Origin of the sequence: Kitasatospora sp. NPDC002965 (genome assembly GCF_040611255.1) — a bacterium.
GTDB lineage: Bacteria > Actinomycetota > Actinomycetes > Streptomycetales > Streptomycetaceae > Kitasatospora.
Genome location: NZ_JBEXNT010000063.1, coordinates 1 through 52,310, shown reverse-complemented (window position 1 = coordinate 52,310; position 52,310 = coordinate 1). Strand labels below are relative to the sequence as shown.

The following is a 52,310-nucleotide window of genomic DNA, read 5'->3' as shown; positions in this document are numbered from 1 at the left end:
CATGGTCGACGGTGGGTGACGGTGTCTCTGCCGGGGGTGGTGGAAAGGGTGGCGGGTCACCCGCCTCCGGGTGGCCCGCACCACAGCCCTCACCCGCCGTGCCCCGTGCAGGCACCGGGAGTGCTCGGCATAGCCTCGGGCCATGAGCAACGAGAGCGATGAGCGGCGGGACGCGGAGGCCTTCGACGAGGTGGGGCAGGGGGCCGGGGAGCCGGGGGCGGCGGTCGCGCCCACCGGGTTCGAGCTGGGGACGGACGGCCCCAAGATGATCCTGGCCGGGCTGGACGGATCGGACTCCGCCTGGCGGGCCACCGCCTACGCGGCCGGTCTGGCCCGGCGGCAGCACGCCACCCTGGCGGTCGCGTACATCCAGCCGGTGCTCGGTGCGGCCACCGCGCTCGCGGGCGCGGCGGTGGAGGAGACCACCCGGGAGATCGCCGACGAGCTGCTCGACGCCCTGCGCGAGGCCGAGCACCGGCACCGCGACGTCTGGAGGCTGGACTGGCGCTTCCTGACCGTCCGGGGCGACCCGTTCACGGGTCTGGCGCGGTTGGCGGACGAGCTGCGGGCGGACGCGGTGGTGGTCGGGGCCTCCGAGCAGGCCGGTCACCGGGTGATCGGCTCGGTCGCGGTGCGGCTGGTGAAGGCGGGGCGCTGGCCGGTCACGGTGGTGCCGTAGGGGAAGGGCGCGCGGGCGGGCGGACGAGGGGGCGACGAGGGCCGCGGTCCCGGGCGGATGCCGGGGCCGCGGCCCTGTGCGGTGTGAGGGGGGTCAGAGCACGGAGACGCTGTTGCCGCAGATGTTGATCGGGATGCTGATCGGGATCTGGATCTGGTTTCCGGAGAGCACGCCGGGGGAGCCCGCCACGACGCCGCTGGCGTAGGCGCCGCCGGTGTTGATACAGGTGGTTCCCCCGCCCCCGCCGCCCCCGCCGAGGAAGGCCGAGGAGAGCGGCGCGGCTTGGGCGGGGGCGCTGTGCGCGGAGTCGTCGCAGCCGCCGGCGAGGGCGGGGCCGGCGGAGATGACGGCCAGCGCGGCGCTCAGGCCCGCGGCGAACAGGTACTTCCTGGTGTTGGTCATGGGGAAGGAATAGCCAGTCGACACGCCGATGACCACATGATCCGACCGTGCGGTCACCCGAGCGCAGTCGGAACCCCACCCCGATGCAGCAGCCACCGAGCCCGGCCGGCCCACCTGCCTTGCCCGCTCTCGCACCACCTGCCCGCTCTCGCGCCACCTGTCCGTCCGACACCGCGGTCCTGCTCCGGTCCCGGGCACCGGGACGGGGCACGACCGGGACACCCGCCCCGTGTTTCCGGGACATCGGCCGCCCGATGCTCGACGGACGGGCCGCGGCAGCGGCCCGCGGCCACCCGGCCACGGCACGAACGGGAGACCCGCATGTACGCGCACTGGGGCACCTTCACCAAGAACGACAACCTCGGCAGCTGTCTCGGTCTGGCCCAGACCGCCCTCGAACGCCAGGGCTTCCAGGTCTGGGACCTCGCCGGGGACGGCGACTACCAGGTGATCGGCGGCAACGGCAACGTGATCGCCACCGTCGTCTGCGTCCCGCAGGGCCGGAACGTCTGGCTGACCGTCAGCGCCTACTCCACCGACTCGACGCTCGCCGAGCGCACCCGCAACGACGTGCGCTCGTACATCGTCAACTCCGTCCGCATCGACTAGGCGTCGGCGGGGTCGTACGGACCTCCCGGGCGCGGCCGTCCCGCGCCCGGGAGGTCCGCCGTGCCCGGGAGGCCGGCGGGGAGGAGCCCGCTGCCGCCCCTCACGGCCCGTCCCGTCCCGTTCCCTCCGCCAGCGCGTCCCGCAGCGCCGCTCGGGAGGTGATGCCGAGCTTGGGGAACAGCCGGTACAGGTGGGAACCGACGGTGCGCGGGGACAGCCGGACCACGGCGCCGATCTCCTTGTTCGTCAGTCCGCCCGCCGCCAGCTCCCCGATCCGGCGCTCCTGCCAGGTCAGCGTGGCCAGGCGCGCGGCGGCCGGGCCCGGGCCGGGTTCGGGCGCGGGCACGCCCGAGGCGCGGAGTTCGGCCCGGGCCCGTTCGGCCCAGCCGGCGGCGCCGAGCCGCTCGAAGGACTCGGCGGCGAGCGTCAGCGGGTGCCGCGCCGCCCGGGGGCCACCGGTGCGGCGCAGCCGGACACCGTGGGCGAGGCGGATGCGCGCGAGTTCGAACGGGAAGTGCGCGCCGGCCGGGTGGGCGTCGGCGAGGGCGAACTCCCGCTCGGCCTCGGCGTCGTCGGGGGCCGTCATCGACAGCACCCCGTGGGTGACGAGGGCCAGCCGGGGGGAGACCGCCGGCAGCCCGGTGTCCCGCGCGGCGAGCGCGTGCCGCCGGGCCTGCTCGGCGCGGCCGGTGTGCAGTGCGGCCTCGACCAGGTCCAGCAGGGTGCGCGAGGCCTGGTGGGCGCAGGGAGCGAAGGTGCCGGGAGCGGTGATGCCGGCGGCGTACCGGTAGGCGCTCTCGTAGTCCCCGTCGCTCAGCGCCGCCGCCGCTCCCACCGCGTCGGCGATCTGGAGGAGGAAGCCCACGCCCCGGGGCCGGGCCCAGTGCCCGACGGCCGCCTGCAGTTCCGCGGCCCGTCGGGACTGTCCGCGCAGGGCCGCCAGGAGCGCGAGGTAGGCCCGGCCGTGGTGGGCGAACAGCGCGAATCCGTGGGCCGTGGTCAGCTCCAGTACGCGGTGCCCGGTCCGCTCGGCCTCGTCCCACGCCCCGGCGGCCAGCTGGTCCAGCATGACGAGGTGCAGCATGGTCATGCCGTTGGCGACGGCGCCGGTCTCCACCTCCCGGTCCACGGTGCGGCGCAGCAGCGGGCCGTAGTGGTGCAGCGTGTCGACGTGGTACGCGGCGACGGCCAGCCGCGTGACGTCCCACGGTTCCAGCCGGGGGAGGTCGGCGAAGGCGCGCTCGACCCGCTCGTGCACACCGGCCCCGTGGCGGACCACGTCGCTCCAGGCGTCCCGGTAGATCAGCGAGACGGGTGCCACCAGTGGGCCCATGGAGGCCAGGAGCCGGTGCGCGGCCTCCCAGGCCGCGGGATCGGCGGCGTACTGGTTGACGGCGAGCAGGAGGTTCACCAGCCGGGTGAGCACCTCGGCCGGCTGCCCCGGCTCCGGAGGGTGCCCGGCCGGCCGCCCGCCCGGGGTCTCCGTGGCGGACGCGGGTTCCGCCCACCCCCGGCCGGCCGCCCGGATCCGCCCGATCGCCGCGACGACCTGCAGTCGCGCCGAGCGCACGTCCCCGTCCTCGTAGAGGGCCGTGTACGCGGACGTCACCGTGGCCGCGGCCGAAGCCGCTCCGCCGGACGAGGCCGCCCCGTCGGTGAGCCTGCGCGCCTGGTCGAGGAGCGCGGAGTGCCCGGCGACGAACGCCGCGTCGCCCAGGCGTCGCGCCCGCCCGTCCCGGTCCTCGCTGAACTCGGCGGCGCGGGTCAGCCAGGCGACCGCCGCGAGCGCGCCCCCGCGCCGGGTGGCCGACTCGGCGGCCGTCTCCAGCGCGGCGGCCACCTGCTCGTCGGGCCCCTGGGCCGCCGCCGCCAGGTGGGTGGCCCGCCGCTCGACGTCGTCGCCGTGGACCCGGGCCAGCTCCCTGTGGGCCGCGCGCCGCCGGCCGGGCGTGGCCAGCTGGACCACGGTCGAGCGCACCAGGGGATGCCGGAACACGAAGTCGCCACTGACCGGATCGACGTCGAGCAGTCCGCAGGCCGCCGCCTCGTCGACGTCCCGCATCCGGTACCGCGCGGCGCGGCCGCCGCTCCTCGTCCCCGCGCCGTCGAGCGCCGCGCGCAGGAGTTCCTCCCGCACCGCGTCGTCCAGCCGTTCGATCCGGGTGCCGAACACGTGCTGGAGGCGGCGCGGAAGTCCGGCCGGGTGCGGGCCGGTCGCCGGTCCGCCGGCGGCGGCACCCCCGCCGCCCGGACCGCCCCCGCTCCGGTGGGCCGCTCCCGCGTACGGCGGGAGTTCCAGCAGCGCGAGCGGATTGCCGCAGGCCTGGTCGAGGACCAGCCGCCGCACCCCCGGGTCGAGACCCGGGTGGCGCCGGTCGAGGAGCCGTTCCGCGTCGCCGTCCGGCAGCGCGGCCACCGGGAGCTCCGCCAGCGCCGCCGCGTCGAACCCGGAGGCGACCTCGGACCGCACGCCGACCAGCAGGCGTACCGGACCTGCGGTGAGCCGGCGCGCCACGAAGCCGAGCACGTCGGTGCTGGCGGCGTCGACCCACTGGCCGTCGTCCAGGACCAGCAGTACCGGCCGCTCGGAACCGGTCAGGGACAGCAGGTCGAGGACGGCGATCCCCAGCGACATCACCGACGGCGGCGCCCCGTCGCCGCGCCCGAGGACGACGTCGAACACCGCCCGGTGGGCGGCGTCCAGGCCGGCGGCCCGTGGAAGCAGGGGGTGCAGGAACTGGTGCAGTCCCGCGAAGGGCAGCGCGCTCTCCGCCTCGGCCCCGGCGGCCCGGAGCACCAGGTGCCCGGCGTCCGCCGCGTGCGCGGCGGCGTGGTCGAGCAGCGCGCTCTTCCCCACTCCCGTCTCGCCCCGCAGGAGCAGGGCCCCGGGCCCCGACTCCGTCACGAACGCGGCCAGCAGCGCTTGTTCGCGGCCCCGCCCGACCATCGTCCCCACGGTCGACCCGACCGCTCCCACCCCAGTGCCCACGACCGTCCCCGCCCCTTTCCTCGCAGGTGGCCACACCTGCGGCCCCGGCTATCCTCCCCTTTCCCGCCGGGTGCCCCGTGAACTCCGGGCCCTGCCCCGGCAACCCCGCCGCGCTCCGGGGGCGGCGGCGGGGCGCTGGGCCCGGCCCCGGGGGCGGGCCCGGTCCGGCGATAGGCTGCCTGACCATGACGGACATCTCGGTCGAGCCGCCCCGGACACCCCGCCGCCGTCCTGCCGGACGCACGCCCCGGGAGACCGCCGACCGACCGGACGAGGGGGCCGCCGGCGCGGCCCGCGCCGGCGACGGTCCGTCCGGTACCGACCTGCATCTCGACCTCCCCGTCACCGGCAGCCGCCGCGCCGCCCTGATGGGCGCCCTGCGTGAGGCGATCCGCAGCGGCCGGCTCGCCCCCGGCACCCGCCTGCCGCCCTACCGCGCCCTCGCCGCGGACCTCGGCATAGCCCGCAACACCGCCGCCGACGCCTACGCCGAGCTCGTCGCCGAGGGCTGGCTCACCGCCCGGCAGGGTTCGGGCACCGCCGTCGCCGACCGGGCCGAGCCCGTCCCCCCGACCCGCGCCCGCCGGCCGTCCCGGCCGCCGCAGCCCGCCCACGACCTGCGGCAGGGCCGGCCCGACACCGCCTCCTTCCCCCGCACCGCGTGGCTCGCCGCCGGGCGGCGCGCGCTCACCGCCGCGCCCAACGAGGCGTTCGGACCGGGCGATCCGCAGGGCCGCCGCGAGCTGCGCGACGCCCTCGCCGACTACCTGGCCCGGGTGCGCGGCGTACGGACCGATCCGGAGCGGATCGTGGTCTGCTCCGGCTTCGCCCACGGGCTGCGACTGCTCTTCGACGGTCCGCGGGCCGTGCTGCCCGCCCGGACCACCGGACCGCTCGCGGTCGAGGCGTACGGGCTGGCCTTCCACCGAGGGCTGCTCGCCACCGCCGGGGCGACCACGGTGCCCCTCTCGCTGGACGAACGCGGCGCCCGTGTCGGCGAGTTGGCGCGCCACCCGGACGTCCGGACGGTCCTGCTCACCCCGGCCCACCAGTTCCCGACCGGCGGTCCGCTGCACGCCGGGCGGCGTTCGGCCGTGGTGGACTGGGCGCGCGGACGCGGCGGACTGATCCTGGAGGACGACTACGACGGCGAGTTCCGCTACGACCGCCAGCCGGTCGGTGCGGTGCAGGGCCTCGATCCCGAGCGGGTGGTCTACCTCGGCACCGTCAGCAAGAGCCTCAGCCCCGCGCTGCGCATCGGCTGGATGGTGCTGCCCGACCACCTGGTCGACCGGGTGCTCGCGGCCAAGGGGGAGCGTGAGGGCTGGGCGAGTGCGCTGGAACAGCTCACGCTCGCGGAGTTCATCGGCTCGGGCGGCTACGACCGGCACGTCCGGCGGATGCGCCGGCGCTACTGCGGCCGCCGGGACGCGCTGGTCGCCGCGCTGGCCTCGCGTGCCCCGCACATCGAGGTCTCCGGCATCGCGGCCGGCCTGCACGCGGTGCTCCGGCTCGCACCCGGAACGGAGCGGTCGGTCCTCAAGGCGGCCGCCTACCGGGGGCTGGCCCTGGACGGCCTCGCGGACTACCGGCACCCGCTGGTCACGCCCGAGGCGATGCCGGCCTCCGACGGACTGGTCGTCGGCTACTCCACACCGCCCGACCACGCCTACCCGGCCGCACTCGACGCGCTCTGCGACATCCTGCCGGAGCCGCTCTGAGTGGCCGTCCGGCGCGGGGCCGGGAGCAAAGGGTAGGGTGTCCGGCCTTCCGGCGGGGCCGGAACCGGAAGGTAGTGGTTCCGGGCGTCCGCTCCGCTGTCATATGCCGGTACGGACCGGTGCGGAGGAGAACACCGGGGCGGGGCAGCCCGCCTACGCTCCATGGTCATGCGCACATCATTCCTGAGCCGCCTCGGCCTGCCCGCGATCCTCGCCCTCCTGATCGGCCTGATCCTCTCGGCCGCCCCCGCCCATGCCGACACCCCCCTGCTCTCCGTGTCCTCCGACAGGACGACGGCGACCCCGGGCTCCTCGGTCACCCTGACCCTGACCCTGACCAACCCGCACGACACCCCCGTGCAGTTCCTCTACGAGTCCATCCAGCCGACCTACGGCACGACCCAGGCCACCGGCCTGAAGTACGCCTTCGCGTCCTGCGGCGGCAACGTGAGCAGCTGTGACACCGGCGCCACCAGCGGTCTGGTCCACCACTCCGTGCCGGTCGCGGCGGGTGCCACCACCACCGTCACGCTGACCTACGACATCGCCGCCGACTCGGCCTGCGGCAACGGTGCGCGCATCGACTTCTACACGTACCTCTACTACGAGTACGCCTCGGGCACCGCCTCCGACTCCGGCATCTTCAACGTCCCCGGCAACGAGGTCACCTGCTCCTGATCCCGACCCCGCCCCGCCCCCGCTCCGGGCCGCAGCGCCCGGCCGGGGCCGCCCGGAACCCCCGTCAGGTGCCGATCGCCCCCGTACCGGCACCTGACGGGACTCCGGCGTTTCCCCCGGGGCGCCGGTGGGCCACCGGGTCGGCGGTCCGCCGCGTGTGCGGCCCGTGCGCCCCGCGGATTGTCGGACCCGGATGGCAGGCTCGGCGCATGGCCGAACCGGTGACCACTGACATGTCGACGACCGCCCCGGGCGCGGGCGCGCCGCCGATCCCCGAGGCCGTCGCGGCGGCGATCCGCGCACGGGCCGGTGACCGGCTCGCACCGCTGGTGCACCGGCTGTTCCGTTCCTCGCTGGTCCTCGGGCCGGTCACCGGCGATGGCGGGACGGGTGGTGGTGAGAGGGACGAGGGCCGGCTCGGAGGGCTGCCCGCGCTGCCGGCCGGGACGGCCTGGCCCGCGTTCTCCGGCCGTCCGATGCGCTTCCTGGCCCAGCTGGACTGCGCCCGACTGGCTGCGGCGTTCCGGGCGACCGGGCCCGGCGACCGCTGGCCGCTTCCCACCGAGGGTCTGCTGCTCTTCTTCCACGACGAGTGGCTCGCGGACTTCAGCGGCCGCGGCTGCCGGGTCCTGCACGTGCCCGCCGGGGCGCCGCCCCGACCGGCACCGCCGAGCGAGCACGGCACACCCGCCGTCCCGGCCGTCCCGGTCCGGGCGTCGTGGGCGCTCTCCGCGCCGTCCTACCAGGACCGCGAGCTGGAGAACCTGTTCCCCGACGACTTCCTGGTCGCGCTCGACCTCGCCCTCGACCTCGCGGACCAGCTGCCCCGGCCCGCCGTGCGGGTGCTCGGCTGGTGCGACACCGACACCGGACGCCCCGAGGGCCACCGGCCGCTGCTCCAGATCGGGAGCGGCGCGCTGGACACGGCACGGGGCGCGTGCGCCGACGTCTCGTTCTGGATCACCGACGAGGACCTCGCGGCGGGCCGCTTCGACCTGGTCCGGCACGGGTTCGAGACCGTCTGACGGGGTCGGGCGCGGAGCCCCCGACCTGGTCGGTACCGGCCCCGCACCGGCCTCCCGCCCGGGACGGCCGGGCGACCGCCGGACGACCGCCGGGCGGACGAACGGCGGGAACCGGCGGACTCGTCTTAGGCTGGGGTGAGGCCCGGAACGAGGGACCGGGCGCCCTGCCGGGGGTCGGTCGGGCGGTACGGCGGGGCGGTGAGACGAACGTGGTCCCAGAGCGAGAGCGGACCCCGGAGGGCGCGGAGCCGGGAGCGGAGTCCGCGCCGCACCGCGCGGCCGCTCCTGCCGACAGCACCGATGCCGAGAACACCGATGCCGACAGCACCGACGTCGTCGGCACCGCGCGCAGCGCCGAGGTCGCGGCCGGCGCCGACACCGCCGCCCCCGCCGTCGAGCTGCTGCGCGCGGTGCGCGCGCACCCGGGCCGTCTGCCGGAGCTGCTCGCGGTCTTCGCCGTCCGTCACCGCGGCCCCCGGGCCGCCCGGCGGACCGCCGCGCTCCGCGCGTCCCGCCCCGACGAGACCACGGGCGAGCTGGCCGTCCGGGCCGTCACGCACGCCCGGCGGGTCAGCCAGTCCGAGGGAGCGTTCGTCGGCGGGCCGTTCCTCTGGCTGGTGCCGTTCGCCTTCTGCAGCGCGCTGCTGGCCCAGGGGCAACTCCTCCTGGAGCTCGCCGCCCTCGCCGGGAAGGACCCGGTGGCACCGGCCCGGGCCGCCGAGATCCTCGTCCTCCAGGGGGCGTACCCCGACCTCGCCGCCGCCGAGCGCGCGCTGGCGTCCGGCCCCGATCCGGCGCCCGGCGGTCCGCCCGCCGGTCGGGACCGCCGGACCCGGCGCATCCGCGGATTCGCCTCCCTGATCCGGCGGATGGCCCGCCTGCTCGGGCTGACGAGCGAGGGCGAGGACCCGCCGCCGTCCCGTTGGCGTTCCGCCGGCGGGTGGGCGCTGCTGGCCGTGGTCTTCCTCCTCGGTACGGTCGCCCCGCTGGTCTGGCTGCCGTACATGGGGGCCTCCTACAACCGGGCCACCGACCGGATCGCCACGCGTGCGGTGGGTTTCCACTTCGGCGGCGCTCCGGCGGGCTGGTCCGGGCCCCGCCGGACCCGCACCGACCCCGGGATGGTGGTGGCGGCCGCCCGGGCCGTGGCCTCGCTGGTCGTCCCGCTGGGAGCGGTCGTCGTGCTGCTGCTCGCCGACGTCCGGCTGTTCGAGAGCCGGTGGCCCGCGCTCGCCTTCGTGGTGATCGGGCTCTCCGCCCTGGTGGGCACCTTCTGGTACGTGGCACGACGGCGCGAGCGGGACCACCGGGACCGCGGCGAGTCGTAGCGGGGCGTGGCGGGCCGTCGAGGGCCGGGTGCCCCGCCGGCTGCCCTGACCGGGTGTCCGCCCGCCCCGTGGACCGGTGAAGCGCCCGGCCGCCGCCCGCCCCGGACCCGTACGGCCGCTGCTCCCAGGCCCTCTGACGGATGGTCACCGCACGAAGGTTAGGCTGCCCACAGGGCCGCGTGGAGCGGCCGGGAGAAGGGTGACACGGGTGCGAACCGTACGAGACCAGCGTGTGAACGGCGGGCCTGCCGATGCCGCCGGCACCACCACCGGCGCCGACATCACCATCACCGACGCCGGCGACGGCGCGCGCACCACCGCAGGTGCCGGCAGCACGGGGACGGCGGCCGGGGCCGGCCGGCGCCCCAAACTGCGCGCGGTACCCGGCCACCGGCTCGCCGGGCTGCCGCAGCTCGCCGGGGTGGACGAGCGGTTGCGGCACGAGATCGCGGTGGTCGCGGCGGTGCTGCCGTTCAAGGTGAACAACCACGTCCTGGAGGAGCTGATCGACTGGCGGCGCGTCCCCGACGACCCGATGTACCGCCTGACCTTCCCGCACCGGGACATGCTCCCGGCGGAGCTCTTCGACCGGATCTCCGCGCTGATCTCCGCCGGCGCCCCGCGCGAGCGGCTCGCCGAGGCGGTGGCGGCCGCCCGGCGCGCGCTCAACCCGCACCCGGGCGGGCAGTTGGAGGAGAACATCCCCGAGCTGGACGGCCGCCCCGTGCCCGGCCTCCAGCACAAGTACCGGGAGACGGTGCTGCTGTTCCCCGCCCAGGGCCAGAGCTGCCACGCCTACTGCGGCTACTGCTTCCGCTGGGCCCAGTTCGTCGGTGAGCCGGACCTGCGGCAGAGCCTGCCCGGTCCGGCGACCGCGCTGGACTACCTGCGGGCCCACCAGGAGGTCGCCGACGTGCTGATCACCGGCGGTGATCCGCTGATCATGTCCACCGCGCGGCTGGCCGGCTACGTCGAGCCGCTGCTCGGTCCCGGGACCGAGCACCTGCGGACGATCCGGCTGGGCACCAAGGCGCTGGCCTGGTGGCCGCACCGGTTCACCACCGACCCGGACGCCGACGACCTGCTCCGCCTGTTCGAACGTGCGGTCGCCGCCGGGCGGCAGGTGGCGGTGATGGCCCACGTCAGCCACCCGCGCGAGCTGGCCGGCGAGGTGGTCCGGGCGGCCGTGGCGCGGATCAGGTCCACGGGGGCGGTGATCCGGGCCCAGGCGCCGCTGATCCGGCACGTCAACGACTCCCCGGACGTCTGGGCCGCGATGTGGCGGGACATGGTGCGGCTCGGCATCGCGCCGTACTACCTGTTCGTGGAGCGGGACACCGGGGCGAGCTCCTACTTCGAGGTGCCGCTGGCGCGGGCGGTGGAGATCTACCGGGACGCGGTCCGCCAGGTGTCGGGGCTGGAGCGGACGGCGCGCGGGCCGGTGATGTCGGCCGGGCCGGGGAAGGTCTGCCTGGACGGCGTCGCGGAGGTCGCGGGTGAGCGGGTCTTCGTCTGCCGGTTCCTGCAGGCCCGCGAGCCGGAGCGGGTGGGCCTGCCGTTCTTCGCCCGGTACGACGAACGGGCCACCTGGTTCGATCAGTTGAGGCCGGCGTCGTTCGAGCGGAGGCCCTGGTTCGCGGGGGATTCGCAGCTCGCGGGGGAGCCCGCGCTGGTCTGATCGGCCCTCGGCGGCCGACTCTGTTCGACAGGCGAACACGTGTTCCAGTCGCCCGCACCCCGCCGGCCGGGGTGCGGGCGTTCGCGTTGCTCCGTTCGGGTGAGGTGAATCGTTCCTACGTCTGGACGATTCGCATGCGCAGAAACGTGTCGGCGTTGTGGGGCCCGGCTGACGGATTCAAACCCTCCGCTCGGAGAGATTCACCCTATCGGGGGGCACTCCACCGCCATACGGGGTCGGTCGGGCCTTGGTGATCTAGGGTTCCCGGTGGATCGACCGAGTGGCGCTCCACTTCGTGAACGCCATCAACACCCTTGCCGATACGTGTATCTGATGAACCGTCGAGACCGTTCACCCGGCCACCGCCGACCGGGCGGCCCCGTCGGCGGGACCTGCGCAGACGACGTGACCTGACCAGATGAAGGAGAGCCCTGCCGATGCCCGTGGAGACCAGCCCGGAGACACAGCAGGTGGTGCAGTCGAGCCTCACTACGGCCGCTGCCCGCAATCTCGCCACCACCACCAAGTCCGCGCCGCAGATGCAGGAGATCACCTCCCGCTGGCTGCTCAAGGTGCTGCCCTGGGTGCAGGCCGCCGGTGGCGCCTACCGAGTGAACCGCCGCCTCACCTACACCGTCGGCGACGGCCGGGTCGAGTTCATCAAGACCGGTTCAGAGGTCCGGGTCATCCCGCAGGAGCTGGGCGAACTCGCCCTGCTGCGCGGCTTCGAGGACGACGGGGTGCTCACCGCGCTGGCCGACCGCTGCGAGCAGCGCGACTTCGGCCCGGGTGAGGTGCTCGCCGAGCGCGGAGCGCCCGCCGACCGGATCTACCTGATCGCGCACGGCAAGATCAACCAGATCGGCACCGGCAAGTACGGTGACGAGACGGTGGTCAGCGTGCTCGCCGACGGTGACCGCTTCGGCGAGCACGCCGTCCTCGACGCCGACGCCGTCTGGGAGTTCACCGCCAGGACGGTGACCTCCGGTACCGTCCTCTCGCTGCCCCGCCGGGACTTCGAGGCGATCCGGGACGGCTCGCCCGCGCTGCAGGAGCACCTCGGGGCCTTCCTCGCCCTCCCGCTCCAGCGCCAGAACGAGCGCGGCGAGGCCGAGATCGCCATGTCGGCTGGCCACCACGGCGAGTACGAGCTGCCCGGCGCCTTCGTGGACTACGAGCTCAAGCCGCGCGAGTACGAGCTGAGCGTCGCCCAGACGATCCTCAAGGTGCACACCCGGGTCGCCGACCTCTACAACCAGCCGATGAACCAGATCGAGCACCAGCTCCGGCTGACCATCGAGGCGCTGCGCGAGCGCCAGGAGCACGAGCTGGTCAACAACCCGGAGTTCGGTCTGCTCAACAACGCGGACTTCGCCCAGCGGATCCAGACCCACTCCGGCCCGCCCACCCCGGACGACCTGGACGAGCTGCTCAGCCGCCGCCGCGACCCGGACTACCTGCTCGCCCACCCGCGGGCCATCGCGGCGATCGGCCGTGAGTTGAACTCGCGCGGGATCTACCCGCACCACGTCGACCTCGGCGGGCAGCAGGTGCCGGCGTGGCGCGGGGTGCCGATCCTGCCGTGCAACAAGATCCCGATCACCAAGGAGAACACCAGCTCCATCCTGGTGATCCGGACCGGCGAGGACAACCAGGGCGTCATCGGCCTGCACCAGACCGGCCTCCCGGACGAGTACCAGCCCGGCCTCTCGGTCCGGTTCATGGGCATCGACGAGAAGGCGATCATCTCGTACCTGGTCAGCGCCTACTACTCGGCCGCGATCCTGGTGCCGGACGCGGTCGGCGTGCTGGAGAACGTCGAGGTCGCGCACGGCCGCCGCTGATCCGTGGCGCCGGGCGCCCGGCCCGCCTCGACGCGGCGGCCCCGTCGTGACGACCGTGCCGTGACGACCGTGTCGTGACGACCCGTCGTGACGACCCGTCCGGCCGTGACCCGGGCCCCGGGCTCGCGACCGGGCCCGGTCCGGCCGTGACGGGCCGCCCGCATGATCGTTTCACCTGGTACCGGACGGCCCGCCCCCCGAGGCGGGCCGTCCGGTGTCGGCCCCCTTCCGGCGCCGTCCGACCTACCTGACGACACGAGAGGTGCATGGAGCCCATGCCCCAGTCCCAGCCGCCCCGACGGATACCGGTGGACGGGCAGTCGTGACCGCGGACCCCACCGCCGCGAGCGACGGCACTCCGAGAGACGACGCTGCGAGAGACGGCGCTGCGAGCGGCGGTACCCGGCGTGACGGCGTCACCCGCAGCCGTGACCCGATCGGCGCCGGCACCTCCCGCGCCCGGCGGATCCGGCTGGCCGGAGCGGCGGCCGGGGTGGCCGCGCTCTGCGCGCTGCTGAGCGGTTCGGCCGCCGCCAGGACCTCGGGACAGCACGGCGGAGGGCGCCCGCACGGGCCGGTCGTCAGCACCTGCGTCTCCACCGGGACGGACGTCTCGGTGGGGGTCGGCCACGGGGGAGTGGACGTCCAGGTCGGCGTCGACGTGGAGGTGGACGTCACCGTCGACCTCTCCGGGACGTCGCACCACCCGGGCTCGCCCACCCCGAGGCCATGGCCGCCGAAACCCTGGCCCACCAAGCCGTGGCCACCGAAGCCGACGCACAGCCATCCGTGCCCGACGCCCACGCCCACGCCCAAGCCGACACCCACCCCGACCCCGACTCCCACACCCACCCCGACCCCGACCCCGAAGCCCACCCCGACCCCGACACCCACCCCGGTGCCGACACCGCCGCCGACCCCCGCGCCGGTGCCGCCCCCGGCTCCGCCCTCCCCGACGCCGCGGCCCACCACGCCGCCCGCGTCCCCGCGGCCGGTGCCCACCCCGGTACCGACGCCGAGGCCGACGACCCCGCGGCCCACCGCACAGCCGGTGGTGCCGCCCCCGCCGGCGCCCCGCCCGCCCGCGCCGACGCCACCACCGCCCCCGGCACCGCAGACCCAGGCACCGCAGAGCCCGGCCCCCGAGCCGGTGCGCCCTGCCCCGACGGTGAAGCCCGTCCGGATCCCGCAGGCCCCACCGGTGCAGGCCCCGGAGCGGCACCACGGCGCCGCGCCGACCCGGACCATGCTGGTGATCACCGTGCCCGCCGTGCTCGCGGTGGTCGCCCTGCGTCCGCGCGGAGGCTCCGGCCGAGGCGGCTCGGGGGGTCGCGGAGGCGCCGGCGGTTCCACCGGGTCCGCCGGTTCGAGCGGCTCCGGCGGCTCAGGCGGTACCGGCAGCTCCTGACACCGCGTCGGTCCGACGTGAGCACCACCGGGCCGCCCGCAGCGGCTCGTTCCGCCCCCGGTGCACCCGGCCCGTGCCTCCCACCCCGGCACGGGCCGGGTCCGAGCCGATTCAGCCCGATCCGATCCGACGAATGACCCGACCCAGAGAGGAGTTCCCATGTCCGAGTGGTTGGCGCTGGCCATCGCCATGCTGGCGGCCTGTGCCGTCGTGGTGGCGGTGGTGCTGCTGAGGCACCGCCGCGCCGGTGAGGACGAGGACACCGACGAGACACCGGACGTCATCGAGTACATGACGATGATGATCGGCGTGGTCTACGCCATCGTGCTCGGCCTGGCACTCGCCGGTGTCTGGGAGGCGCGCGGCGTGGCGCAGGACGACGTGTTCCGCGAGGCGCAGGCGCTGCACGAGGTGAGCGAGCGGGCGCAGGTCTACCCGGTCGAGTTCCGTGACAAGGTCCGTGCAGACGTCGACGCCTACGTCTCCTACGTGGTCGACGTCGAGTGGACGTACATGCGCGAGAACGGCGAGATCTCCGACCGGGGCACCGAGCTGCTCGCGAAGCTGCGCAGCGACGTCGCGACCCGTCCGCCGGCCACCGACCTGGAGGCCCAGGCGTACCAGCCGATCATGGACCGGATCGGCATCGCCGACGACGCCCGCAACGCGCGGGGCCAGAACGCCGGACCGACCATGCCGGGCGTGGTCTGGTTCGGCCTGATCGTGGGCGCCGTGGTGACGATCGGGATGGTGTTCGCCCTCCAGATCAGGCGCTCGGCAAGGGAGTTGCTGCTCGCCGGGGTGTTCAGTGCGCTGATCGCCTTCCTGCTCTTCCTGATCTGGGACTTCGACGACCCGTTCGGCCGGAGCGTCTCGGTCACCACCGAGACGTTCACCGACCTGTTCCCGGCACTGGGCGGCGGGAAGGAGTGACCGGCCGGTCGCGCCCGTCACCCGGACCCGTCTCCCGGCGGCCCCGGCCTTCGATACTCTGATCGGGCCGTCGGGGGCCGGCCCCGGCGTGCATGCCGAGAGGATCCGTGCGCGTGGCCTACCGACAGCCCCACCAGGGCGACCCGTACCCGACGACCCAGCGCCCCGGGCGCGCCTGGTGGTGGCTGCCCGCCGAGGAGCGCCGGAGGCGGCGCCGCCAGCGCAAGGAGTGGAAGGCCTACCTCCGCAAGCACGGGGAGAAGAAGAAGGACAACGACTGCCTGGACAACCTCGACTGCAGCGGCGGTTGCGACGGTCCCTGCCTGCTCCTGTTCTTCCCGGTGATGACGGTCGCGGGTATCCGGTTCGCCCTCGCCGGAGGCCGCGGCCGACGCCACGGCGGCGCGGCGGGCCGGGTCGACCCGGCCGCGCCGGTGCCCGGCGGTTTCGCGGCCGGGGTGCTGTACGGGGCCGTGCGCCACTACCGCACCGAGATCAGCCCCGGGCGGCCGGCCTGCTGCCCGTACACGCCGACCTGCTCGACGTACGCCGTCCAGGCGCTGCACCGGCACGGCGCGGTGCGCGGTGCGCGGCTGACCGTCGGCCGGCTGTTGAGCTGCCGCCCGGGTGCCGCCCGCCGGGGTGGCGGCGTCGACCCGGTGCCGGAGCGCTGACCGGGCCGGGCGGCCCGGCAGACGGAGGGGCCGCGCGGATCACGGTCGAGAAGTGATCCGCGCGGCCTCCGGCATCAGCCGGCGAAGCGTCAGTGCAGGCTGCTGTTCATGGCGTTGAGCAGCGAGCCCGAGGCGTCGTCGTTCTCCAGGGCGAAGGCGAACAGGCCCGCCAGACCCTTGCTCCTGGCGTACGCGCCACGGGCCTGGATGGCCTGCGGGGTGTCACCGGTCCAGAAGTTGGTGCCGTCGTACACCCAGGACGACTCGGTCACCGGGTCCCAGTGGGTGTTGGCGGCGGTGGCGTTGAGCTCCTTCCAGGAGGCCAGGCCGGCCTCCGCGCTGAGCGGCTTGGCCGGCGTCGGGCCGGTCGCGCTCTGGTACAGGCCGAAGTTCGAGCCGGCCGGCACGCCGGTCCAGCCGCGCCAGTAGAACGGGAGGCCCAGCACCAGCTTGTTCGCCGGGAAGCCGCCCGCGATGCCGTACTCCGGCAGGCCGGTGGTGTAGGCGGCCAGCGTGGTGTCGATGTTGTACTTGCGGGTGCCCGGCGTGATCGGCGTGGTCGGGTCGGCCGGGCTGTCGTGCAGCGGGTCCTGGTGGTTGGTCGGGCCCTTGGCGTCCCAGGCACCGTGCATGTCGTAGGTCATGACGTCGGCGTAGTCCAGGTACGCGCCGATCTTGTCGGTCTCCAGCTGCGCGATCTTGTCCTGGCCGCTGGGCAGGGCAGCCGTCAGCAGGAACCGCTTGCCCTGCGCGCTGCCGAGGGCGTCCAGCTGGGTGCGGAACTCCTTCAGCAGCAGGGTGAAGTTCTGCTTGTCGGCGGGGGAGGTGTGGTTGCCGGTGTGCCCGCCGGCCGAGCCCGGGTACTCCCAGTCGAGGTCGATGCCGTCGAACAGGCCGGCCGCCGAGGCCGCGCCGCCCGCCGGGTCACCGGCGATGTTGGTCGGCAGGTTCCCCTTGAGGAACATGTCGAGGCAGGAGGAGACGAACTTCTTGCGCGAGGCGTCGCTCGCGGCGGCGTCGGAGAAGTACTTGGAGTACGTCCAGCCGCCGATCGAGATGCTGAGCCGCAGGTTCGGGTACTTGGCCTTCAGCTGGCGCAGCTGGTTGAAGTTGCCCTTGAGCGGCTGCTCCCAGACGTCGGCGCTGCCGTCCACGCTGGTGGCGCCGTTGTAGTCGGCCTGGTAGTCGGCGTAGGCGTCACCCGCGCCGTCGCCGGCGTTCGGGTTGTTCTCGTTGGCCGAGTCCGAGGCCTTCACCGCCTGGAAGCAGGTGAGGTTGGTCGGGTGGATGTTGGCGAACGCGTAGTTGATGACGTCCAGCTTGCCGGCCGCACCGCTGGTGTCCACGTTCTTCGCGTGGTACGCGTTCTCGTACACGCCCCACTGGTCGAAGTAGGCCGAGCGGAAGGGGCTGTTGGCGGGGGCGGCGGCGGTGGTGGTGTTGACCGGGGCGGACTGGGCGGACGCGTGACTGCCGGAGTAGCCCTGCACGGTGAAGGTGTACCCGCGGGTCGGCAGCAGCGAGCTGACGGCGACCGAGGTGCCCATGGAGGTGGCCACCAGCTGGTTGCCCGCGTACACCTTGTAGGAGACGGGGCCGTCGCCGCTGGTGAGGGTGGACGGCTGCCAGCTGAGCACGACGGCGTTGTGGGTGACCTTGGTGACCGTGACGCCGTTCGGGGTGGTGACCTTGCCGTCCCCGGCCGGGCCGGTGCCGGTCGAGGTGGCCGTCGGGGTGGGGCTGTTGGTGGCCGTCGGGCTGTTCGACGCGGTGGGGCTGTTGGAGGCGGTGGGGCTGTTCGACGCCGTCGGGCTGTTGGTGGCCGTGGGGCTGGTCGTGACGGTCGGGCTGCTGGTGGCCGTCGGGCTGGAGCTGCTGGTCGGTCCGGCCGGGCCGGTCAGGCTGAGGTCGTCGGCCCGGTAGGCGCCGGTGCCGTACCAGCCGTGCGTGAAGACCGTCACCGAGGTGGTGGCCGCGCCCGTGGTGAAGGTGGTGCTCAGCTGCGTCCAGCCGGTCGCGTTGGGCGCCCAGCTCTGGGAGTTGACGCCGGTCCCGGTCGCGCCGAGATAGACGTAGCTGCCCTGCACCCAGCCGGAGAACGTGTAGGTGGTGCTGGGCCGGACGGCGACCGTCTGCTGGCACTGGGCGGTGTCGGCGGCCGAGGCGGCGCCGCTGAGCGCGTAACTGCCGCCGTGCACCGGGGTGGTGACGACGGAGCCGTTGGCGCAGGTCCAGCCGGCCAGGCCGCCGGTCTCGAAGTCGGCGTTGGTCAGCAGGTTGACGGCCGCGGCCGAGGCGGTGTCGAGCGTGAGGGCGAGGGCGGCGCTGCCGGTGGTGAGCGTGGCCGCCAGGGCGAGCGCGGTGGTCCGTCGGCGTGGTGCGGCGGCCCGGCGTCGGGCAGGGCGCGCGGGCATGACCCGGTCGTGCATGGGTGATCCTCCGGAGGAGTGGGGTTCCGGCGGTGCGGTTGGCCCGGGATGGGCCGGGGAGCCGAACCGGGCGCTGTGGGGGCGCGCGGGCGGGTGTGGAGCGCGTTTTCGGGTAGGCGTGTGGTGCTCGTGACGCGGACCGGACAGGATCCCGCATCACGACATCACAGATTGGACTGGACCAATATTCGCCGTCAAGGGTGCCCCGCGGAACGGTCGTCGGCGACCGCACGGCCGGTGCGGCGGGCGGGGTCCGAGCCGGCGGACCGTGGGCCGGCCCGCGGACCGTACGGCCGGTACGGCGACCGCCGGACCGGTACGGTGGCCTCCCGAGGAGCCCCGCGTCGAACGGAGAACGGGTCATGGACAGCCGCGCCTGGGACGACCGCTATGCCGCGAGCGAGCTGGTCTGGGGCACCGAACCCAATCGCTGGGTGGTCCGCGAACTCGCCGGGCTCGCCCCCGGGCGCGCCCTGGACCTCGCCGCGGGGGAGGGTCGCAACAGCATCTGGCTCGCCGGCCGGGGCTGGGAGGTCACCGGTCTGGACTTCTCGACGGTGGCCCTCGGCCGTGCCGAACGGCTCACCGCCGCCCTGCCGGACGAGGTGGCCGACCGCCTGACCTGGCGGCACGGGGACGCCCGCACCTTCGAGGCGCCGACCGGCGGCTACGACCTCGTCGTGGTCGCCTACCTCCAGCTGCCCGCGGAGGAGCGCCGGACGGCGCTGCGTCGCGCCGCCGCCGCGGTGGCGCCCGGCGGCACCCTGCTGGTGGTCGGCCACGACTCGACCAACCTGACCGAGGGCGTCGGCGGCCCCCGGGATCCGGCGGTGCTCTTCACCCCGGGTGACGTGCTGACCGACCTGGTCGGTGCCGGTCTGCACACCGTTCGGGCCGAACGGGTGCGCCGTGCGGTGGCCGCCGAGGGTGGCCACCGGCTCGCGACCGGCGACGGCGCCGGCGGTGGTGCGGGCGGTGGTCTGGGCGGCCGTCCGGTGGAGGCGATCGACGCCCTCGTCCGCGCGGAGCGGGTCGGCTGACCCCGGGCCGGTTCCCGGTCGCCGGTCGCCGGTCGCTCGTTCCGGTGGATCCGGAGCGAAGTGACCAGGTGGCGGCAGTGGCGAACGGTTTGCTGTTTCGTGTACGGGGCGGACGGGTGCATTCGTCATTTCGCAAAACCGTTGAAGGTGAATTCCCCGGCGGTTAGGGTTCGGTCCGGCAGGCGTGTGCTTCGTCTGCCGTCGATGGGAATTCCGACTGATCGAGGGGGATGGCACATGCAGGGTTTCATCCACAGGTCGGCCCGTTTCGTCGGGGCCTCCGTCGCGGTGGCCGCGCTGGCGGTCTCGGTTCTCGCCGGTTCCGGCGGCGTCGCGGCGGCCGGCTCGGCGCCGGTGGGGCCCGCCGCGGCCGGGGCCGTCGGAGCGGTGGTGCCGGTCGCCGACCTCGCACTCGCCGATCCGGGGCAGGGCTCGAAGCTGCGGAACACGAACAGCGGGATGTGTCTGGTGGTCCAGGGCTATGCGAACAACACCCAGGCCTTCCAGTACGGCTGCCTCGGTTTCGACGACCAGTTCTGGATCTTCGACCCGGTCTACAACAAGGCCAATGCGTTCCGGATCCGGAATTTCCACAGCGGGAAGTGCCTGGTGGCCCGGGGGACCGCCAATAACGGTCCGGTCGTCCAGACGGACTGCGCGGACTTCGACGACCAGCTGTGGTGGGCGGTCTCGCTCCAGGCGGGCGGCTACTGGTTGAAGAACTACAACAGCAAGCTGTGCGTGATCGTCCGGGGCGGGGACTCCGGCAGCGGGGCGGTCGTGGGCGGCTGTGACAACCGTTGGGCCGACCAGATCTGGACCTGGTAGGCGGCCGGGCCCTGGGTGCCCGTACTGCGTCCCGGCGCGGTGCGGGCGCGGGCGGCTTCCCGGGCGCGCCCGTGGGGTATGGAGGTGTCCCGGGGTGAATCCGGGGCGCCGGGAAGATCTACACTGTTGTAGATTCATGGGGCGCAGGTGAGGAACGAGGAGGGCGCGATGAGCGTTTCGCTGGCGAAGGGTCAGAAGCTGAGCCTGGAGAAGCCCGGTGGCGGGCGGCTGGGCGTGGTGCGGATGGGTCTCGGCTGGCGGGCCGCGCAGCGCAAGGGCTTCCTCGCCAAACTGTTCGCCGGGCAGGAGATCGACCTGGATGCCTCGGCGGTGCTCTTCGCGGCCGGCAAGCCGGTGGACGTGGTCTTCTTCCAGCACCTCACCAGCGACGACGGCTCGGTGCGGCACAGCGGGGACAACCTGACGGGCGGGGCCGGGGACGCGACCGACGACGAGACCATCACCGTCGACCTCACCGCCGTGCCGGCCGAGGTGGACCAGATCCTGTTCACCGTCAACTCGTTCACCGGCCAGACCTTCCAGGAGGTCGAGAACGCCTTCTGTCGGCTGGTCGACACCCAGACCGGCACCGAGCTGGCCCGTTACACGCTGACCGGCGGTGGCCCGTACACCGCGCAGATCATGGCGAAGATGCAGCGGACCGGGACGGGTTGGCAGCTCGTGGCGATCGGCCAACCCGCCGCCGGGCGGACGTTCCAGGACCTGATGCCCGAGCTCGTGAAGCACCTCTGAGCCTCGGCGACGACGAAGCGGAGGGCGACCGGCAGCCGGTCGCACGCGGACACCTCGGCCCGCCACCCGGATCAACGGGTGGCGGGCCGAGGTCGTGCGTGCGGACGCCGCAGGTGCCGCCCGGTCAGCGCGCCGACGGGGCGCCGGAGGGCGTGAGCGGCGTGCTCGGAGCGGCGGCGCCCGGGGCGGCCGAGCCGGTCGGGGCGCCGCTCTGGGTGGCGGTCGCGGTCGGGGTGGGCGTCGGGCAGCCCGGGGCGGTGGCCGTCGGCGTCGCGGTGGCCGAGGGCGTCGCCGACGCCGGGGCGCTCGGGGCGGTGCCGGCCGTCGGCGTGCCCGAGGGGGCGTCCGTCGGCGTGGCGCAGGCGGTGGGCGTGCCGGTCGGGGTCGTCGTCGGCGTGGCCGTCGGCGTCGCGGTGGGCGTCCCGGTCGGCTCGGCGGTCGCCGTCGGGCTCGCGCTGCCGGACGGGCTCGCGGTCGCGGAGGGCGTCCCCGACGGCGTGGTGGTCGGCCCGGTCGAGGGGGACGCGGAGGGCGACGCCGAATCCGACGGGGTCGCACCGGTCGACGGCGACGTGGACGGCGTCCCCGAGGGCGAGGTCGACGGTGAGGTCGACGGTGCGCCGGAGGGCGTCGTCGAGGTGGACGGAACGGCGGGAGTGCCGGGCGTGGTGGACGGCTGCGGCACGCCCGACGGCTGCGTACCGGTCGGGACACCGGGGATTCCGGGGATGACGGGGGCGACGGGAGCCGGCGGGGTCGGCAGGGTGAGCGGAGCGAACGGGCCGTTCGGGGCGGTGCGGCCCGGGGTGGTGACCGGGCTCCCGGTGCTGAAGTGGGCCATCCAGTTCCGGACCGTGCGCAGGTACTCGGCCGAGTGGTTGTAGCCGAGGACGGCCCGGTCCAGCTGGGCCGGGTCGGACAGGTCGCGGCCGCCCGCGCACAGGTAGCGGCCGGCGGCCTCGGCGGCGTCGAAGATGTTGTTCGGATCGGCCTTGCCGTCGGCGTTGGCGTCGACGCCCCAGGAAGCCCAGGTGGAGGGGATGAACTGCATCGGACCGACGGCGCGGTCCCACACGCCGTCACCGTCGAAGCGGCCACCGTCGGTGTCGGATATCGCCGCGAAGCCGGCACCGTTCAGCGCCGGGCCGAGGATCGGCCGGTACGTCGTCCCGGCGGCGTCCACCGCACCCCGGCCGGCCTGGCCGGACTCGACCTCGCCGATCGCGGCCAGCAGCTGCCACGGCAGGTGGCAGGCGGGCGAGCGCAGCGCCAGGGCGGCCTCCGCCTTGCGGTAGGCGGCGAAGACCGTCTCCGGCAGGGCGGGCCCGTTGCGCAGCGGGTCGGCGAAGGGCGAGCCGACCGGAGCGGTGGGCGGCTGGGTCAGCGGGACGGTACCGCCGCCGTCGACCGGGGCGGCCCCGGCGAGAGCGGGCCCGCCGGACACGCCGGGGCCGAACGGCGAGGTGGTGCCGGGGTCCACGGCCGCGGAGCCGGTCCCGGTGGCCGTCGGGCCGAGGGTCCGGTCGGCGGGGGCCGGAAGCGCGTCGGCGGATGCCACGGGGGCGAGGCCGAGGCCGGTGAACTGAGCGCCGGTCAGGGCGGCGAGGGCCGTGAAGACCGCTGCCGTTCCGGCCATCCGGCTGCCGAGCCGCAGCCGGCGGGCGCCCCGGGGGCCCGCGACCCGGCGGCTCGCGGTCTCCCTGACCACGATCTCCCTGACCACGGCCTGCCGTGGCCCCTCGGATGTCCCGTCGCCGTTCCTGGTCGCCATGCTGTGCCCCTCCCGTCACCGTCCGGCCCCTGGGGAACGGACGGGGTGTCACCATCGTGCCTGCCGGTGCCTGACCGAGCTCGTTTCCCGGACGATTAGTATCACGACGATCCGACAGGCCCCGGATGGCCGGGAGCGGTCCCGGGCGCCACCGTTCGATGAACGGGCCGTGGACGAACTCGACCGGACACGGTCAGGACGGCCGGCGCGGCGCCGACCCCGGGCGGGCCCCGGGCCGCGGGCAGGACGTCAGAGCTCGACGAGCGTCCCGTCCTCGGCGACGCCCGCACCTGCCGCGGCCAGCACGGGGGCCAGTGCGACCGCCTCGGGCGAGCCCCGGTGGGCGAGCGGGTTGGTGTTGTTGAGGTGGGTGTAGAGGTAGCGCGGCCCCGGGTGACGGGCCAGGTGGGGGAGCGAGTCCTCGACGGCGAGGTGGCCCATTCCGCGCGAGGTGCGCGCGCCGCCGGTCCGTTCGGCGAGCTCGTCGTCGGTGGCGAAGGTGCCGTCCAGGATCACCAGGTCGGCGCCGGACACCGCCCGGTCCAGGGCGGGCGTCCAGGCGGCGACCCCGGGTGCGTAGACCGCGCGGGCGCGGCCGGCGGTGTCGCTGAAGCGGTAGCCGATCACCCAGTCCGTCCGGTCCGCTCCCGCCGCCGTGCCCGCCCCGGCCGGGGCCGTCCCGTTCCCGCGGGCGGTACGTCGCTCGCCGGGCGGGCCGGCGGCGTACCGGGGGCGTTTGCCGCCGAGGGCCAGCGGCTCGGCGAGCAGGCCGCCGGCCAGTTCGACGGCGGTGCCCGGTGTGACGGTGTGCCAGTGCGTCCTGGCGTAGGGGGCGATCAGCGGGCCGACCGGGAACGCCTCGTGCAGGGCGGCGCGGACCGGCTCCGTGGCGTGCACCGACAGCTCTGCGGCCTCGCGCAGGGTCACCAGGCCGAGGGTGTGGTCGAGCTCGCCGCTGGTGAGCAGCACACCGCGCAGCGGGGTGGCGCGGGTGCCGGGCGCGGGGGCCAGTTCGGGCGCGGCGAGCAGCTGGGAGCGGAGGTCGGGGGAGGCGTTGACCAGGTACCAGGCGGCGCCGTCGGCGCTGACGGCCAGGCAGTCCTGGCTGCGGACCGCGCCGGTGCGGCGGGCGGTGGCGCAGCCGTCGCAGCCGCAGTTCCACTGGGGCAGGCCGCCGCCGGCGGCGGTGCCGAGGATCCGGATCTTCAGCGGGTGCTCCCTCAGGACGGGCCCGGCCCGGCGGTGACGCTCGTGGCGGTGCCGGGCGTGCCGAGTGTGGCAGGTGTGGCGGGTGTGACGGGCGCGGCGGTGAACCGGCGCGGCACCGGCGTCGGGCCGCCGGCCGGCGCGGGTGAGTGGACCAGGTGGTGGTGCGGGGAGAGCCGGCACGCCGGATCGGTGACGCCCGCGTCGCCGGTGAACTGGAAGGCCTGGCAGCGGCAGCCGCCGTGGTCGACCTCGCGCAGCGCGCAGCTCCGGCAGGGTTCGGGCATCCAGGCGGTGCCCCGGAAGCGGTTGAAGGCGGGGGAGTCGTGCCAGATCGCCGCCAGGTGGTCGCCGGCGGCGTTGGGGATCCGGAGACCGGGCAGCTGGGCGGCGGCCAGGCAGGGCAGCACGTCGCCGCCGGGCGCGACCACCAGCTGTTCGTTCCCCCAGCCGTTCATGCACGGCTTGGCGGTGCCGCTGTGGTGGTCGGCGACGACGTGGGTGATCTCGATCCGGTCGCCGTGCCGGGCGCGGGCCGCGGCCACGTCCAGCTCGGCCTGTCGGACCTGTTCGTCACCGGGCGCCAGATGGGCCCGGTTGACCCAGGCCCAGCCGTAGAACTGGGTGTGCGCCAGCTCCACCCGGTCGGCGCCCAACTCGACGGCCAGGTCGGCGATCGCGCCGAGCCGGGCCAGGTTCCCGCGGTGCAGCACGGCGTTGACCGTCAGCGGCAGTCCGGCGGCGGTGAAGAGCGCCGCGGCGGCCAGCTTCCGTTCGTGCCCGGTCCGGCCGTTGAGCCGGGTCAGCCCGGCGACGGTGTCGGCGCGGTACGGATCGGCGTCCTGGACGGAGAGCTGGACGTGGTCCAGGCCCGCTTCGGCGAGTTCGGCGGCGCGCGGGCCGTCCAGGGGCAGGCCGCTGGTGATCAGGTTGGTGTAGAGGCCCAGCCGGTGGGCGTGTGCGACGACGGCGGCCAGGTCGCGGCGGAGCAGCGGTTCGCCGCCGGTGAGGTGGACCTGGAGGATGCCGAGGCCGCGTGCCTGGTCGAGGATGCGCAGCCACTGCTCGGTGTCCAACTCGTCGCGCTGTCTGGTGAGCTCGACCGGATTGGCGCAGTAGGTGCACTGGAGGGGGCAGCGGTGGGTGAGCTCGGCGATCAGGCCGAGCGGCGCGGGCGCCCGCCGTCCGGCGCGGGTCTCCGCCGAGTGGGTCCCCGTCGGGTGGGTCCCCGCGGCGTGGGCCCCCGCGGTCCCGGGCGGGTCCGCGGCCCGGGTGGGGACGGCCGGTGCGCCGGTGCCGTCGAGGGTGAGCAGCCGGCGCTCGGCGAGGTCGAGCAGCAGGCCGAGGACCTGCCCGGGCTCCACCCCGTCGTACTCGGCGGCGAGCCGGGCGGTGATCCGCCCGGCGTCGCGCCGACCGTCGCAGTGCCGGAGCACGGCGGCGGCGGTCTCGTTGAGCAGCAGGACGCCCTCCGGGTAGAGCAGGGCGTCCTGCCGGCGGACCGGATCGTGCACCAGCCGCACACCGCGCCGCAGCCCGGGGGTCGCGGCGTCGGGTGCGGGGCTCACCGGCCGGTCCCGTTCCGGCCCGCAGGGGTACCGGCCGGACCGTAGTCGACGGCGTCCAGCATGGCCCGCAGGACCTCGCACTTGAAGGCGAGCGCGTCCACGGCCGCCTGCTGCTGGGCCTCCGTGACGCAGTGGTCCAGTACCAGTTCGAGCGTCCGGGCGCTGTCCCGGCGGGCGTCGGGGATGCGGTGCTCGAAGTAGGCGTAGCCGGACGGGTCGATCCAGTCGTAGTGCTTCTGCCAGGCGACGACCCGTTCGGCCATGTGGTCGGGCGAGAACATCTCGGTCAGTGCGGCGGCCACGCCCTCGGTCCACGGGCGGGTCTGGCAGAAGTGCAGGTAGCCGTCGACGGCGAAGCGCACCCCGCGCGCGACGTGCCGCTCGTCCAGGATCTCGGCCCGGTCCAGGCCGACCGCCTCGGCGAGCACCAGCCAGTCGGCCAGGCCGCCCTGGTCGGCGTTCGGGCCGTCCTGGTGGCCGAGCCGCTGCGACCACTCCCGACGGACGTCCGCGAGCGGGCAGTTGGCGATGATCGCCGCGTTCTTCCGGGTGAGGCAGAGCTGGTAGTACCAGCGGTTGGCGACCCAGCGCCGAAGTTCCTCCGGAGTGCAGTCGCCGGAGTGCAGGCGCAGGTGGAACGGGTGGGTGTCCCAGTACCGGTCCCGCAGGCCGTGCAGCCGGGCCGCGAAGGACTCGCGGCCCGGCTGCAGGTCGGCCGGCACCCGGGCCGGCGCGAGGGGGGGAGCCTGGGTCACCGAGTGGTCCGCGCGGCGTACGCGGTGACCTCGGCGCCGGTGCGGTGGCACTCCACCGCCGGGGCGGACCAGGCGGGCTTGGCCGCGGCCGGCGGGGCCGGTACGGCGGCGGTGGTGACGGGCTGGGGAGCGAGCGTGGACTTCATGGGAGTTGCCCTCCTCGGTGAAGTGGGTGAGAGGCCGGGGCCCGAGGGCCCCTGGATCAGGACGCTACGAGCCGCCGGGCCCGCCCGCCGGTCGAAACCACGCGATCCGCGGACAATCGCGCTCGAACGGGTGACACGACGGGCTCCGCACCGGGCCGGGCCCGGGCGGGAAACCGGTGTCGAGTGTGCCGGTTCGGCCATGCCGTGTCGAGTGGGCCGGACCGGGCGGGCCGTACCGGGTGGGCCGGGTGGGCCGGCCCACCCGGTACGACCGGTCCGGTCCTCAGGCCGAACGGCCGAAGGCGACCAGATGGCCGTCCTTGGTGCCGACGAACACCCGCCCGCCGTCCGTCGCCGGGACGGAGAACCTGGTCACGGTGCCGAGTGCGAAGCTGCGCCGCAGCTTGAGCGCGCCGTTGACCGGAACCGCGTCGTAGACCCGGAGTTCGCCGTTCTGCCCGCCCGGGCCGGTGCCCGAGTAGACCGTCCAGACCAGCGCCGAACCGGCGACCGTCCCGTTCGAGGTGACGACCGGTGAGCCGGACGCGTAGCCGAATCCCTCGGGGCTCGTCCCGGCGCTGGTCAACTGGGGGTTCCCCGCGCCGTTCACGGAGTACTTGAGCGCCCGCAGCGAGCCGTAGTTCTCGACCAGGTAGACGTAGCCGCCCTCGCCGCCCCAGACGCCGGGGTGGCCCCAGACGCCCTTGAACGGGCCGGTGGTGCCCACCACGTTGTCGGTGCCGCCGGAGCCCTGGCCCATGCCGCCGAGACGGTCGCGGTCCAGCAGGAAGATCCGGCCGTCCTTGCCGACCTGCACCATCAGGTGCGGGTGGGCGGAGGTGCCGAAGCCGGACGGCAGGGCCGCCGGGCCGCCGGAGCCGAAGTCCACGTCACCGTGGTCCATCTCCCGGTTGTTGGTGGGGCTGAAGAAGTCCCGCGGGGCGAGGCTGCCGTCCGCGTTCACCCCCAGCCGGACCACCGACTCGGCGAAGTGGCCGCCCGGTTTGTCGCCCGGCCCCTTGAGCGGGGACGAGCCCTCGCCGGCGCCGTTGCCGGTGGCGATGAAGATCCGGCCGGCGCCGTCGGAGACCAGACCGCCGCCGCTCATCCAGACGCCGGCGTTCTGCGAGGCGGATCCGGACTCGGTGGACCAGAGGGTGAGCTTGCGGGTGGAGGTGTTGACGCCCGCGACCGTGCCGACGTACGTCCCGATGCCGCAGTCCGAGGCGAAGCCGAAGTAGACGGCGCCGTCGATCAGCAGCAGTCCCGCACGCTGGGCGGAGGTCGACGGGTTGAACGGGACGCCGGGGCTGTTGACCGGCGAGCCCTGGACGGTGACCGGCCAGCCGCTCCGCTCCGCGCCCGAGGCGACGTCCAGCGCGTGCACCGAGAAGTGCGCGCCGCCGTCGCCGGACTTGGTCACGAGGTAGACGGTGCCGCTCGCCCGGTCGTAGACCGGTGTCGAGACGATGCCGGTGCCGGGCGCGAGACAGGCGCTGGACGAGGACACCGGGGTGCCCAGCGCGCGCTGCCAGACGATCCGTCCGTCGGCCGCGTTGACGCCGTAGACGTGGTTGGTCGCGGTGGCGACCACCACGGTGGATCCGGCGACCAGCGGCTGTGCGTACACCGCGCCGTCCACGGCGGTCGACCAGCGCCGGCCGAAGCCGGAGGCGGACACCTGGGCGGGGCTCAGGTTCGGTTCGGCGGCGTCCCAGCCGGTGCGCAGGTTGTTGACCGAGACGGTCGGGTTGTCGGCCCGGGCCGGTGCCGCGCCGGTGAGCGCACCGGCCGCGAGGGCCGGGACGAGCAGCGCCAGTCCGGAGAGCAGGGCCGCTCCGGAACGGCCGGCCCGGGCCCGGGGCGGGGGTCCGGACCGGGGCGGACCGGCCGGGGGTGCTCCGTCCGTGGGCGGTCCGCCGGGGGACGGGGGTGGGAGGGGTCGGCTCATACGATCCGCCTTGGCTGTCGGGGAGTACGGGGTACGGCGCCGTGGCGTCATTCTGTGAGCGCCCGCACCGTGCCCGCATCCGGCCGCAGCCCCCGGCCCGGGACCGTTCACGCCCCTGGGGGAACGGGCTGCGCCGGGCGGCGGTCCCGGCGTTCGGCCGAACGGCCGCCCCGAGGGCCCGGGTGCCGGAGCGGATCAGCCCGCGACCGACGGTGCCAGCACCAGGGCCAGCGCGCTCGCGGCGGCCGCCTCGGCCGGGCCGTTCACCTCGTCGCCCGGGCCGCGGTCCTTGACCACGGCGACGGAGTAGGTGCGGCCGTCGGCGACGAAGAACACCTCGGGCCGGGCGCCGTCCTTCCGCCGGACCAGCACCGCCTCCTGACCGACGCCGGGCAGCGGGGCGGTCTGGAGGCCCGGGTCGGTCCTCGCCGCGGTGATGCTGCCCGCGTCCACCTCGCGGATGCGGGCGTAGGACTGGCGGGAGCCCCAGGTGCAGCCCCACACCGGCTTGCCGTCCTTCGGGTCGGGCCGGGTGCCCGTGAACGGCCCCGCCGTGCCGACGACGGCGACGACCTGGGGCGAGGACAGCAGGGCGCAGGCGTCGGCGGGCCGCTTGTCCCCGGGGGCGGTGGTGGCGGTGGCGGACGAACCGCCCGGTGCGGGAGCGGGGTTGGCCGGTGATCCGCCGCCGGTCGGGGCGCCGCCGGTCGGGGCGGCGGTGCTCGGGGCGGTGGCGGTGGGCGGCGCCGCGCTGCCCGCGGCGCCCGGCGGTGCGGACGCCGCCGACGACGACCCGCCGCCCGAGGAGGAACAGCCGGCCACCGCGACGGCCGCCAGGGCCAGCGCGGGCAGCCAGGCGGCCCGGCGGGCGGAATCGATCGATGGCCTGCGCTCCATGGGGACCCCCTCCGGCGGTGTCCGCCGACCGTGGCGGACTGTGACGGTTCAGGATCCTACGGGCCCTTCGGTGGCGGTATTTCCCGTTCCTGCTACGGGAGTTGGACAGCTTGGTGACGGAGTCGGGCCGGTTGCCGGGCGGGTTCGCGCCAGGCTCCGGCCGGGTCGCGACCGGGCCGCGGATCCCGGCCGGGACCGGGCGCGTCCGGGGGGTGAACAGGCGGTCCGGGGCACAGGGGTGGTACGCGCACGTGCGGCCGGGCTCCCGGCGGCGCCCGCCACCGGCCGAGCTGACCTGGCCGGATGCTCCGTCACCCCTTTACCAGGGCGGCCGGGCCGGTGTCGAGTGCGGAACGCCGACTTCCCCGGACGGGTGACGTTCTGGTGAAAGTGGTCATGCCAGGAATGGCGGCCCGTCATTCTGACCCCATGATCAGGCGGATCCCGTGACGGGGCGGGTCGCGCAACCAGACGGACACCAGAGGGATGGAGGCCCTGACAGTGAGTTCGAACCTGCCGGAGACCGTGGCCGAGGCCCCGGCCGTCCTGCCCGCGCCGCCCCGCGTGGTCGACGACCTCGCTCGTGACCTGACCCACGCCGCCGCCGCGGTCCGGGCCGTCTCCCGGGACGGTCGGTGCGGCGGCGACGTCGCGGTGGCGGCGTACACCGCCGTGGTCTGCACCGGACGGTCGGCGGCCCGCGCACTGGAGGAGGCCGCCGGGTGGTGCCGGCAGGCGCCGGAGGCGGAGGTCCATTCGCTGGCCTGGGCCCGCGTGCCCGGCCACCGTGACGACGTCTTCGAGTACCGGGTCACCCTGGCCGTCAGCTTCCCCGACCACGAGACCGGTGAGCACGCGGGGGACACCCACCACGCCCGGCGCTGACCTGGCCGGGCGGGGGGCGTACCCGGAGGGCGCCGAGGGCCGTTACCGGGCGTCGAAACCGAACTGACCCGCGATGAGACTCGGACCATGGACGTCGGGGGATCGGACGGAGCGGCCACCGAGGACCGCAAGCTCTCCGGCGGGGCGGTCGCGGCGGCCGTCGGGCCGGCGGCGGCCTGCGGGGCCGTGGTGCTGTTGGCGATGTTCCGCCGGCCGGGCCGGACGGTGCCGGGGGTCGGGTGGCCGGCCGCCAAGGGCGCGGTGAAGCTCGGCACGGGCGGTGTGGTGGGCCCGGTGGCCGCCCTCGCCCGGCTGCGCACCCGCAGGGGCGCCCGGAACGCCGGGGCCGGCGGATCCACCGGTGGGCCCGACGAGGGGGCCGTCGAGGAGCCCGAGGAGGGGGCCGACCGGGCCTCCGTCGGCGGCCGAAGCTAGGGCAGCAGGACGAGCCGTCCGCGCAGGCCGCCCCCGGCCAGCCTGCGGTGGGCGTCCGCGGCCCCCTCCAGCGGGTGGGTCCCGGCGACCCGGAGCGTGAGGGCCTTCCGCTCGGCCAGCGCGGAGAGTTCGGCGAGCGCCGCTCCGTCGGCGGCCACCCAGACCTGTTCCACCCGGACACCGCGCAGGCCGAGCGGTGCGGCGCCCGCCGACACCGCGACGAACGCGCCCCGGTTGCGGACCGCGCCGAGCGCCGTCACGCCGAGCAGCGCCGCGTCCAGCACGCCGTCGACCCCGCCGGGCACCAGCGCGCGGACGGCGGCGGCCGGATCGGCGGCGTCGCGCGGCACGAACCACTCGGCACCCAGCGCGCGGACCGCCGCCGCGTCGCCCGCACCGGCCAGGGCCACCACCCGCAGGTCGCGCAGGACCGCCAGTTCCACGGCGAAGCCGCCCACCGCACCCGCGGCGCCGGTGACCAGCAGGGTCGCCCCGGCGGGCAGGCCGAGCAGGTCCAGCGCCTGGACGGCGGTCAGCCCGTTGAGCGGCAGGGTGGCCGCCTCGGCGGCCGGCACGCCCGCCGGGGCCGGGGCCACGGCGACGGCGTCCAGCACCAGGTGGTCGGCGTAGGCGCCGAGCGGGACGTCCAGCCGGTCGCGCAGGCCGATGACCCGGTCGCCCGCGGCGAAGCCGGTCACCCCGGGGCCGACCAGGTCGACCGTGCCGGCCACGTCCCAGCCCACGCCGACCGTGTCGCGCGGCGCCATCAGGCCCGCCCCCGCGAGCACCCCGGACCGGGTCACCGCGTCCACCGGGTTCACGGTGGCGGCCTCCACCCGGATCCTGACCTGGCCGGGGCCGGGCTCCGGGACGGGCACCTCGACCAGCTCCAGGACCTCCGGGCCACCGAACCGACGGACCACCACGGCGCGCATCGCGCACTCCTCTCACCCGGGGCCCGGCTCCACCGGGGAGCCGTCCCCGCCCAGGGACTTGCGAACACCGCCCACGCTAGGAAAGCCTGCTCTCCGGCAGGAAGTACGTACCCGGAAGTGCGTACCGCACGGGGAGGAGAGCACCATGGCGACCATGACCGCCGCCCAGCGCCGCTCGGCCGAGCGGGCCGGATTCGACGCGTACGTCGCCGAGTGCCCGGCCCGGCAACTGCTGGACAGGATCGGCGACAAGTGGGTCAGCCTGGTCGTCAACGCGCTGGCCGACGGGCCGCAGCGGTACAGCGACCTGCGCCGGCGTCTCGCCGGGGTCAGCGAGAAGATGCTCACCCAGACCCTGCGAGCCCTGGAGCGGGACGGCCTCCTCACCCGGACGGTCACCCCGTCCGTCCCGGCCCGGGTCGACTACGCGCTCACCCCGCTGGGCACGGGGCTGCTGCCGCTGCTGAAGGCGATCAAGAGCTGGGCCGAGGAGAACATGCCGGAGGTGCTCGCCCACCGCGAGTCGTACGACGGCGTCCGGAACGACTGACGAGGTGCCGGATCCGCTGCCGAGGAGCGGCGGTGAGGGCGCCGGAGGACCGAGGCCCGGCGCCCGGCGGGTCGGGGGTGCCCGGGGATCGTCCGTTTCCCGTCCTGCTGCCGGTTCCGCCGGACCTCCGGAGCGGACAGTGGGCTGCGGCCCGGCCGTCCGGCCGTCCGTCAACCGAACCCCACTGGAGGGGAATCATGCGCATCCGTACCGCGGCGGCGACGATCGCCGCCACCGCAGCCCTGGCCGTCCCGGTCCTCGCGACCGTCCCGGCCTCCGCGGCGCCCGCGCGCGTGGCCGCCTGCTCGACCTACAGCAACTACGTCAGCTACGGCGTCTCGTGCGACGGCACCCGCAGCTACTACGCGTGGGCCGTCTGTGCCAACAACAAGGTGGTCTACGGGCCGACCAGGTCGCCCGGCGTCTGGTCCTACGCGTACTGCAGCAACGTCGGCTCGACGTTCCGCAGCGGCGGCTACACGCTGGTCTGAGCCGGGGCGAGCGCGCGGTCGAGGCGGTCGGCGAGCGTGGACCACGGCCGGCAGTCGACCACCGGGAGGGCGTGCAGGCGGGCCTGGGAACCGAGCCAGCGCGAGTAGCGCGCGCTGACCTCGGCGCGGCGCGCCTGGACGCCGCCCCCCGGTTCCCGGGCCGCGTAGTTGGCGGCGATCCGGTCGGCGTCCGCCTCGTGCAGGAAGACCGCCAGGACGCTGCGCCCGGCGGCGCGGCCCTCCTCGACGGCGCGGGCGGCTGCGGCCGGGGTGAGGTAGTCGCCCTCGACGACGGCGGGTACCGGCACGGTCAGCCGGTTGCGCACCACTCCGAGGAGGGCGGGCGCCAGTGCCTCGGCCGTGGCGATCTGGAGTTCGAGGACGTGCTCGGGCGGCAGGCCGTCCGGGTCGGCGACGCCGTCGAAGTGGTGCAGTCCGGGGTGCTGGGCGGCGGTGGTGATCTCCTGCACGGCGCTGACCACGTCGTCGAACTCGACCACGAAGGCGCCGGTTCCGGCGGCGAGCCGGGCGGCGGCCACGCTCTTGCCGACGCCGGACGCGCCACCGAGCAGGACGAGGTCCCAGGTCCGTTTCGTCATGGTGCGACGCTACCGCGGAGGATGCGCGGGGATCCTCCGGGTCAGGTGGCCGCCGGGCTGGCGCCGCCCGGCCGGTCGCCGTCGGGTGCGGCGCCGTCCGGCTCGCGGGTTTCGGGATCCCGGGCGTCCGGGCCCGGGTGGTCGAGGCGGCGCTGCCAGGCCGTCAGCAGCACCTCCAGCGCGGACGCCTCCTCGGGGGAGAGGTGGCCCAGCAGCCGGTGTTCGTTGCGCATGTGGGCGGTGAACGCCTCGTCGATCAGCCGCCGGCCGGCCTCGGTGAGGGCGACGACCCGGCCCCGCCCGTCGGCCTCGCTGCGGCGGCGGGTGACGAGCCCGGCCCGCTCCAGCCGGTCGACCCGCTTGGTCATCGCGCCGGTGGTGACCATGGTGTGGGCGGCCAGTTCGCCGGGGGCCCGCTCGAACGGTGCCCCGGCCCGGCGCAGCGTGGCCAGGACGTCGAACTCGCCCTCGCCCAGCCCGTACCGTCCGTAGACCAGGCAGAGCTCCTCGGTGAGCCGGACGGCCAGCCGGTGCAACCGGCCGATGACCGCCTGGGGGGCGACGTCGAGGTCGGGCCGCTCCCGGTGCCACGCGGCCTGGATCAGGGAGACGTGGTCCTGTGCCGGGTCCTGTGCCGGGTCCGGCTCGTGGCCGTGCTCGTTCGCCATGGGGTCATCCTAGCCGAATAGCTTCCATGGAAGATATATTGTCTTCCATGGAAGCCAGTTTCCGGTGGGTGCTGCTGACCGCCGTCGCGCCGGTGGCGTGGGGGGCGAACTACTTCGTCACCCGGGAGTACCTCCCGGCCGACCGCCCGCTCTGGGGGGCGGCCCTGCGCGCCTTGCCCGCCGGGCTGCTCCTGCTGGCGCTCCGCCCCCGGCGCCCGCGCGGCGCGTGGTGGTGGCGCTCGGCGCTGCTGGGGCTGCTCAACACGGCGAGCTTCTTCGTCCTGCTCTACGTCGCCTCCCAGCTGCTCGCCACCAGCGTCGCCTCCACCGTGATGGCGGCCTCCCCACTGACGATGCTGCTGCTCGCCTGGGCGCTGACCGCCGCGCGCCCGGCCCGCGCCCACCTGGTCGGGGCGGTCGTCGGTCTGGGCGGGGTCTGCCTGATGCTGCTCACCCGGGCCGGGGCGGTGAGCCTGCCCGGCCTGGCCGCCTCGGCGGCGGCGATGCTGGTCTCCTCGCTCGGCTACGTGCTCGCCGGGCGGTGGCGGGACGGCGCCGACGTGCTCGCCACGACCGCGTGGCAGCTGGTGGCCGGCGGTCTGGTGCTCCTTCCGGTGGCGGCGGTGGCGGAGGGCGCGCCCGTCGTGCCGTCCGGCCGGGAACTGCTCGCCTTCGGCTACGTCGCGGTGGTGGCGACCGCGCTGGCGTTCGCGGTCTGGTTCGCCGGGCTGCGGCACCTGCCGGCCGGCACGGTCGGCCTGCTGGGCCTGCTCAACCCGCTGACCGGCGTGCTGCTCGGTACGGCGGTGGCGGGCGAGACGCTGGGGCCGCTGCAACTGGCGGGACTGGTACTGGTCCTGGCCGGTGTCGTGCTCGGACGGCCGCGCCGGGCGCCGACCGGAGCTGGGCCTGCCGTGGAGGAGGGCGGCGAGCCGGCAGGCGGTCGGCCGGGGGGTGTCGGCCGGTCGGCGCCGGGGCGGGAGGTCCGCCGGCAGGAACGCTGACGGGGCGGGGACGACGCGGCCCCGGCCCGGGCCGCGTCCTCCGGGGGTGGGAGGAGCGGCGCCGGGCCGGGGCCGTCGGTGTCGGTGTCGGACCGGGTGGGATCAGGCGCCGGGCGGCGTCACGTAGCCGGAGATCTTCCAGTTCTTCGTGCCGCCCGTGGCGGTGCGCGGGTTGATGTGGCGGTGGGTCACCTTGTTGCTCACGTTGCCCTCGACGGTGTCGAGGGTGCCGTCGCGGTTCACCGAGACCACCACGCCGACGTGGCCGCCGCGCGCGTAGGCCGGCGGGCCGTAGACGACGAGGTCGCCGGGCTTGGGCGAGCCGGTGTGGAAGAGGTGGTGCTCCTGCCCCCACTTGCCGACCCCGCGCCCGAGCAGGGTGGTCGGGCCGTTCTTCACCCCGGCCTTCCGCCAGGTCCACTCGGCGAACGCCGCGCACCAGGAGGTGTTGCGGCAGGTCTGGCCCTTTCCGGTGAGGTACTTCTGGCAGGCCGAGCTGCTCTCGGTGACCCCGATCTGGCCGCGCGCGGCGGCCACGATCCGGTCCCGCAGGGTGGCCGCCGCCGGCGCGGCCGCGCCCTCCCGCAGCTCGGCGGAGCCGGCCCCGGTGGCGAGGTCCGCGACGTCGGTGGTGACGGCGGCGGCCGGCGCGGTCGGGAGGGTGAGCGCGTCCGCCGCGCCGGTCCCGGTGAGCGCCGCCGCCGCCAGGGCGGCGACGGCGACGGTGCGGCCCGCACGCTGCTTGAAGGCGGCGAGCGTGAGGTGACGGTTGGTGTGCATCCGTGACTCCTTCGAGTGCATTCCCGCTCCCCGGACGGCATGCGGCAGCCCGGGTACGGGAGGGGGTGGGTGTTCGCCGGGGTTCCTCACCGGCTGGTCATCAGCGTTGCACGGCCGGGGCGCGGACTTCTACGCTGCGCGATCAGCTGGTTACTCATTCGTATGCGGTCCGGATATGCATCGCGCTGATCTGCGGATATGCGCCGGGCCGAGGCAGAGGGGAGCGGACGGATGCCGGACACGGGAGTCATCGGGGCGGGTGCGGAGGGCGACGGAGCGGTCCCGTCGGCCCGGGTGGAGCTGGCGCGGACCCTGCGCGGCTGGCGCACCCGGGCCGGCGAGCTGCCGCAGAAGACGGTGGCCCGGCGGCTCGGCGTCGCCCAGACGACGGTGTCGCGCTACGAGAGTTCCGACGGGCGGTACCCGGCGCCGGAGCCGGCGATCCGCGCGCTCTGGTCGTGCTACCGGCTCGCCGCGGAGGACCTCGACGCGGCGCTCGCCCTGCGCGCCCGGGTGGACGAGGAGCTCCGCTCCGGGACACCGGGCGGTGTCCCGGAGGAGCGTGTCGGGCCGGTCCGGGGGCCGAAGGTGCCGCTGCCGGTCGGATCGGCCGGTTCCGGCGGTCCCGACGGCGCGGTCGGTGTTCCCGCGCCGGTCGGCGCCGCACCGGCCCGCGACGTCCGGGCCGGTGCCGTTCCCGGTGGCACCGCACCGTCCGACGCCCCGCCGGCGGACCGGCCCCGGCACTGGGTGGCCTGGTCGGCGGGGGCGGCGGCCGCACTGGCGGGCGTGGTCGCGGGGGGTCTGCTCGTCCACCATCTGCTCGGTCCGGCGCCGTCCGGTCCGGAGGACGGGGCCCGCGCGCTCCCGCCGGCCGCCGCCTCGGCGGCCCCCGGACAGGCCGCCCCCGGGCGGGCCGCCTCCGGACCGGTGACCCCGCCCGCGCAGGCCCCTGCGGTCGCGGGTGCCACCGCGACCGCCACCTGCCGTGCCGACAGCTGCGTGCACACCGAGCCGAACAGCACCGTCTGCATGAACGACGCCGTCACCACCGCGCAGGGCCGGGACTTCGGCGTCCACGTGGAGCTCCGCTACAGCCCCGGGTGCCGGGCGGCCTGGGCCAGGATCTCGGGCAGCTCGCCGGGCGACCGCGTCCAGGTGTTCGGCCGGGAGGGGACGCCGCCCGACCAGGAGGAGTACCGGCAGCAGACCGGCCGCACCGCGCACACCCAGATGGTGCGGTCGGCCGGCCCCACCGACGCCCGGGCCTGCGCGATCATCGACGCGCGCGGCACGGTCTGCGCCGGCGAGCCCCCCACCCCGGCGCCGTCGTGACGGCGGGCCGGTGCTCCGCCGGGCGGCCCGGGAGGTGGCGCCGGTTCACCGCGTCCCCGCCTCCGCTCCCTCGCGCGGCCCCGGTGGCGGCCGGTCGGTCGGGGCCGCGGGCAGCGAGCGCAGGCGGACCACCGGGGACAGGACCAGCCCGACCACCACCACCGCCGAGCCGGCCGCCGCCGTGCGCAGCGCGCTCTCGGCGCCCACCCGCCCGGCCAGCAGCCCGGCGGAAAGCCCGCCGAGCGCGCCGCCGCCGAAGAGCAGGGTGCGGAACGCCGCGGTCATCCGGCCCATCATCGACTGCGGGGTCAGCGACTGGCGCAGGCTGACGATGACCACCCCGGCGACCCCCAGACCCAGGTAGCTGGTGAAGAAGGAGAGCGCGCAGAGCGCGATCACCGACGGCCGCGGCCCGGCGGCGACGGCGGCCAGGACCGGGCCGAGCAGCAGCGCCGACTGGGCCACCAGATAGACCCGGCCGAGCGGGAACCGCGCGATGACCCGCCGCGAGAGCAGCGCGCCGGTCAGCCCGCCCACCGAGGCGGTGGTGAGGACCCCGCCGAGGGCGGCCGGGCCGAGCCGCAGGTCGTGGGTGCCGTGGAGCAGGAACAGCGTCCAGACCGAGACCATGGAGAAGTTGCAGCAGAACCCGATCAGCGCGAGCGACCGCAGCACGCAGTTGCTGAACACCTGGCCCAGGCCGTCCCGCAACTCGGTGAGCAGGTGCCGTTCGGCGGCCGGGGCCGGTCGCGGCTCCCGGGTGCGGATCAGCAGCAGCGAGACGAGCGACACCGCGTACGAGCAGGCGTCGACCACCAGCGCGACCGGCGCGGTGAGCGCCGAGACCAGGGCGCCGGCCAGCCCCGGGCCGGCGACCTCGGCGGCCGAGCTGCTGACACCCAACCGGGCGCTCGCCTCCACGTAGCGCTCGGGGCTCCGGACCAGCACCGGCACGTACGACATCCAGCTCACGTCGAACGCCACCGAGGCGATGCCGACCGCGCAGGCGATCACCAGGAGCACCGGCAGGTTCAGGACGTGCCACCACGAGAGCAGCGGGACGAGGGCGAGCAGGACCAGCCGGACCAGGTTGGCACCCAGCATGACCGGCCGCCGCCGTACGCGGTCGGTCCAGACCCCGATCAGCAGCGCCAGCCCGAGGTAGGGGGCGAGCTGGAGGAAGCGGAGCAGCCCGACCTGTTCGTCGCTTGCGCCGAAGGCGTGGATGGCGGTCAGCGGCAGGGCCAGGTTGGTGACCTGGGTGCCGAGCAGCGAGACCGTTTCGCCGACCCGGAAGCGGTGGAAGTCGCGGTCGAGCCGGGGGCTCTCGGCCGGAACGTCCGCGGACGGCGCCGTGGATGTCGTTGATGTCGCGGCGGTCGCGGCGGTCGTGGCGGTCGTGGCCGTTGCCGAGCTCGTCGGAACGCCCGTCACCGTCCGGTCACCGTGCCCGCGCCCGCGCCCGCGCCCGCGCCCGTTCCGGACGCCGCTGCCGCGGCGGGCCCGCCGCGGAGCAGCCTGCCGACGGTCTCGGCCACCTCGTCGACCTCCTCCTCGGTGTTGTAGTAGTGCGGCGACAGGCGCAGGCACCACTCCACGTCCTTGTCGGCGAAGTCGAACTGCGCGAACTCGCGGAAACTGAGGGCGGAGTTGACGGCCCGGGCGTCCAGCGCCGCCTTGAACGCCCCGGCCTCCCAGCCCGGCACGGCGAAGGTCACCAGCGCGGCGGGCGCCGGCCCGCCGTCGAGCAGGCGGACACCGGGGAGTTCCGCGAGCCGTTCGCGGAGCGCGGCGGCGAGCGCCGGGGTCCGCCGGGCGACCGCCGCCGGGCCGACCCGCAGCGCGTAGCGGACGGCGGCGGCGCTGCCGAGCACGGTCGCGTAGGGGAACTCCCACTCCTCGAACCGGGCCGCCGTGTCCACCGGCCGGTACTCGCCGGGCGCCGTCCAGCGGGCGCCGTGCATGTCGATGAACAGCGGCTCGTACCCGGCCCGGAGGACTCGCTCGGAGGCGTACAGGAAGCCCGAACCGCGGGGCCCGCGCAGGAACTTGCGACAGGTCGCGGTGAGCAGGTCGCAGCCGATCTCCTCGACGTCGATCTCGTACTGGCCGACGGACTGGCAGGCGTCGACCAGGTAGAGCAGGTCGAGTTCCCGGCAGTGCCGGCCGATCTCGGCGACCGGCTGGACGAGTCCGGAGTTGGTGGGGACGTGGGTGGCGGCGACCAGTCGGGGCCGCCGGCCGCGCATCAGGGCGGCCATCGCCGCGACGTCGACCCCGCTGCCGTCCGGGTGGTCCGGGGCGTGCACGATCTCGACGCCGAAGCGGCGGCGCAGCGCGAGGAAGGCGATCTGGTTCGAGACGAAGTCGTTGCGGGTGGTGAGGACGATGTCGCCGGGCCGGAAGTCGACGGCGGAGAGCGCCTTGGCGTAGGCGTGGGTGGCGCTGCCGGCGAAGGCGATCGTGTCGGGGCCAGCGTTGATCAGCTCGGCGACCGAGGCGTGGAAGTCGGCGACCTCGGCGGCACGGGCGGCGGAGGCCTCGTACCCGCCGACGGTGGCCTCCAGCCGGAGGTGGTCGACCATCGCCCGGAGCACCGGACGGGGCATCAGGCCGCAGCCGGCGTTGTTGAAGTGGATCACGGACTCGCAGCCGGGCGTGTCGGCCCGCAGCGCGGCGAGGTCGAGCGGCGCGGCGGGGTCGAGCGGCTGCCCGGCGGGTCCGGACGGCCCGGTCGGGGGCTTCCCGCCGGAGAGCGGTTCCGGGGAGGAGGGGAAAGCGCTATTGTTGTTCTTCATGTCCGACGGTAGCAGTACTGACGCGCTCGTGGGGATCCTTCGCCGGGAGGTCGCCGGTCTCGCGCCGGGCGCCCGGCTGCCCAGCAGCCGCGACCTGATCGCCCGCCACGGCGTCGGGCCGGTCACCGTCTCCCGCGCGATCGCCCAACTGGCCGCCGAGGGACTGGTGGTGACCCGCCCCGGGAGCGGGACCTTCGTCGCCGTCCGTCGGTCCCGCCCCGGCAGCCAGGCGCCCGACACCTCGTGGCAGGCCGTCGCCCTGGCCGGCCGTCCGCAGGCGCCGGGCGGCGACCCCGGAGCCGAGTCCGGAGCCGAGCCCGGAGCCGAGCCCGGCGGGACCGACGACACGTCGGCCACGGCGCCGGCCGGAACGATCAGCCTCGCCGGCGGATACCTGCACGAGAACCTCCAGCCCGTCCGGGCACTCGGCGCCGCCCTGGCGCGCGCCGCCCGCCGACCCGACGCGTGGCGCCGCGCGCCCGCCGTCGGCCTCGCGCCGCTGCGCGCGATCCTCGCCCGCCAGGCCGGACCGGGGGTCCGCCCCGAGGACGTGCTGGTCACCGGCGGCGGCCAGGGCGCGCTCTCCATGCTCTTCCGGGCGATCGCCGCGCCCGACAGCCCCGTCCTCGTCGAGTCGCCCACCTACCCCGGCGCGCTCGCCGCCGCCCGCGCCGCCGGGCTGCGCCCCGTTCCCGTCCCGATCGACGAGGACGGCCTGCGCCCCGACCTGCTGGCCGACGCCTTCGCCATGACCGGCGCCCGGCTCCTCTACTGCCAGCCGACCTTCCACAACCCCACCGGCACCGTGCTCCCCCCGGACCGCCGCCGCCAGATCGTCGACGTCGCCCGCGCCGCCGGAGCCTTCCTGATCGAGGACGACTTCGCCCGCCACCTCGGCCACGGCCGCCCCGTGCCTCCGCCGCTGGTCGCCGACGACCGCGACGGCACGGTCGTCCACCTCACCTCGCTCACCAAGCCCGCCTCGCCCAGCCTGCGGATCGGTGCGCTGATCGCCCGGGGCCCGGTCATGGGCCGGCTGCGCGGCATGCGGCTGGTCGACGACTTCTTCGTCGCCCGCCCGCTCCAGGAGGCCGCCGTCGAGCTGCTCTCCACCCCCGCCTGGGACCGCCACCTGCGCACGCTCGGCACGGCGCTGGGCGAACGCTGCGCCGTCCTGTCCGGCGCGCTCGCCCAGGACCTCCCCGACTGGGTACCCGTCCGGGTCCCGGCGGGTGGGCTCCACCTCTGGCTGAGGCTGCCGGAGCCGCTCGCGGACGGTGCGGTCGCCGACGCCGCCCGGGTGGCCGGCGTCGCGGTCAACGCGGGCCGGCGCTACTTCCCGGCCGAGCCGCCCGCCGCCCATCTGCGGCTCGGCTTCGCGGCGGCCGCGGACCAGGCCGATCTCGTCGAGGCCGTGCGCCGGCTGGCCGCCGCCGTCGTACGGTGACCGGAGCGCGGTGACCGCGAGCACGCTGCCCGGCGCCGGTGCGGCGACGCCGACCGGTGAACAGCTAGGGCGTTCATCCATCGGCCGAGGCCGTGACCTCGGTGCTCGGGCAGCACCCCCGTGCCGTAGTGCTGGCCGTCACCTGTGCCGTTGCCGGGGACGACGAGTTCGGTGAAGGCGGCGATCGAGCCGCAGAGTTGAGCTCGGCCGCCTCTTGACTGACCCCTGACCTGACGGCGAAACGCCGCGGCTTGCCGGGGCGTTTCCTCAGTTCAGCGCAAGCCGTCTGTGTCGTCGTACTCTTCGCCGACCGGGAGTGGCAGACGGTCCTCCGCCGGGTCATCGCTGTAGATGGCCGCGGAGACCGCGCTGTCGTAGGCATCGTCGAGGCCGTTACCGCTTGCGCCGAGTATGTTCTCCCAGTCAATTCCCATACCTACGAGCCTACCCGTAGTGTTCGAGGAACCGAGCGATGTGGGCGTTGAGCTCGTCCGCCTGGGCAAAGATCGCAGCTTCCTCTCCTGGAAAGTGGGCGGCGCGGCCGGCCTCGTCATCGGGCCAGGTGTTCTGCCTCGGGAGGTTGTGGACGGCTGGGCAGTTGAGTCCTATGGGTCGGTACAGTCGGGACAGCGAGCTTGTCGTACCGCGTGGCGACAGCGCGGTTCCTCTTGAGGCGGTTGATCCCACACTCGACCGCGTGGCGCTCGCGGTAGTCGGCCGGGTCGAAGCGCGGCGGCCGGCCGCCGCGGGAACCGAGCCTTCGGCGGTTGCGGGCCTGGTCGGCCCTGTCCGGGATGGTGCAGCGAATCCCGCGGCGGCGCAGGTAGCCGCGGTTCCTGCGGGAGGCGTACGCCTTGTCGGCCCGCACGCGGTCGGGGCGGACGCGTGGCCGTCCCGGACCGATGCGGGGCACGCGGACCTTGTCCAACACGGGTTCGAACTGCGGCGAGTCGCCAAGCTGCCCGGCCGTGATCACGATCGACATGGGTGCGTCCTGTTGCGCGGCCGCGGCGGTCCTTCGGAACCCGGAGGGACGCCGGGTCGCGGTCGTGGTGCAGAGTCTTCTCCACCAAGGCCGGCCGTCGTACTGGCAGATGACACGAAGATGCCCGCCGGGTGACGCGGGGTCAGTCGCGGATCGACCGACACCGCCGCCCCCGACCCGGGGCGGGCCGCCTCCGGAAAACCCGGTGACCGACGGGTGGCCGACTCCCTACACTCGGGCACGCAACAGCGCGCCGCCCCGCTCCGGGTGGTGGTGCGCACCGTGACGAGTCGAGGGAGGCCGGTCGTGCGTTACCGCACCGCTGTCGTCGTCCCCTCGTCCCGGTACGAGGTGATCCTGGTGTCCTCGTGCGCCCGGTGCCCGCTGCGCGGCCGGCACCGGACTCCCGCGACGCACGCCTGACACCGGGCCGTCCACCGGACGCCCGGGCCCCGCTCCCGGGGCCGCCGCCCCGAGCCGTCTCCCGGCCGGGCCGCCGTCCGTGCCGTCGCCGCAATCGCGCCGCCCCTTTCCAGGAACACCCCGAAAGGCACCGGGCCATGCGCACCGACGTCCGCCACCTCACCGGCACCACCGGCACCACCCACGCCACCGGCCTTCCCGCCGTCCGCACCCTCCGCAACCTGGGCATCCTCGCCCACGTGGACGCCGGCAAGACCACCGTCACCGAGCGGATCCTCTTCCTGACCGGCACCATCCACAAGCGCGGCGAGGTCCACGAGGGCACCGCCTTCACCGACTGCCACCCGCAGGAACGCGAACGGGGCATCACCATCTCGGCCGCGGCGGTCAGTTGCACCTGGGACGGCCACCGGATCAACCTGATCGACACCCCCGGGCACGTCGACTTCGCCGACGAGGTCGAGCGTTCGCTCCGGGTCCTGGACGGGGCGGTCGCGGTCTTCGACGCCGTCGCGGGCGTGGAGCCGCAGAGCGAGTCCGTCTGGCGCCAGGCCGACCGGCACGGCGTGCCGCGCATCGCCTTCGTCAACAAGCTCGACCGCGCGGGCGCCGACCTCGACGCGGCGGTCGCCTCCATCCGGGAGCGGCTGCACCCCGCGCCGCTCGCCGTCCAGCTGCCGATCGGGTGCGAGGACGGTTTCGTCGGCGTGGTCGACCTGCTGACGATGCGTGCCCTGACCTGGGACGACGGTCCCGAGGGAGACGGCTACCGGGAGGGTCCGGTACCGGAGGGACTGCTGGCCGAGGCCGGGCGCCGCCGCCGGCAGCTGGACGAGACGGTGGCCGGGCTCCATCCGGGCGCGTTGGAGGAGTACTGCGAGCACGCGGCGCTCTCCGCCGCGACGCTGGCCGGTGCGCTGCGCGACCTCACCCGCAGTGGTGAGGCCGTGGTGGTGCTGTGCGGTTCGGCCTACCGCAACCGGGGGATCGAGCCGCTGCTGTCGGCCGTCGTCGCCTACCTGCCGTCGCCGCTGGACGTACCGGCGGTGCGCGGCAACCCGGTGGGGACGTCCGCCGGCACCCGGGCCGCCGCCACCGCGGGCTCCGGCGAGGAGGAGCGGCCTGCGGACCCGGACGGTCCGCTCACCGCGCTGGTGTTCAAGGTGACCGTCAGCTCCACCGGCCGGCTCACCTACCTGCGCGTCTACGCGGGCACGTTGCGCAAGGGGGACACCGTGCTGGACGCGGGCAGTGGCCGCACCGAGCGGATCGCCCGGATCCTGCGGGTCCAGGCCGACCGTCAGACCGAGGTCGGCACGGCCGTCGCGGGTGACATCGTCGCGGTGGTCGGCGTCAAGGCGGCGCGCGCCGGAGCGACCCTCTGCGCACCCACGGCGCCCCTGGTCCTGGAACCGACGGTCGCGGCGGAACCGGTGGTCACGGTGGCGGTCGAGGCCAGGCGGTCCGTCGACTCCGACCGGCTCGCCACCGCCCTGGCCCGGCTGGCCGAGGAGGACCCGTCCCTGGTCGTCCGTACCGACCCGGAGACCGGGCAGCGCGTGCTGTCCGGCCTGGGCGAACTGCACCTGGAGGTGGCGGTGGAGAGGATCCGCCGGGAGCAGGGGCTGGAGGTGAGCGTCGGGCGCCCGCAGGTCTCCCACCGGGAGACCGTCGGGCGCGGCGTCTCCGGCCTGGTCTACCGGCACGTCAAACAGGACGGCGGCGCAGGCCAGTTCGCGCACGTCGTGCTCGACGTGGCGCCGCTCGACGTGGATCCGGCCGGGGCAGCCGGGCCGGACGGCGGGGCGGTGGAGGGCTTCGTGTTCGCGTCCGCCGTCACGGGCGGCCGGGTACCGAGGGAGTACGTCCAGGCGGTCGAGGCGGGCTGCCGCGACGCGCTCGCCGACGGACCGCTCGGCGGCCATCCGGTCACGGGGCTGCGGGTCACCCTGACCGACGGGGCCACCCACCCGAAGGACTCCTCGGACCTGGCGTTCCGCATCGCCGGCCGGCTCGCCCTGCGCGAGGCCCTGCGCGCCTCCCGCATGGTGCTGCTGGAACCGGTCGCCGAGGTGACGGTGACGGTGCCGCAGGAGGCCGTCGGCGCCGTGCTCGGTGACCTCGCCGCCCGTCGCGGCCGGGTCCAGGGCTCCGCTCCGCGTGACGGCACGGCGGTCGTGACGGCGGTCGTGCCGCTGGCCGAGCTCTTCGGCTACGCGACCGGTCTGCGCAGCCGGACCCAGGGCCGGGGCACGTTCACCACCCGGCCCGCCGGGTACGCCCCGGCGCCGGCGGCCCGGTAGGCCGGTCCGGCCGGGCCCGCCCCGCAGGGCGGGCCCGACCGGGGGCCGGGGAGGGCGCCGGTGGCGCCGGCGGTTCAGGGCAGGCGGCGGGCCAGCCCGGGGTGGTCGAGGACCAGGCCGTGCCCGTCCAACAGCAGGTCGCCGGTGTGGTCCCCGCACCGGTACCGGACGGTCACGGCCTCCCCGGCGCCGGCCCCTGTGCCCTCCCCGGCCGGGAGCAGGTGGGTGTAGGTCTGGGGGGAGGGGTGCACCGTCAGTCCGGGCACCCGGACCCGGGCCATCAGGAAGTCCTGCTCACCCGGTCTCCGGTGCAGCCGGTGACGGAGCACCGGCATCGTGGCGGTGAGCGGGGAGAGGCCGAGGTCGCAGTCGAGCGCCCCGTTCAGCTCCGGACGGTGCACGCCGTTCACCGTCCACCGCCCGCCCTCCTGCCGCAGGTCCAACTCCCGCTCACCGTCTGCCGATTCGGCACGCACCCGGAGCCGCCGGGTGATCCAGGCCGGGCCGGTCTCCAGCTCGTAGCTCAGCCAGTACGGCGCCGGCACCGTGCCGACGACACGGCCGCGGGCGTGCAACTCGCCGTCGCCGAGCCCGACCCACGCGGTCTCCACGCCGCGACTCCCGGCCACCCGCCAGGTGGGGACGAGGTGAGTGATCATGCCCGCCACCGTACTCCCCGGACGGCCTCCGGCCCGTGGACGGCGGCCCGTCGCGTGCGGCGGAACCGCAGGGCCGAGCGTGATCGTCCAGGAGGCGGGTGCTGCGGACGGGGCCGTGCGCGGGAGGGCACGTGCGGGCATCGGGAGACCGACCGCCCGGGGAGCGGGGATCGCATGGACCGGGCGGCGCACGGCTCGCCGGAGGCGCTCGAAGGCACGCGGTGGCCCGACCCGCCGGCCGGCGCGACCCGGCTGACGGAGGAGCCCGGCGAGGCCCGGGCCCGGGGGGCCGCCCCGTAAGCCCGGAAACCGGCCCTGACCTGCGCGTCCTTCCGTGGTGGGGCCGGGGTGAACGGCTAGCGTGGCCGGGCGGCCGGGCCCGGCCGCCCGGCGCCGAAGGCGCCGCACCCACCACGAGGGACGGGCAGGCATGCAGTTCGACGACCAGGGGGACCTCGACACTTCGCAGGTGAGCGACCGGCGCGGCATCCCCGGCGGGAAGGTCGCCGTCGGGGGCGGCGCGGCCGGTCTGATCGCCGTCCTGATCGCCGTGCTGTTCGGTGTCGACCCGAGCGTCCTCGGTCTCTCGGACGGCACGGAGGGGAGCGGCGGGGCCGCTCGGGCCACGACGGCCGGCGAGGTGCAGCAGGTCTGCCGGACCGGTGCCGACGCCAACCGCCGGCAGGACTGCCGGATCGTCGCCGTGACCAACAGCCTCCAGGAGTACTGGGGCGGCGAACTGCCCCGCCTCGGGTCCGCCTACCGCCCGGCCGAGACGGTCCTGTTCACCGACCGGGTCTCCACCGCCTGCGGCGCGGCGAGTTCCGCCGTCGGCCCGTTCTACTGCCCCGCGGACCTCCGCGCCTACTTCGACCTCGGGTTCTTCTCCGACCTCTCCACCCGTTTCGGCGCCCGCGGCGGCCCGTTCGCCGAGGCGTACGTGGTGGCCCACGAGTACGGCCACCACATCCAGAACCTCACCGGGACGATGCAGAAGGTCGGCCGGGACCGGCAGGGGCAGAACAGCGGCTCCGTCAAGCTCGAACTCCAGGCCGACTGCTACGCCGGCGTCTGGGCCCACCACGCCACCACCACACCGCAGGCGTCCACCGGACGGCCGCTGATCAGCACGCTGACCGACCAGGACATCGCACAGGGGCTGGACGCGGCGGCGGCCGTCGGTGACGACCGGATCCAGCAGCAGGCGACCGGCCGGATCGACCCGGACACCTGGACCCACGGCTCCGCCGACCAGCGCAGGGCCTGGTTCACCACCGGCTACCGCACCGGCGACCCGGCCCGCTGCGACACCTTCGCCGCGCAGCGCTGACCCGTGCCGCCTGCGGGGCCCCCGCCGGGGCCACCCTGTCATCCGTCAGGGACCGCTGCCGCCGGGCCCTTCCTACGCTGCTGAGCACTGGCCGGGCACCGGCCGGACAGGCCGTACCGGCCGCACCAGAGGGAGATCCACCATGCGCAAGATCCTGCACGCCGTCGCCGCGCTCGCTCTCGCGGCCGCCGCCGCCACGGCCATGGGCAGCTCCGGCGCCCAGGCCGCCGACGGTTCGTGGGACGGCTGTCCGTACGGGGCCGTCTGCATCTACGGGGAGGGTGCCAGCACGAGCACCCCGCCGACCGACGTCTTCTACAGCTACGGCGCCCACAACCTCCGCAACCAGACCGGATGGCACTGGGTGCTCAACAACCAGTCCGGCGGCGCGCACTCCCACCTGTGCACGGGCTACAACGGTGCCGGGTGCGGCTACGACATCGCCGCGCAGGCCGGCGTCTACGCCGACCTCACCCCGATCAACTCCATCACCCTCGACCGTCCCTGACCCCCTGCCCGGCCGCGGGTCCCCGCCCGACCCGCCCGACCCGTCCCACCCCGCCCGACCTCGGTGGCCGCCGGAATTCCTCCGGCGGCCACCGCCGCGCGTACCGGGGTGACAGCATGGACGGATGTCGGCCGGACGGGTCACGAGGGCCGGTGGGCCCGGGGGAGGGGTCGGGTGCGCGAGTTCGTCTACCTGTCGGAGACCAAGCTGTCGCAGTTCCGGTCGGACCGATCCCCGGTTCCGGTGCCCGGCGCGGTCGGCCTGACCACGCCGTTCGGCGGCGTCGAGGTCACCGCACGGGGGCCGGACGCCGAGCGGCTCCGGCGGCGGAAGCTCAGGCAGGTGGAGAAGTACCTGGCCGCGCAGGCCGACTGGTTCACCGCTCCGGGGCTGCGGCCGGGCCGGTGGGTCCGCTACGAGGCGCCGCTGCGGGTGGTCACCCTCCGGGGCTCGCACCAGGACCTGGTCCTGTTCGTCGATCCGGCGCCCGGCGAGGACCCGGAGTACGACCGCGAGTCGGACGGCCGGCTGCTGCTGCACGGCTCCGCGCACCACCTGGTCGGCGGCCCGCCGCCGGCCGTCGACGGACCTCCGCTCGGCTACCACCCCGGGGCCGAGACCTCGGGCGGCTCCTTCGTCCGGACCGTGGTCGGCGAGGTGGTCCGGGCCCTGGAGCTGGAACTGGCCCTGGAGAACGGTGCGTCCGCCGGGGCCGGTGGGTCGGCCGCGCTGCCGGGTCCCGGTGTGCGGGACCTGCTGCGCTCGCTGGACCTGACCGGGCCCGAGGTCTCCACCGCCGCCCGGGTGGCCGGCTACGCCCGCGTCACCGCGGTGCTCCCCGCGACCGATGCCGTGCCGCGGTGCCTCGTCGCCAGCCCGCTCGGGGTGGAGTACCACTCCGGTCCGCGCTGAGCCCTCCCCGTCCCGGGCCGCGTCCTTCCCGGCCGCGTGCCCCGGCCCACGCCGAGCGGACGGCCAGGGAGGGTCGGGGCGGGGCCGCCGGCGCGGCGGTGACGGAGGCCGGGGCGGCGTTCAGTACGCCACGGTGAACCTGCTGCGGACGTGGGCGGGGTGCTCGGCCTCGTCGAGCAGGGCGACGGCGAGGTCCTCCATCGAGATGGCCGAGGTACCGGCGGCGTCGACCACGAGCTCGTCCCGGCCCAGTCGGTAGCGGCCGGTGCGCTCGCCGGGTTCGAGGAGGGCGGCGGGGCTGAGGTACGTCCAGTCGACCCCGGCGTCGGCGCGGTACAGGTCGAGCTGTTCGCGGCAGGCGTCGGCGATGGGACGCCAGGCGGCGGGGAAGCCGGGGTCGTCGACGACGGTCCTGCCGTCGCCGCCGGGCAGGGCGAGGCTGCCGGCGCCGCCGACGACCAGCAGCCGCACGCCGGTTCCGGTCAGACCGGCGAGCAGGCCCTTGGTGGCGACGGCCAGTTCGTCCTCGTGGCCGGGCGCCGGACGGGTGGCCGTGATCAGCACGTCCTGGTCGGCGGCGAGCCGGCGGACGTCCTCGGGGTCGCGGGCGTCGCCACCGGCGATGACGGCCGACGGTGGGAGCCGGTGCGGGCGGGCGGGGTCGCGCAGGACGGCGGTGACCCGGTGCCCGCGGGCGAGGGCCTCGGTCACGACCCGGCTGCCGACGTTGCCGTTCGCGCCGAACACGGTGATGCGCATGGGAGTTCTCCTGGAAGGTCCGGGAAGGGGAGGGAAGGGTACGAGGCGGTGACGGAGCCGGGGCGGTCCGGCGCTCAGGCGGTCCGGTGCCTGGTCCGGGCGGGCGCGCGGTCCACGGCCTCGGGCGGCGCCCCGGCGGCCCCGGCGGGCGGTGCCTCCGCCGCGGCCTTCGACGCGGTGCCCGACCGCTGGGTCTGGGCGGCGACCAGCGAGCCGAGCACGATCAGCGCGCCGAGGGCCTGGACGGGCGAGAGGTCCTGGCCGAGGACGAGCCAGCCGAGCGCGGTGGCGACGACCGGGCTGAGCAGGCCGAGGAAGGTGACGGAGGTCGGCGGCAGGGCGCGGATGCCGCGGAACCAGAGCGCGTACGCGACGGCCGCGCCGATCAGGCTCAGGTAGCCGTAGCCGAGCAGGTTGGCGCCGGTGAGGTGGGACGGCGGCGGGCCCTCGACGAACAGGGTGACCGGGAGCAGCAGGAGTCCGCCTGCGGTGAGCTGCCAGCCGGTGACGGCGAGCAGCGGGGCCGGTGAGGTCCAGCGCTTGGAGAGGACGACGCCGGTGGCCATGACCACCGCGCCGCCGAGCGCGGCGGCGATGCCCAGGGCGTCCAGTCGGGCGTCGGCCCGCAGCACGAGCAGGCTGACGCCCGCCACGCCGGCGATGCCGGAGAGCAGGGTGCGCAGCGAGATGCGGTCGCCGAGCAGGACGGCCGACAGGCCGGCGGCGATCAGCGGTTGGACGGCGCCGACGGTGGCCGCGACTCCGCCGGGCAGCCGGTAGGCGGCGACGAAGAGCAGGGCGAAGAAGGCGCCGATGTTGAGTGCGCCCAGGACGAGGGAGCGCCACCACCAGCTGCCCTTCGGGAGCTTCCGGGTGAGGGCCAGGAGGAGCAGTCCGGCGGGCAGGGCCCGGAGCACTCCGGCGAGGAGCGGGCGGTCGGGCGGCAGGAGTTCGGTCGTGACGAGGTAGGTGGAGCCCCAGATGGCGGGGGCCAGGGCGGTGATCAGCACGATGGCGAGGCGATTCCTTAGCACTAAGCAAACATATCTCAGCGCTAAGGCATCTGGAGCGGGGTGCAGGCACTCGATGGCTGTGAGCTATCTCACCACTAAGGAATCGCCTAGGCTGGGGATCGTGGCAGAGCACGCAGAACACCCAGAACACGCGCAGCGCACCGCTCACGCGGACCGTGCGGCGCAGTCCGACCACGTGGACCGGGTCGTGGGGCAGTGGGGCGCGGAGCGGCCCGACCTCGACGTCTCGCCGATGGCGGTGATCGGCCGCCTCAACCGCCTCTCCCGGCTGATCGACGCCGAGCTGAAGCGCACCTTCGCCCTGCACGGCCTGGACTTCGCCTCCTTCGACGTCCTCGCGACGCTCCGGCGCAGCGGCCCGCCCTACCGCCTCACCCCGACCGGCCTGATGCAGTGCGCGATGGTCACGTCGGGCGCGATCAGCCAGCGCCTCGACCGCCTGGAGGCCCGGGGGCTGGTCACCCGGACCCCGAGCGGTTCGGACGGACGCAGCCGCGAGGTGGCGCTCACCGAGGAGGGGCACGCCCTGATCGACCGCGCCCTTCCCGACCACCTCGCCACCGAGCGCCGGATCCTCGCCGGGCTGGACGCGACGCAGACCGCCGCGCTGATCGACGCCCTGCGCACCCTGCTCGCCGCCCTCGGTGACCACCCGGAGTGAGACCGGTCGGGGTGAGACCGGTCGGGGTGAGACCACCCGGAGCGGGGCCGTCCGGCGCGGCCGGCCTGTGGGCGGCCCACCCCGGGCGGGCCGCGCCGGCTACGGGTTGACCGCCACCGCCTTGAAGAACGTGTAGTGGAACGTCCCGCCCGGCTCGGCCGTGCGGCGGAGGTCGGCGGTGCCCCGGTCGAACGCCTCGCCCGTGGTCAGACCGGCCGCGACCGCCTCGTCGCGCACCGACTCGACCATGGCGACGAAGGTGCGCCGGGTGAACCCCTCCATCAGCTCCGGGCGGCCGCCGTCCGCGTAGACGGTGCGCGGGGCGACCGTGACGTCCCGGAAACCGGCGCCGGTCAGCAGGGGATGGAGCTGCCGGCCGAGCAGGCCGTCGCCGCCCGCGTCCGCCTGGAGCCTGACCAGGTGGCCGACGACCGCGTCGGCCGCCGCGCTGCGCGGGTGGAAGAAGGCGGAGCCGTGGTCCCCCTCGATCACCGTGACCGTGCCGCCGGGACGCAGGACGCGGCGCAGCGCCGCCAGGGCCGCCGCCGGGTCCGCGAGGTGCTCCAGCACGAAGCAGACGAAGAGGTGGTCGAAGCTGCCGTCCGCGAACGGCAGGTGGTGCAGGTCCCCGTGGTGCCACGTGACGTGCGCGCCGGGCGCCGCCGCCGCCACGCGGGCGCGTGCCTCGGCGAGCGAGTCCGCCGACAGGTCGGTGGCCGTCAGAAGCGCGTCCGGGCTGGTGGCCAGCAGGTGCACCGTCTGCGCCCCGACGCCGCACCCGGCCTCCAGCACCCGGCTGCCCGGCGGGTAGGCGGTGCCGGTGTGGAGCAGTTCGGCGAGGGAGTCGGCCTGGTCACCGAGCCGCCGGGCCTCGGCGGGGGAGTAGCCGTGCACGTAGGCCGGGTCGACGGCGCCGGTGCCGTCGGCGTGCCGGCCGGTCGAGGCCGGCCGGGCGGGGGTCGGGCCGATCGGCTCGGTCCGGTCGGTCCGGTCGGTCCGGTCGGTCCGGTCGGTCGGGGTGGTCGCGGTCGCCGGTGTGCTGCTCGTCGTCGTCATGCCCCCACCCTCACGGCACAATGGACCCGTGAACAGGTCCAATGATCAGCCCATGGACAGGTCCAAAGAAGCCGGTGCGGACTTCCTCCAGCTCGACCCGCGGGAGGCCCCGGCCGGTGGACTCGCCGACTGGCTGGCCCACCGGCTCCGCCGGGCCGTCACCGACGGCCGGCTCCCGGTCGGCAGCCGGCTGCCCGCCACCCGCGTGCTAGCGGCCGACCTGCGGGTCTCGCGGGGCGTCGTGACGGACGCCTACCGGCGCCTCGCGGAGGAGGGCCGGGTCGCGGGGCGGGGGAGGGGCGGCACGGTCGTGGTCGATCCGCTGGCCCCGCCCGCGCGGGCGGGCGCGGGGGGGGGGGGGGGCCCGCGGGGCGGGGACGACCCGGCGGTCTGCCGGGGCGGCGCCGTTGCTGCCAGTGCGGGGGCGGGTGGCGACGGGTA

Annotated in this window: 49 protein-coding genes and 1 pseudogene; 27 read left to right on the top strand and 23 right to left on the bottom strand. The window is 75.5% G+C overall.

What is annotated here, in order from left to right; translation table 11 throughout:
- The first annotated feature begins 265 nt into the window (after nucleotides 1-265).
- A complete protein-coding gene (locus ABZY91_RS23575) occupies nucleotides 266-679 on the top strand; it encodes a universal stress protein (protein WP_355405055.1) in 414 nt (137 codons plus the stop codon).
- A gap of 93 nt (nucleotides 680-772) precedes the next feature.
- Here ABZY91_RS23575 and ABZY91_RS23570 read toward each other — a convergent pair whose 3' ends face one another.
- On the bottom strand, nucleotides 773-1,081 hold the full coding sequence (locus ABZY91_RS23570; protein WP_355405049.1) for a chaplin family protein: 309 nt from the start codon (nucleotides 1,079-1,081) through the stop codon (nucleotides 773-775).
- Between the two features lie 321 nt (nucleotides 1,082-1,402).
- On the opposite strand from ABZY91_RS23570, the gene ABZY91_RS23565 reads away from it, so the two are divergent.
- Nucleotides 1,403-1,690 carry a hypothetical protein gene (locus tag ABZY91_RS23565; RefSeq protein ID WP_329881319.1) on the top strand — a complete coding sequence of 96 codons (288 nt, stop codon included), beginning with the start codon at nucleotides 1,403-1,405 and terminating at the stop codon, nucleotides 1,688-1,690.
- Nucleotides 1,691-1,790: 100 nt separating this feature from the next.
- Here the strand turns inward: ABZY91_RS23565 and ABZY91_RS23560 are convergent, their stop codons facing one another.
- Complete coding sequence (locus ABZY91_RS23560) at nucleotides 1,791-4,637, bottom strand: AAA family ATPase (RefSeq protein WP_355405047.1); 2,847 nt, start codon at nucleotides 4,635-4,637, stop codon at nucleotides 1,791-1,793.
- Between the two features lie 227 nt (nucleotides 4,638-4,864).
- Between ABZY91_RS23560 and ABZY91_RS23555 the strand changes: the two genes are divergently transcribed.
- The 9 genes from ABZY91_RS23555 (at nucleotide 4,865) to yidD (ending at nucleotide 15,968) form a co-directional block, all read left to right on the top strand.
- On the top strand, nucleotides 4,865-6,400 hold the full coding sequence (locus ABZY91_RS23555; RefSeq protein ID WP_355405045.1) for a PLP-dependent aminotransferase family protein: 1,536 nt from the start codon (nucleotides 4,865-4,867) through the stop codon (nucleotides 6,398-6,400).
- Between the two features lie 168 nt (nucleotides 6,401-6,568).
- On the top strand, nucleotides 6,569-7,078 hold the full coding sequence (locus tag ABZY91_RS23550; protein ID WP_355405043.1) for a hypothetical protein: 510 nt from the start codon (nucleotides 6,569-6,571) through the stop codon (nucleotides 7,076-7,078).
- Between the two features lie 209 nt (nucleotides 7,079-7,287).
- Nucleotides 7,288-8,103 (top strand): YwqG family protein, encoded by an 816-nt coding sequence (locus ABZY91_RS23545; protein WP_355405041.1) that lies wholly within the window; start codon nucleotides 7,288-7,290, stop codon nucleotides 8,101-8,103.
- A gap of 209 nt (nucleotides 8,104-8,312) precedes the next feature.
- A complete protein-coding gene (locus tag ABZY91_RS23540; protein ID WP_355405039.1) occupies nucleotides 8,313-9,431 on the top strand; it encodes a hypothetical protein in 1,119 nt (372 codons plus the stop codon).
- A gap of 208 nt (nucleotides 9,432-9,639) precedes the next feature.
- The gene (locus ABZY91_RS23535) at nucleotides 9,640-11,109 is read left to right on the top strand and encodes a lysine 2,3-aminomutase (protein WP_355405037.1); all 1,470 of its coding nucleotides are present in this window, start codon (nucleotides 9,640-9,642) and stop codon (nucleotides 11,107-11,109) included.
- Nucleotides 11,110-11,546: 437 nt separating this feature from the next.
- Nucleotides 11,547-12,953 carry a family 2B encapsulin nanocompartment shell protein gene (locus ABZY91_RS23530; protein ID WP_329881312.1) on the top strand — a complete coding sequence of 469 codons (1,407 nt, stop codon included), beginning with the start codon at nucleotides 11,547-11,549 and terminating at the stop codon, nucleotides 12,951-12,953.
- 322 nt (nucleotides 12,954-13,275) lie between these two features.
- Nucleotides 13,276-14,361, top strand: coding sequence for a hypothetical protein (locus ABZY91_RS23525; protein WP_355405035.1), 1,086 nt, complete (start codon nucleotides 13,276-13,278; stop codon nucleotides 14,359-14,361).
- Nucleotides 14,362-14,520: 159 nt separating this feature from the next.
- Nucleotides 14,521-15,294 carry a hypothetical protein gene (locus ABZY91_RS23520; protein ID WP_355405034.1) on the top strand — a complete coding sequence of 258 codons (774 nt, stop codon included), beginning with the start codon at nucleotides 14,521-14,523 and terminating at the stop codon, nucleotides 15,292-15,294.
- 113 nt (nucleotides 15,295-15,407) lie between these two features.
- The gene (gene yidD, locus ABZY91_RS23515) at nucleotides 15,408-15,968 is read left to right on the top strand and encodes a membrane protein insertion efficiency factor YidD (protein ID WP_355405032.1); all 561 of its coding nucleotides are present in this window, start codon (nucleotides 15,408-15,410) and stop codon (nucleotides 15,966-15,968) included.
- 89 nt (nucleotides 15,969-16,057) lie between these two features.
- Here the strand turns inward: yidD and ABZY91_RS23510 are convergent, their stop codons facing one another.
- Nucleotides 16,058-18,397, bottom strand: a complete 2,340-nt coding sequence (locus tag ABZY91_RS23510; RefSeq protein ID WP_355405030.1) for a glycosyl hydrolase family 18 protein — start codon at nucleotides 18,395-18,397, stop codon at nucleotides 16,058-16,060.
- A 362-nt stretch (nucleotides 18,398-18,759) separates the two neighbouring features.
- Between ABZY91_RS23510 and ABZY91_RS23505 the strand changes: the two genes are divergently transcribed.
- The 3 genes from ABZY91_RS23505 to ABZY91_RS23495 all read left to right on the top strand — a co-directional run bounded on the left by ABZY91_RS23505 (nucleotide 18,760) and on the right by ABZY91_RS23495 (nucleotide 21,018).
- Entirely contained in the window at nucleotides 18,760-19,437 is a 678-nt protein-coding gene (locus ABZY91_RS23505; protein ID WP_355405028.1) for a class I SAM-dependent methyltransferase, read from the top strand.
- A gap of 237 nt (nucleotides 19,438-19,674) precedes the next feature.
- Complete coding sequence (locus tag ABZY91_RS23500; protein ID WP_355405026.1) at nucleotides 19,675-20,265, top strand: RICIN domain-containing protein; 591 nt, start codon at nucleotides 19,675-19,677, stop codon at nucleotides 20,263-20,265.
- A gap of 168 nt (nucleotides 20,266-20,433) precedes the next feature.
- The gene (locus tag ABZY91_RS23495; protein WP_329881306.1) at nucleotides 20,434-21,018 is read left to right on the top strand and encodes a TerD family protein; all 585 of its coding nucleotides are present in this window, start codon (nucleotides 20,434-20,436) and stop codon (nucleotides 21,016-21,018) included.
- A 124-nt stretch (nucleotides 21,019-21,142) separates the two neighbouring features.
- Here ABZY91_RS23495 and ABZY91_RS23490 read toward each other — a convergent pair whose 3' ends face one another.
- The 7 genes from ABZY91_RS23490 to ABZY91_RS23460 all read right to left on the bottom strand — a co-directional run bounded on the left by ABZY91_RS23490 (nucleotide 21,143) and on the right by ABZY91_RS23460 (nucleotide 29,312).
- A complete protein-coding gene (locus tag ABZY91_RS23490; RefSeq protein WP_355405024.1) occupies nucleotides 21,143-22,789 on the bottom strand; it encodes a lytic murein transglycosylase in 1,647 nt (548 codons plus the stop codon).
- 249 nt (nucleotides 22,790-23,038) lie between these two features.
- Nucleotides 23,039-23,986, bottom strand: a complete 948-nt coding sequence (locus tag ABZY91_RS23485; protein WP_355405053.1) for an MBL fold metallo-hydrolase — start codon at nucleotides 23,984-23,986, stop codon at nucleotides 23,039-23,041.
- A gap of 23 nt (nucleotides 23,987-24,009) precedes the next feature.
- Nucleotides 24,010-25,563 (bottom strand): pyrroloquinoline quinone biosynthesis protein PqqE, encoded by a 1,554-nt coding sequence (gene pqqE, locus ABZY91_RS23480; protein WP_355405022.1) that lies wholly within the window; start codon nucleotides 25,561-25,563, stop codon nucleotides 24,010-24,012.
- Nucleotides 25,560-26,318 (bottom strand): pyrroloquinoline-quinone synthase PqqC, encoded by a 759-nt coding sequence (gene pqqC / locus ABZY91_RS23475; RefSeq protein WP_355405020.1) that lies wholly within the window; start codon nucleotides 26,316-26,318, stop codon nucleotides 25,560-25,562. The genes pqqE and pqqC overlap by 4 nt, the downstream gene beginning before the upstream one ends.
- Nucleotides 26,315-26,464, bottom strand: coding sequence for a pyrroloquinoline quinone precursor peptide PqqA (gene pqqA, locus ABZY91_RS23470; protein WP_329881302.1), 150 nt, complete (start codon nucleotides 26,462-26,464; stop codon nucleotides 26,315-26,317). The genes pqqC and pqqA overlap by 4 nt, the downstream gene beginning before the upstream one ends.
- Before the next feature lie 283 nt (nucleotides 26,465-26,747).
- Nucleotides 26,748-28,415 carry a PQQ-binding-like beta-propeller repeat protein gene (locus ABZY91_RS23465; RefSeq protein WP_355405018.1) on the bottom strand — a complete coding sequence of 556 codons (1,668 nt, stop codon included), beginning with the start codon at nucleotides 28,413-28,415 and terminating at the stop codon, nucleotides 26,748-26,750.
- 195 nt (nucleotides 28,416-28,610) lie between these two features.
- Nucleotides 28,611-29,312 carry a hypothetical protein gene (locus ABZY91_RS23460; RefSeq protein WP_355405016.1) on the bottom strand — a complete coding sequence of 234 codons (702 nt, stop codon included), beginning with the start codon at nucleotides 29,310-29,312 and terminating at the stop codon, nucleotides 28,611-28,613.
- A gap of 501 nt (nucleotides 29,313-29,813) precedes the next feature.
- Between ABZY91_RS23460 and ABZY91_RS23455 the strand changes: the two genes are divergently transcribed.
- Nucleotides 29,814-30,197 carry a hypothetical protein gene (locus ABZY91_RS23455; protein WP_329881299.1) on the top strand — a complete coding sequence of 128 codons (384 nt, stop codon included), beginning with the start codon at nucleotides 29,814-29,816 and terminating at the stop codon, nucleotides 30,195-30,197.
- 87 nt (nucleotides 30,198-30,284) lie between these two features.
- Nucleotides 30,285-30,632, top strand: coding sequence for a hypothetical protein (locus tag ABZY91_RS23450; RefSeq protein ID WP_355405014.1), 348 nt, complete (start codon nucleotides 30,285-30,287; stop codon nucleotides 30,630-30,632).
- Here ABZY91_RS23450 and ABZY91_RS23445 read toward each other — a convergent pair.
- Entirely contained in the window at nucleotides 30,629-31,567 is a 939-nt protein-coding gene (locus tag ABZY91_RS23445) for a zinc-binding dehydrogenase (RefSeq protein ID WP_355405012.1), read from the bottom strand. The genes ABZY91_RS23450 and ABZY91_RS23445 overlap by 4 nt on opposite strands.
- A 145-nt stretch (nucleotides 31,568-31,712) precedes the next feature.
- Between ABZY91_RS23445 and ABZY91_RS23440 the strand changes: the two genes are divergently transcribed.
- Nucleotides 31,713-32,117 (top strand): helix-turn-helix domain-containing protein, encoded by a 405-nt coding sequence (locus tag ABZY91_RS23440; protein WP_329881296.1) that lies wholly within the window; start codon nucleotides 31,713-31,715, stop codon nucleotides 32,115-32,117.
- 197 nt (nucleotides 32,118-32,314) lie between these two features.
- Nucleotides 32,315-32,608, top strand: a complete 294-nt coding sequence (locus ABZY91_RS23435; RefSeq protein WP_329881295.1) for a hypothetical protein — start codon at nucleotides 32,315-32,317, stop codon at nucleotides 32,606-32,608.
- Here ABZY91_RS23435 and ABZY91_RS23430 read toward each other — a convergent pair.
- Both ABZY91_RS23430 and ABZY91_RS23425 read right to left on the bottom strand, forming a co-directional pair.
- Nucleotides 32,593-33,207, bottom strand: a complete 615-nt coding sequence (locus ABZY91_RS23430) for an AAA family ATPase (protein ID WP_355405010.1) — start codon at nucleotides 33,205-33,207, stop codon at nucleotides 32,593-32,595. The two genes, ABZY91_RS23435 and ABZY91_RS23430, sit on opposite strands and share 16 nt — an antisense overlap.
- Nucleotides 33,208-33,248: 41 nt before the next feature.
- A complete protein-coding gene (locus ABZY91_RS23425; RefSeq protein ID WP_355405008.1) occupies nucleotides 33,249-33,875 on the bottom strand; it encodes a MarR family transcriptional regulator in 627 nt (208 codons plus the stop codon).
- A gap of 47 nt (nucleotides 33,876-33,922) precedes the next feature.
- Here ABZY91_RS23425 and ABZY91_RS23420 point away from each other — a divergent pair, with 47 nt between their 5' ends.
- A complete protein-coding gene (locus ABZY91_RS23420) occupies nucleotides 33,923-34,879 on the top strand; it encodes an EamA family transporter (RefSeq protein WP_355405006.1) in 957 nt (318 codons plus the stop codon).
- A 102-nt stretch (nucleotides 34,880-34,981) separates the two neighbouring features.
- Here the strand turns inward: ABZY91_RS23420 and ABZY91_RS23415 are convergent, their stop codons facing one another.
- On the bottom strand, nucleotides 34,982-35,659 hold the full coding sequence (locus tag ABZY91_RS23415) for a CHAP domain-containing protein (RefSeq protein WP_355405004.1): 678 nt from the start codon (nucleotides 35,657-35,659) through the stop codon (nucleotides 34,982-34,984).
- 231 nt (nucleotides 35,660-35,890) lie between these two features.
- Here ABZY91_RS23415 and ABZY91_RS23410 point away from each other — a divergent pair, with 231 nt between their 5' ends.
- The gene (locus ABZY91_RS23410) at nucleotides 35,891-36,994 is read left to right on the top strand and encodes a DUF2690 domain-containing protein (protein WP_355405002.1); all 1,104 of its coding nucleotides are present in this window, start codon (nucleotides 35,891-35,893) and stop codon (nucleotides 36,992-36,994) included.
- A gap of 45 nt (nucleotides 36,995-37,039) precedes the next feature.
- Here ABZY91_RS23410 and ABZY91_RS23405 read toward each other — a convergent pair whose 3' ends face one another.
- Nucleotides 37,040-38,428 (bottom strand): MFS transporter, encoded by a 1,389-nt coding sequence (locus ABZY91_RS23405; RefSeq protein ID WP_355405000.1) that lies wholly within the window; start codon nucleotides 38,426-38,428, stop codon nucleotides 37,040-37,042.
- Nucleotides 38,425-39,792, bottom strand: coding sequence for an aminotransferase class V-fold PLP-dependent enzyme (locus tag ABZY91_RS23400; RefSeq protein WP_355404998.1), 1,368 nt, complete (start codon nucleotides 39,790-39,792; stop codon nucleotides 38,425-38,427). Before ABZY91_RS23400 ends, ABZY91_RS23405 begins: the two co-directional genes overlap by 4 nt.
- On the opposite strand from ABZY91_RS23400, the gene ABZY91_RS23395 reads away from it, so the two are divergent.
- Nucleotides 39,791-41,239, top strand: a complete 1,449-nt coding sequence (locus ABZY91_RS23395; protein WP_355404997.1) for a PLP-dependent aminotransferase family protein — start codon at nucleotides 39,791-39,793, stop codon at nucleotides 41,237-41,239. The two genes, ABZY91_RS23400 and ABZY91_RS23395, sit on opposite strands and share 2 nt — an antisense overlap.
- 59 nt (nucleotides 41,240-41,298) lie before the next feature.
- Here the strand turns inward: ABZY91_RS23395 and ABZY91_RS23390 are convergent.
- From ABZY91_RS23390 to ABZY91_RS23380, 3 genes and pseudogenes are all read right to left on the bottom strand, one after another.
- Nucleotides 41,299-41,430, bottom strand: a pseudogene (locus ABZY91_RS23390) (GNAT family N-acetyltransferase); the annotation flags it as partial.
- Between the two features lie 81 nt (nucleotides 41,431-41,511).
- Entirely contained in the window at nucleotides 41,512-41,673 is a 162-nt protein-coding gene (locus ABZY91_RS23385) for a hypothetical protein (RefSeq protein WP_355404995.1), read from the bottom strand.
- 116 nt (nucleotides 41,674-41,789) lie between these two features.
- Nucleotides 41,790-42,335 (bottom strand): transposase, encoded by a 546-nt coding sequence (locus tag ABZY91_RS23380; RefSeq protein WP_355405051.1) that lies wholly within the window; start codon nucleotides 42,333-42,335, stop codon nucleotides 41,790-41,792.
- A 449-nt stretch (nucleotides 42,336-42,784) separates the two neighbouring features.
- Here ABZY91_RS23380 and fusA point away from each other — a divergent pair, with 449 nt between their 5' ends.
- A complete protein-coding gene (gene fusA, locus ABZY91_RS23375; protein ID WP_355404993.1) occupies nucleotides 42,785-44,950 on the top strand; it encodes an elongation factor G in 2,166 nt (721 codons plus the stop codon).
- Between the two features lie 74 nt (nucleotides 44,951-45,024).
- Here fusA and ABZY91_RS23370 read toward each other — a convergent pair whose 3' ends face one another.
- Nucleotides 45,025-45,609 (bottom strand): putative glycolipid-binding domain-containing protein, encoded by a 585-nt coding sequence (locus tag ABZY91_RS23370; protein WP_329951881.1) that lies wholly within the window; start codon nucleotides 45,607-45,609, stop codon nucleotides 45,025-45,027.
- Between the two features lie 430 nt (nucleotides 45,610-46,039).
- On the opposite strand from ABZY91_RS23370, the gene ABZY91_RS23365 reads away from it, so the two are divergent.
- The 3 genes from ABZY91_RS23365 to ABZY91_RS23355 all read left to right on the top strand — a co-directional run bounded on the left by ABZY91_RS23365 (nucleotide 46,040) and on the right by ABZY91_RS23355 (nucleotide 48,359).
- Nucleotides 46,040-46,939 carry a neutral zinc metallopeptidase gene (locus ABZY91_RS23365; protein WP_329881284.1) on the top strand — a complete coding sequence of 300 codons (900 nt, stop codon included), beginning with the start codon at nucleotides 46,040-46,042 and terminating at the stop codon, nucleotides 46,937-46,939.
- Between the two features lie 142 nt (nucleotides 46,940-47,081).
- Nucleotides 47,082-47,447: a hypothetical protein gene (locus tag ABZY91_RS23360; RefSeq protein WP_329881283.1), complete on the top strand. Its 366-nt coding sequence runs from the start codon at nucleotides 47,082-47,084 to the stop codon at nucleotides 47,445-47,447.
- Nucleotides 47,448-47,621: 174 nt separating this feature from the next.
- A complete protein-coding gene (locus tag ABZY91_RS23355) occupies nucleotides 47,622-48,359 on the top strand; it encodes an SAVMC3_10250 family protein (protein WP_355404990.1) in 738 nt (245 codons plus the stop codon).
- Nucleotides 48,360-48,479: 120 nt separating this feature from the next.
- Here the strand turns inward: ABZY91_RS23355 and ABZY91_RS23350 are convergent, their stop codons facing one another.
- Nucleotides 48,480-49,118, bottom strand: coding sequence for an NAD(P)H-binding protein (locus tag ABZY91_RS23350; RefSeq protein ID WP_355404988.1), 639 nt, complete (start codon nucleotides 49,116-49,118; stop codon nucleotides 48,480-48,482).
- A gap of 74 nt (nucleotides 49,119-49,192) precedes the next feature.
- Nucleotides 49,193-50,152, bottom strand: a complete 960-nt coding sequence (locus ABZY91_RS23345) for an EamA family transporter (RefSeq protein WP_355404986.1) — start codon at nucleotides 50,150-50,152, stop codon at nucleotides 49,193-49,195.
- Nucleotides 50,153-50,252: 100 nt separating this feature from the next.
- Between ABZY91_RS23345 and ABZY91_RS23340 the strand changes: the two genes are divergently transcribed.
- On the top strand, nucleotides 50,253-50,813 hold the full coding sequence (locus ABZY91_RS23340) for a MarR family transcriptional regulator (protein ID WP_329951877.1): 561 nt from the start codon (nucleotides 50,253-50,255) through the stop codon (nucleotides 50,811-50,813).
- Between the two features lie 99 nt (nucleotides 50,814-50,912).
- On the opposite strand, the gene ABZY91_RS23335 is transcribed toward ABZY91_RS23340, so the two are convergent.
- Nucleotides 50,913-51,869, bottom strand: coding sequence for a methyltransferase domain-containing protein (locus ABZY91_RS23335; RefSeq protein ID WP_355404984.1), 957 nt, complete (start codon nucleotides 51,867-51,869; stop codon nucleotides 50,913-50,915).
- A gap of 52 nt (nucleotides 51,870-51,921) precedes the next feature.
- Here ABZY91_RS23335 and ABZY91_RS23330 point away from each other — a divergent pair.
- On the top strand, nucleotides 51,922-52,310 hold a 389-nt coding region (locus ABZY91_RS23330), incomplete at its 3' end, for a GntR family transcriptional regulator (protein WP_355404982.1).

What these genes read in the sequence shown, in the direction of transcription:
- ABZY91_RS23575 (WP_355405055.1), top strand. Translation starts at nt 266, where the DNA reads ATGATCCTGGCCGGGCTGGACGGATCGGACTCCGCCTGGCGGGCCACC.
- ABZY91_RS23570 (WP_355405049.1), bottom strand. Translation starts at nt 1,081, where the DNA reads ATGACCAACACCAGGAAGTACCTGTTCGCCGCGGGCCTGAGCGCCGCG.
- ABZY91_RS23565 (WP_329881319.1), top strand. Translation starts at nt 1,403, where the DNA reads ATGTACGCGCACTGGGGCACCTTCACCAAGAACGACAACCTCGGCAGC.
- ABZY91_RS23560 (WP_355405047.1), bottom strand. Translation starts at nt 4,637, where the DNA reads ATGGTCGGGCGGGGCCGCGAACAAGCGCTGCTGGCCGCGTTCGTGACG.
- ABZY91_RS23555 (WP_355405045.1), top strand. Translation starts at nt 4,865, where the DNA reads ATGACGGACATCTCGGTCGAGCCGCCCCGGACACCCCGCCGCCGTCCT.
- ABZY91_RS23550 (WP_355405043.1), top strand. Translation starts at nt 6,569, where the DNA reads ATGCGCACATCATTCCTGAGCCGCCTCGGCCTGCCCGCGATCCTCGCC.
- ABZY91_RS23545 (WP_355405041.1), top strand. Translation starts at nt 7,288, where the DNA reads ATGGCCGAACCGGTGACCACTGACATGTCGACGACCGCCCCGGGCGCG.
- ABZY91_RS23530 (WP_329881312.1), top strand. Translation starts at nt 11,547, where the DNA reads ATGCCCGTGGAGACCAGCCCGGAGACACAGCAGGTGGTGCAGTCGAGC.
- ABZY91_RS23520 (WP_355405034.1), top strand. Translation starts at nt 14,521, where the DNA reads ATGTCCGAGTGGTTGGCGCTGGCCATCGCCATGCTGGCGGCCTGTGCC.
- ABZY91_RS23510 (WP_355405030.1), bottom strand. Translation starts at nt 18,397, where the DNA reads ATGCACGACCGGGTCATGCCCGCGCGCCCTGCCCGACGCCGGGCCGCC.
- ABZY91_RS23505 (WP_355405028.1), top strand. Translation starts at nt 18,760, where the DNA reads ATGGACAGCCGCGCCTGGGACGACCGCTATGCCGCGAGCGAGCTGGTC.
- ABZY91_RS23500 (WP_355405026.1), top strand. Translation starts at nt 19,675, where the DNA reads ATGCAGGGTTTCATCCACAGGTCGGCCCGTTTCGTCGGGGCCTCCGTC.
- ABZY91_RS23495 (WP_329881306.1), top strand. Translation starts at nt 20,434, where the DNA reads ATGAGCGTTTCGCTGGCGAAGGGTCAGAAGCTGAGCCTGGAGAAGCCC.
- ABZY91_RS23490 (WP_355405024.1), bottom strand. Translation starts at nt 22,789, where the DNA reads ATGGCGACCAGGAACGGCGACGGGACATCCGAGGGGCCACGGCAGGCC.
- pqqA (WP_329881302.1), bottom strand. Translation starts at nt 26,464, where the DNA reads ATGAAGTCCACGCTCGCTCCCCAGCCCGTCACCACCGCCGCCGTACCG.
- ABZY91_RS23465 (WP_355405018.1), bottom strand. Translation starts at nt 28,415, where the DNA reads ATGAGCCGACCCCTCCCACCCCCGTCCCCCGGCGGACCGCCCACGGAC.
- ABZY91_RS23460 (WP_355405016.1), bottom strand. Translation starts at nt 29,312, where the DNA reads ATGGAGCGCAGGCCATCGATCGATTCCGCCCGCCGGGCCGCCTGGCTG.
- ABZY91_RS23450 (WP_355405014.1), top strand. Translation starts at nt 30,285, where the DNA reads ATGGACGTCGGGGGATCGGACGGAGCGGCCACCGAGGACCGCAAGCTC.
- ABZY91_RS23445 (WP_355405012.1), bottom strand. Translation starts at nt 31,567, where the DNA reads ATGCGCGCCGTGGTGGTCCGTCGGTTCGGTGGCCCGGAGGTCCTGGAG.
- ABZY91_RS23440 (WP_329881296.1), top strand. Translation starts at nt 31,713, where the DNA reads ATGGCGACCATGACCGCCGCCCAGCGCCGCTCGGCCGAGCGGGCCGGA.
- ABZY91_RS23435 (WP_329881295.1), top strand. Translation starts at nt 32,315, where the DNA reads ATGCGCATCCGTACCGCGGCGGCGACGATCGCCGCCACCGCAGCCCTG.
- ABZY91_RS23430 (WP_355405010.1), bottom strand. Translation starts at nt 33,207, where the DNA reads ATGACGAAACGGACCTGGGACCTCGTCCTGCTCGGTGGCGCGTCCGGC.
- ABZY91_RS23425 (WP_355405008.1), bottom strand. Translation starts at nt 33,875, where the DNA reads ATGGCGAACGAGCACGGCCACGAGCCGGACCCGGCACAGGACCCGGCA.
- ABZY91_RS23420 (WP_355405006.1), top strand. Translation starts at nt 33,923, where the DNA reads ATGGAAGCCAGTTTCCGGTGGGTGCTGCTGACCGCCGTCGCGCCGGTG.
- ABZY91_RS23415 (WP_355405004.1), bottom strand. Translation starts at nt 35,659, where the DNA reads ATGCACACCAACCGTCACCTCACGCTCGCCGCCTTCAAGCAGCGTGCG.
- ABZY91_RS23410 (WP_355405002.1), top strand. Translation starts at nt 35,891, where the DNA reads ATGCCGGACACGGGAGTCATCGGGGCGGGTGCGGAGGGCGACGGAGCG.
- ABZY91_RS23395 (WP_355404997.1), top strand. Translation starts at nt 39,791, where the DNA reads ATGTCCGACGGTAGCAGTACTGACGCGCTCGTGGGGATCCTTCGCCGG.
- ABZY91_RS23400 (WP_355404998.1), bottom strand. Translation starts at nt 39,792, where the DNA reads ATGAAGAACAACAATAGCGCTTTCCCCTCCTCCCCGGAACCGCTCTCC.
- ABZY91_RS23385 (WP_355404995.1), bottom strand. Translation starts at nt 41,673, where the DNA reads ATGGGAATTGACTGGGAGAACATACTCGGCGCAAGCGGTAACGGCCTC.
- fusA (WP_355404993.1), top strand. Translation starts at nt 42,785, where the DNA reads ATGCGCACCGACGTCCGCCACCTCACCGGCACCACCGGCACCACCCAC.
- ABZY91_RS23370 (WP_329951881.1), bottom strand. Translation starts at nt 45,609, where the DNA reads ATGATCACTCACCTCGTCCCCACCTGGCGGGTGGCCGGGAGTCGCGGC.
- ABZY91_RS23365 (WP_329881284.1), top strand. Translation starts at nt 46,040, where the DNA reads ATGCAGTTCGACGACCAGGGGGACCTCGACACTTCGCAGGTGAGCGAC.
- ABZY91_RS23360 (WP_329881283.1), top strand. Translation starts at nt 47,082, where the DNA reads ATGCGCAAGATCCTGCACGCCGTCGCCGCGCTCGCTCTCGCGGCCGCC.
- ABZY91_RS23350 (WP_355404988.1), bottom strand. Translation starts at nt 49,118, where the DNA reads ATGCGCATCACCGTGTTCGGCGCGAACGGCAACGTCGGCAGCCGGGTC.
- ABZY91_RS23335 (WP_355404984.1), bottom strand. Translation starts at nt 51,869, where the DNA reads ATGACGACGACGAGCAGCACACCGGCGACCGCGACCACCCCGACCGAC.